A 57,044-nucleotide genomic window follows, 5' to 3' on the forward strand; every position below is an offset into this window, starting at 1 on the left:
TTGTCGATGGCTGCTCAGAGCAAAAACTACGAGACACGCTTGAAATTGATTTACTGCTAGAGCGCGATCGTTTGCTTGAAGCCGCGCGTGTTTATGAAGCAATGGGGGGTTACAGCCCTACCATTGGTATTTTAGGTGCGGTGCTTGGCTTAATACAGGCAATGTCGTTTATTACCGATCCACAAATGCTTGGCGCCGGCGTTGCAACGGCATTTATTGCGACCATTTATGGTGTTGGTTTAGCTAATTTATTGTTTTTACCTATGGCAAATAAGTTAAAACAGCGTGTAGAGCAAAAAATGCTTTACCATGAAATGCTTGCTGAAGGCGTTATTGCAATAAGCATAGGTGAAAGCCCAGTAAATATAGAATTAAAGCTTGAAGCCTATCGTGTAGAGCGCCCTAATTTAGTGGACGAATAACATGTTACGCCGACGACTTCGTCACTCTGCTGCTAAAAGTCAACATACCGAACGTTGGCTTGTATCGTATGCCGATTACATGACTATTATGTTTGCTTTTTTTGTGGTTCTGTATGCGATAGCGATTAATAAAGAAGAACAATTCCAAATATTGTCAGATTCCCTTGAACAGGTTTTTGATAAGTCAGCTCGCCAATACTCCCAGCAAGGTGAAGGTGTCAACGGTAATGGAATATTGACAGATAGAGTGACACCTGAACAAGAAGTTCTTTATGGCGAAAGTATATTAAAAGAAGAGCAAGGTCCTGAGCTACTCGACGGCCAAAGTGATACAAGCAATATCCAGCAAAAGTATTTAGGCAAACCTCTTGATAGTTTATTAATTAAATTACAGTCAGCGCTTATTGATGAAATCCGTGATGGAGAAGCCAGTTTAGAGCTTAACCAAGATTGGCTGATTATAGAGCTAAGCTCAGGTATGTTATTTTCAAGCGGTAGTTCAGTTGCACACTCTCGAGCAAAGCAGGTCGTCAAGATTGTTAAAGATATTATTGCACCAGTAGATAACTATGTAAGAGTACGAGGTTATACTGATGATGAAAGTATTCGTAATGAGATATTTCGTTCGAACTGGGAACTGTCGGTAGCTAGAGCCACGTCAATTTTAGTAGAGCTGGAAGCATTAGGCATTAATTCAGCTAGAATGGCGATAGAAGGTTATGGCCAATATTCACCTTTTGCAAGTAACGATACAGAACAAGGGCGCGCAGAAAATCGTAAAGTTGTTATCGCACTTTCTAAGTATGGATTACCGCCAAAACAAGAGGTTAAAAGTGACGGGCAAGCTGATGAGCCTGCAGTGATTGAACCTGAAATTGAACTTCCTTCAGATGACGATACAATAAAAGTAATTCGTTTGCCTCATGGCGGTATTCGCATAACAACGCGCAATGAACAGTAATTAGGATGTAATGTGAAGATTTGGACTGTCGCTAATCAAAAAGGAGGGGTTGGTAAAACAACAACCGCAGTGAGCCTTGCCGGTATTTTGGCATTACAAGGTAAACGTGTATTGCTTATAGATACAGACCCTCATGCGTCACTCACTTATTACTTTGGCATTGACTCAGAGGATTTAGAAGTCAGTGTGTACGATATTTTTGCCCGTGGTACAAGTATGCAAAGTGAAGAGATACTCCAAGCTTTGTGTCCATCAACACTTCAAAACTTGGATATTTTACCTGCGACTATGGCAATAGCTACGCTTGATCGAAGTATGGGTAATAAAACAGGGATGGGGTTAATACTAAAAAAAGCGCTTGCAAAAATTAGCGAACATTACGATTATGCCATTTTAGATTGCCCTCCAGTTTTAGGGGTGTTAATGGTCAATGCGCTTGCAGCAAGTGAGCGAATTTTAGTGCCAGTGCAAACGGAGTTTTTAGCACTCAAAGGGCTTGATAGAATGATGCGTACTATGGATTTGATGCAATCCTCTCAAGCAAAAGATTATCAATATACTATAATTCCTACCATGTACGACAAACGTACTAAAGCATCGTTAGAAGCATACAAAACATTGCAAAGTACATATGGTGATAAAGTTTGGCCAGGTGTGATACCGGTGGATACCAAATTTAGAGATGCAAGCTTTGCACAAAAAGTACCTGTAGAGTATTGTCCTCGCTCGCGCGGTGTATACGCATATAAAGCACTGCTAGAATATTTAATTGAACAAGGTTAATGAATGAGTAAGCAATTGTTTGCTAATGAAAAAGTAATGAAACAATACCTCGGGGCTTTGTTATGTGAAGATGAGCCTGTAGATAACCTTGAGCCAGTTGCAAAATTACTTGAGCGAATCCCAGATGATTCACAACAGCATATTCATTCAAAACCTAAAGAACAATTAAAAGCAGCAGAGAGTACATTTGATAATGACTTGCTCAATGTTGAAATTGAGCCAATAGCTGAGCCAGCGTTTGAAACTGAAAAAGTTAATGAAGTGGTTGACGAGGAAGTAATAGCACCTGCAATTACTACTATAGAAAAGCCAGAGCTGGAGATTGTAACTACTAGCCAATCAGACTATTTTGATGGTGAATTTCAGGCATTGTTTTTTGAAGTTGCTGGCTTGACCTTGGCTGTGCCATTAAAAGCACTTGGTGGAATACATCAATTAGGTGAAGTAAATCATTTGTTTGGTAAGCCGAAATGGTTTAAAGGCGTTATGCTCAACAGAGAAGAAAAGCTTAATGTTGTTGATACTGCGCGTTGGGTTATGCCAGAAAAATATGATGATAAATTAGAGGCATCTTTAGATTATCAATATTTGATTACACTAGGTGATAGCCAGTGGGGTTTATTAGCTGAAAAGTTGATAAATAACATTACATTGAGTAAAGAAGATGTAAAATGGCGTACAAATAAAAGCAAGCGCCCATGGCTTGCTGGCGTTATAAAAGAAAAAATGTGTGCTTTGATAGACGTAGATAATTTAAATATATTATTAGAGAAAGGCTTAGATAGCCGTCAGTAGTAATGACCATTACGGGGTAATAGCATGAATCAAGATAAATTACTGTCAGCAAATAAAAACGCAGATAATAACGATGAAATTTTACAGTGGGTTACGTTTAAGCTAGAGGAAGAAACTTACGGCGTAAATGTAATGCAAGTACAAGAAATACTTCGTTATACAGAGATAGCTCCTGTACCAGGTGCACCTTCATATGTGATTGGTATTATTAACTTACGCGGCAACGTTGTTACCGTTATTGATACTCGTGCACGTTTTGGTTTGCTAGCTGCTGATGCAACTGACAACTCTCGCATCTTAATTATTGAAGCAGAAGAGCAAGTTATTGGTATTTTAGCCGACAGCGTATCGGAAGTGGTTTACTTGCGCAGCTCTGAAATCGACAGTGCGCCAAATGTTGGTACTGAAGAAAGCGCTAAGTTTATTCAAGGTGTTTGTAACCGCGATAATGAATTACTGATTTTGGTTGATTTAAATAAGTTACTCAGTGATGACGAATGGGATGAGTTAAGCGATATATAAGCTTTACCAAATAAATTATGGTGTTACTTAGTATAGCTATATCAGCGTTAGCGGTAGGACTTATATCGCTGGCGTTAATTATTGCATTAAAAAATAAACACGCGAATGAAATTAATGCTGTATCGCAGCAGCTTAAAGATAGCTCTGAGCAGACTCATATTTTGCGCAGTGAAATTTCGGAGATTAGAACCGGGCTCTTAAGTATTGGTAAGCGAGTGCTTGAAGTTGAACAACAAAACCAAGATTTAATACAACAGCAAGCGGCGCAAAAATACGATGACCCTGATGCTAAAATTTACTCTCGTGCTGTAAAAATGGTTGAGTTAGGTGCAGACCTTGATGAAGTAATACGCGAGTGCGAACTACCACGAGCAGAAGCCGAATTACTATTTTCATTACATAAACAAAAAGGTGCTTAGCGCCTTTTTTTATGTGCGGATAAATTGGCTCAAGCCTTAATATTTAACTTACCTTGAAAATCCTGCCAACCTGGCGGAAATTGACCTCTTAATACATACGAAAACGCAATAAGCTCTGCAATAACATAATAAAGCTCTTTAGGAATTTCTTCTCCTAACTCTAAATGCGACAACGTTTTAGCAAGTGCTGCATCTTCGTGGATCATAATTCCTTTTAGTTTAGCCGCTGCTATTATTTCATCAGCTAATTCACCAAACCCCTTAACACTTACAGTCGGTGTGTTACCAGCTTCGTACAAAAGCCCAATGGCTGACTTATTAATAGGTGTATCACTCATAGCTAAACCTTAATATTAATAATTGCGTGAGATTTATAGAATGCCTGATTGTTGGCATCGCCTCGCCTTAAATTGAGCTCGCCAACTTGTAAGCCATGTTTAGCTAGTTTTGATCTTAAATTATCTAAGTGAGGGTGAGCAATTGCACTTACTTCTTGGCTCGAGGCTAATAGCTGGCAATCGAGTGCTTTATCCATTAACTCTGCAGTAATTTGTAGCTGCCCAAGTTGGGCATAATCAAAGTTTAATCTGACAAACCATACATTTTTATCTTCTAATTTACCGGCGCTTGGCTTTTTATACTGTCCAAGTGTTATTTCTGTTTGGGCTGCTTCTGGAGGTAATCTCATCGGTAATAAAAATTGTGCAAGCGGGTTTGTGTCTGGCTGTTGATTTGGTGTTGAGACACTCACTTGGGTAAGTGTGTTTTTAACGTGTACGATTTCGCTGGCCAAAGCTTGTACTTGAGCTTGTTGAAGCTGTTCAAGCATTTTTGCTCCCGTGTTACCCATTTTAAAAGTAGGTATAAGTACTTGTAAGAGAGCATCTAAGCCAGTTTGATTATTAAAACTGATAGGCGTTACTGATTGGCTAATCAGAGGCGCAGCTAAAATACTCACAGCCACCTGCTCAAGCCCTTTAGTGAAACTACTTTGCAGCATATCACCCGCTAGTTGAGTGGGCTGTAAAGTAGCAAGTATCTCACGCTGTATGGTTGCAGGGTTTATGTTATTACTTGAAACCATACGGTTAAATGCTTGATTAATTAAGCGAGTTAAATCAGGGGTGTCTTTTGTTGCCTTATTTGTAATATCAGTAATTTGACTGCTTAAAAGTTGTTTATTGTAAGCCAACCTATCTGTAGGGGTTGTGGCATCAGGAAGCTTTAATAATGTACTTAATAGTTTTGCTTCTATTGGTTGTAGCATTTGACTACGAGAGGGCGCATTAGATAACGGCTCAGTTAACAAGGTAATGCTTTTAGTGTTCACTGTGCTAGTGTTGTTTTGATTATTATCGTTTATTGCAAGCTGTGCTGAGGAGGTGGTAAGTCCCTTAGTGACTACTTCATTGGTAGGGTTAAGCAAGGTGTTCGATTTACTGTTTTCACTAGTAATAAGGGAGCTTAATTGGCTTGTTTTTAAATCACTTGGCTTAGCGCTCGCCACTTCACCTGGAGTAGAATTATTTGTTATTGGCGTGTACGTTGCTGCTGTGTTTGCAGATGTTTGCCAAACACTAACACTTCCTTTTACTAGTTGCGTTAATTGTACAATCGGCGGGAGCCTTGAAAAGTGCTCTGGCAAAATATTGCTCGTATTGTTATTTAACGCAGTACTCACACTTTGAGTAATGTTAACTCTAATTAGCGGTGATTCACTCAGTTGTATAGCTAAAGACGTTTTTTGTTGCGCGGGCGAAGTTGATAGCTGCGTTAACTCAGATTTACTTATTGTAGCAAAAGGCTTATTTTCAAAATATTTAACCGCATCATTAATTCGCGTTTTTAAATCACTAAAACTATTTTGTAGCCACGATTTTATTGGACTATTTAGGGTCAATAATGGATTTACTTTAATATTACTCGCAGAAACGGCTACTTCAGGTGCATTGCTTTTTTGCGCTAAAAGTAACTCGTTAAATGGTTTTGAGAATGAGTTGTTAAGCGTTACTTTTATATTGTTTGTATCGGTTTTAATAAATAATTTATCTGCCTGGTTCACTAAATTTACTTTAATAGGTGTATTAGGTAGCTCGGCAAGTTGTTGATTAGTAATAGGTGTTGTAAATGAACCTGACTTTTGAGGATGAGTTAAAATAGCCAGTTTTGGTGTTACTTGAAGCTGCGCACTGGGTAATAAGGCCGCGAGTAAATTAGTAAGTTTAGTTTGGCTAAGTGGTTGCGAGTGAACCGTATCAGCAAAGCGGTTAATAATATTAATCTGTGCGCCTTTATTAGTCGTACTAACAACTACTTTTAAAGGCTGTTCAGTTGTAAGTAACTGGGCTACGTCTTTATTTATGGCAATACTTGCGTTGAGTTTATCAATAACTAACTTGGGAGACGGGGATACAGCAACTTGAACATCCATTGGTTGGCTTTGTACCTCAGTGCCCGTGCTTACATAATTTAACAAGCGCTGCAATTGTACTGGCTGATTTAAAGTAAGGGTTGTACTGTTTGGCGAGATGTTGAGCTGCTTACCATCAGGGCTGATCTGTATGTTAGCACTGACTATTTTTTGCAGGTTTTGTGGTGCGCTTGTAGTGCCAAGCCTTAATGTTTGCCAATGCTTATCAATAAATACATCAAGCGTAATCGAGTCTTTCGAAAATTGGATGTTTTTAGCCGCAAGTACCTCACTAGGTAACTGTGGTAACTCATTGGTCTGGCTGTGAGCAGATTGATTGATAACCAATGAGTTAGATAATGTTATTTGCGTTGGTGTATTCATTATTTTAAATCAAGTTTTTGTTAATCGATTATAAAGCAATATTCGTATTACCCTATCATTATGGTAGACTAACGCCTAATTTTTGGCAGAGAGAATCGTCATCTTGTTACACATTAAGTCCGTCACCTGCATCAAGCAAGATCGTTGTTTGTTTGCGGATCTTAATTTTAGCCTTAATAGCGGTCAAATCATGCAATTAGCGGGTCCTAATGGGGCTGGTAAAACATCGCTACTGCGTATTATTGCTGGCTTTTCTGTGCCTGATGAAGGGTCTGTTCTGTTCCAAGATCAACCTATATCTAAGTACTATGAAGAGTATGCCAGAGAGCTGCTTTTTATAGGGCATAAAACAGGTGTAAGTACTCAGCTTAGTGCAGTTGAAAATGTTCGCCACTGGTTACAAATTAATGGCTACATAAATGAGCCTGATTTATATCCTATTTTAGCGCAACTTGGCCTTGTTGGACTTGAAGATGTACCCGTTAGAATGCTATCTGCTGGACAACAACGACGTGTAGCGCTTGTTAGGCTTTGGTTAAGTGATGCTAAATTATGGGTACTTGATGAGCCATTTACCGCGCTTGATAAAAGCGGTGTCGCCTTTTTACAGCAGCGATTTACTGAACACTTACAAAGCGGTGGTGCCATTTTATTAACGACCCACCAAGACTTAACGACCCACTTTAGTAACTTACAAACGGTTACACTGGAGTATCGCCACTAATGACTCGTCAACACTCTTATTGGTTGCTATTTAGTGCGGTATTTACCAAAGATGTAAAACTTGCGTTTCGCCAGCGCGCCGAAATTGTAAATCCTATTTTATTCTTCTTAATTGTAATTTCATTATTTCCGTTAGCAATAGGGCCTGAGCCCGGTCTACTTGCGAGAATGGCGCCAGGTATTATTTGGGTTGCCGCATTACTCTCTACCATGTTGGGTTTAGATAAGTTGTTTAGGGATGATTTTAACGATGGCTCGTTGGAGCAGTTAATTGCATCCTCTTATCCATTATCGCTAACCGTACTTGCTAAAGTGGCTGCTCATTGGGTGGTGACAGGTTTACCGCTTGTATTAATGACTCCGCTATTTGCATTGTTGTTAAACCTAGAAAGTACGGCGTTAACAGCAACCGTTTTAACATTATTATTAGGCACACCATTATTGAGCTTTATTGGCGCAATAGGCGCAGGGCTTACTGTGGGGTTACAAAAAGGGGGTATTTTGATGAGTTTACTCGTACTGCCTTTGTATATTCCTGTTTTGATTTTTGCAACGTCGGCTATCGATACCAGTACAATGTCACTGGATTATAGTGGGCAGCTTGCCATCCTTGGTGCAATGTTACTTATTGCTATTATAAGCGCACCAATTGCCATATCGTCAGCTTTAAAAGTGAGTGTAAGTTAATGTGGAAGTGGTTACATCCCTATGCTAAAGCAGAGCGTGCATACCAGTTATGCAATACGTTACTGCCATATTTTGCCGTAGTTACCGTAGTTAGTATGATTGTTGGATGGGTATGGGGGCTTGGTTTTGCACCTGCCGATTACCAACAAAAAGACAGCTACCGTATCATCTTTATTCATGTGCCTTCTGCCATTTTATCTATGGGGGCTTACTCATCAATGGCGATTGCCGCTATCGTTGCACTTGTATGGCAGCTACGAAATGCCGAGCTTGCTGTTATTGCTATTGCGCCTGTTGGTGCATGTATTACTGCTATAGCGCTTATTACTGGCGCTGCATGGGGTAAACCTATGTGGGGTGCTTGGTGGGTATGGGATGCGCGTTTAACGTCTGAACTTATTTTATTATTTTTATATCTTGGCGTGCTTTCGCTTTACCATGCATTTGAAGATAAGAAGTCAGCAGGGCGTGCGGCTTCTATTTTAGCAATTGTTGGCGTAATTAATTTACCTATTATTCATTACTCTGTTGAGTGGTGGAATACGTTACACCAAGGTGCAAGCATTACAAAGCTAGATACAAAAGCAATAGATCCAAGTATGTTTTGGCCTCTTATGGTTAATATTTTAGCCTTTGCTGCTTTTGTTGGAACAGTGACTTTAATTCGTCTTAAAAATGAAATTTTGCAACGAGAAAAGCACCGACCGTGGGTTCGCTCGTTGTTAAATAAGGGGTAATTATGCAGTTTGACTCTTTTTCTGATTTTATTGCAATGGGAGGTTATGGATTTTATGTCTGGCTTTCTTTTGGTACATGCGCACTTATTTTACTCGGTATTTTAGTGAACTCTTTGAGAGACACCAAACGTATTATGGCTTCAGTGGAGCAACAAATAATACGTGAAGCGCGAATTAAAAAAGCTAAGCAGGAACAAATCTCATGAATCCAAGACGTAAAAAGCGCCTATTGGTAATCATTGCCGTACTGTTTGGTATTGGTGGGTCAATTGGTTTAGTGCTTTATGCACTGCAAGAAAATATTAATCTTTTTTATACGCCAAGCGAATTAATTGATGGCAAAGGCCCTAACAAAGAAAAACCACATATAGGTCAAAAGTTACGTATTGGCGGCATGGTTGTGCCAGGCACGGTTGAGCGTAATGAACAAAGCTTACAAGTAAGCTTTAAGCTAATAGATACAGGCCCATTAGTGACTGTGCGTTATCAAGGCATATTGCCAGACTTGTTTCGTGAGGGGCAAGGCATTGTAGCGCAGGGCGTATTAGTCGAGCCTAATGTTATTGAAGCATTTGAAGTGCTTGCAAAGCATGACGAAGAATATATGCCAGCAGAAGTTGCAGAGGCAGTTAAAGGTATTAAGCACGAAAAACCAAAATACAACTTAGATAGTGGTAATTAGCTATGATCCCAGAAATTGGTTATTTTTCTTTAACGCTTGCCATGGTGCTAAGCGTTTTACTGTGTATTTTTCCTCTTTGGGGCGCGCATACTGGTAATCTTCGGTTAATGCGTGCGGCTCCATCTTTAGCAATAGGCCAGTTTGCTTTTGTACTAATCTCTTTTGCTGCACTTATTTATGCAAGTTTAACAGACGACTTTACCGTATCTTACGTAGCGTATCATTCAAGTAGTACGCTGCCTTGGTACTATAAAATCACCTCTACGTGGGGCGGTCATGAAGGTGCTATTTTATTATGGTTAGTAATGCAAGCGGGTTGGACTGCTGCTGTAGCAGCGCGTTCTAAATCATTACCTTGGGTATTACGTGCTCGCGTACTGGGTGTACTTGGCTTTTTAGGTGTAGGTTTTATGATGTACACCTTACTGCTTTCAAGCCCGTTTGAGCGCCTACTTCCTTATTTTCCGGTAGAAGGGCGTGACTTGAATCCGCTGCTTCAAGATCCAGGTATGATTATTCATCCACCATTACTGTACATGGGTTATGTGGGGCTGTCGGTTGCTTTCTCTTTTGCTATAGCTGCATTGTTAACAGGTAAACTTGATAACACATGGGCTAAATGGTCACGCCCGTGGACGATGACAGCATGGGGGTTCTTAGGTTTAGGTCTTACTATTGGTAGCTGGTGGGCGTATTCAGAACTAGGCTGGGGCGGCTGGTGGTTTTGGGATCCAGTAGAAAACGCAGCGCTTATGCCTTGGCTTGTTGCAACCGCATTACTGCATTCATTAAGTGTGACAGAAAAGCGCGGTATATTTAAATCATGGACCGTATTACTCGCAATTGCAGCATTCTCTTTAAGTTTGCTAGGTACGTTTATTGTACGCTCGGGTATTATTGTATCGGTACATGCGTTTGCTACAGACCCCGATAGAGGCTTATTTATACTCGCCTTTTTAGGCATCGTTGTCGGTGGTGGCTTGGCGTTATATGCAATGCGTGTGTCACAAGTTCACAGTGAAGGACGATACAAGCTGGTATCGCGCGAAGTGGCCTTATGGCTCAATAATATATTTTTAGTTGTTGCTACATTAATTGTTATGTTAGGTACATTGTTGCCAATGGTTCATAAAGAAATGGGCTTAGGTAGCATTTCTATTGGCGAACCGTTTTTTAATAAGATGTTTGCAATAATTTTAGTACCGTTTGCTATTTTGATGGGGATCGGACCACTTTTACGTTGGAAGCAAAACAAGTGGGCTTTTTTGCAAAACAAAATAATAATGGGCGTATTAGCAAGTGTTGTGATTACCTGCGCTTGGTTATTCTCAAGTTACGATTTAGTAAAACCACTTACGTTATTAGCGACAACACTGGCGGTTTGGATTGCAATATCAACAGGGATTGATATTTACACCAAAGCAGCTGTGCACGGGAGCTTAAAAGAAGGCTTAAAACGCTTTACTGTAAGTTACTGGGCTATGGTACTTGGGCATATTGGTATTGCATTTATTATTGCGGGCGTAACACTTACCTCGGCTTATTCAGTAGAGCGTGATGTATCGATGAAACCGGGTGAAATAGCACAGCTTAATGAGTATGAATATCGCTTTGATGGCGTTAAAACTATTCGTGGGCCAAACTACAGCGGTCATGCGGGCGTTGTATCTGTGCTTAAAAATAATGAGCTAGTAACACGTTTACACGCCGAAAAACGTAAATATGACATTGGTATGCAGTTTATGACTGAGGCGGCAATAGATGCCGGTTTTAAACGTGATTTATATTTAGCATTAGGTGAGCAATTAAGTGGTGATGCATGGTCACTTCGCATTTATCATAAACCATTTGTACGCTGGATATGGATTGGTGGCGTGCTTATGTCATTAGCAGGTTTCATGATTTTGTTTGATAAACGTTACCGTACATCAGCTAAAACAGCCCGTAAAGATGTTCCGGAGAGTGTTTTATGAACCGTAAAATTTTAGCTATTGCTCCGCTTTTAGTGTTTGCTTTTGTGTGTGTATTTTTATACCAAGGTCTTTTTGCCAACCCTCGTGAAATTCAAACAGGGCGGTTAGGTCAAGAAATGCCAGCATTTAATTTACCTGATTTAATGCAAGACAATAAGCAGTGGACTAACGAGTCGTTAAAAGGTGAAGTTTACTTATTAAATGTATGGGGTACGTGGTGCCCAACATGTTTAGTCGAGCTTGGTTATTTAACTAAGTTACGTGAGCAAGGCGTTAAAATTATTGGACTATATTACGTACAAGGTTACGACGCTGATTTTGATGGCCCGTTTGATATGCAATCACTTCGCAGCGAAGTCACTGATATGCTGCAACGTGCAGGTGACCCTTACCAATTTAATATTTTAGATTTACACCGTACTTTGTCGTTGGATTTAGGTGTATCGGGTGCGCCTGAGACATTTTTAGTTGATAAAAACGGCACTATTTTGTTGCATCACACCGGTGATATAAATCCGCGAGTATGGCGAGCTAAATTTGCGCCAATTATGCAGGAGCTTAAATAATGAAGTGGTTACTACTTACGCTTAGCCTTTTTGTAAGCATGGGTGCGTTTGCACAGCAAGATCGCTATCAATTTGATAACAACAAACAAGCAATATTGTTTGAAGAGTTAACCAAAGAGCTACGTTGCCCTAAGTGTCAAAATCAAAACATTGCGGACTCCGACGCTGTTGTTGCTAAAGACTTGCGCGATAAAGTGCTCGTATTGGTTAAAGAAGGTAAAAGCAAAGACGAAGTGATTGATTATATGATTGACCGCTTTGGCTATTTTGTTCATTACGACCCACCTGTTACACCAGCGACTTTAGTGCTGTGGGTACTACCTGTATTAATTGTAATTGTTGGCTTTGGTTTTATTGTTATTCGCCAACGAAAAGCATCAGTAAAACAAACATGGAGCAGCGACGATGAAATGCTGCTAGCGAAGCTAATTGAACAAAATAAACGTCAGGAGCAAAGCTAAATGATTTTAATGTGGGCGTGTTTTGCCTTACTCACACTGGTTGCTCTTAGCTTTGTTATGATACCTTTTTTAAAAAAAGAGCGTGTTCAAACGATTACTCATAACGCCAATGCTGAATTAATTAGTATTTATGAGCAGCGTTTAGTCGATTTGCAAACTGATTTAGATAATCAACGCATTGATAGCGTAAACCACGCAGAATCAATTGTTGAATTAAAACGTCGCTTATTGAACGAGCTATCACCAGAGAAATCACTTAACAGCAAAGGTAATAACCGTATTTTTGCTTTAACAGGCGGTGCATTTGTTCTTGCACTTACAGGGATTTTTTATAGTTTTACAGGCAGTCAGCAGCAAATTTCGGCTTGGCATGACGCAATGGATAATTTAGCTGATTATGGCGAGCGTGCTGTAATGCAAAAAGGTGAGCCGCTTAGTCAAAATGAGCTGCAGGCTTTTGCATTGGCGCTTCGTACTAAACTTAGCCACTCTGGCGATGATGAAGTTGCTTGGATGCTACTTGGTCGAGTGGCTATGTCGCTTAATGAATTTGACATGGCGCAGCAGTCATTTGATAAAGCACTACGTATGAACCCTGATAATATGCAGGTTCTTATTAGTTACAGTCAGGTTTTATTACTTGAAGGTAGCGAAGCTAATATGACTCGCGCGGCAGGTATGCTTTCAAAAGTGCTAAACGTTGAGCCTACTAATTTAGATGCTATTTCGTTACTAGCGCTGATAGCGTATGAGCGTAAAGATTGGCCGCAAGCTAAAACTGCATTTGAAGTTTTATTGGCGAGCATGGAAAAAAATGATTCACGTTATAACATGATCTCAGAACGTATTGCTGATATTGAGCAGCAAATGCAAAGTGAAGGCTCAGTTATGCCAGTTACTACTACAACGGGTGCTATTGCAGTTACAGTCGACATTGCAAAAGAGCTTATTGATAAACAGCCAAAAGACGGTATTTTGTTTATATTTGCAAAAGCTGCAACTGGCTCACCTATGCCATTAGCTGCTGTTAAGCTGACTAAATATTCATTTCCAATTACAGTTGAGTTGAGTGATAGTAGTGCAATGGTTGCAGGGCTTAACTTATCTAGTGCAGAAAATATTATTATTTCGGCGCGTATTTCTATCGATGACTCTGTTATGCCAAGCTCTGGTGAGCTAGAAGGTCATTCACAGGCGTTAAAGCGTGAAAGTGTAAGTGACTACCAACTTCAAATTGATACATTAATACCTTAAGGACGTTAGATGTTAAAACACAGTTTTACTTTTTTATGTTTATTGATACTAGCCGGCTGTGCTCAAGTACCTCAAAGCAAAGTAGATGACAGAGATCCGCTGCAAAGTATTAATCGTCCATTATATGACTTTAATATGGATGTACTGGATGCTTATTTATTGCGCCCAGTTGCTGTAGGTTATGTTGAAGTAACGCCTGTACCGGTAAGAAACGGTATTGTTAATTTTACAGGTAATATCACCGCACCTGTAGATATGATCAATGCGGGTTTGCAAGGTAAACCGGGTAATGCAAGTGTGAGCTTAGCACGCTTTTTAGTTAACTCTACTGTCGGTCTGTTTGGTATCTTTGATGTTGCAAGCTCACTAGGTCTTGAAATAGTCGATGAAGACTTTGGACAAACGTTGGGTGTATGGGGCGTAGGTGATGGCGCCTATTTAATGCTACCAGGTATGGGGCCAACAACAGCACGTAACCTGACCGGTGATGTAGTCGATAACTTTGTATTACCTGAAGTTGCGCTAACGACTCCACAAACTATTTTAGTATTTGTTTTAAAAGCAGTTGAGGCGCGTGCATCTTTAATACCACAAGAAGGGCTATTAAATGATTCACTTGATCCGTACTTATTTGTAAAAGATATTTACTTCCAGCGTCAAATTTATGAGCTGTACGATGGCAACCCACCTATAAAAGAAGAGCCAGCTGATTTTGATGAAGACTTTTTAGAAAGTTTATAATTGAAGCCAATGATAAAAACGCCAGCTAAATGCTGGCGTTTTTATTGACTGTTTATATAATCTGAACTTTGGCTAGAGAAAAATAAACTTAGATATCATTATAATTCAATATATTAGTAAATACCTTAACCAGAGTTCGGGTTACTTATTTTTCGTTAACTACTAACTGCATTTGCTCATTAACCCAAGTCAGTGCTTCATGATAGGCATCAGGAACTTTTTCACCTAGGTTTAGCTCTTTCGTTAATTCGTTTGCGGCTGACCAGTTAGCTTGTTCATAATACTTAACTAAGTTTAAATATTTTGCCAGCAAGCCTTCATCGTTTAATAAGGCTGCTTTTATGTCATTCGAAAGTGGAAGCTTTTTCATAACGCTTTCCATACTCTCATCTAAAATAGCATCCATAAGAGACATCATACCGGTTAAAAATGCCATGCCGGTATCTTTAAATTGTCCATGGGATATAGCGAGTAACTCACCAAAACGAGCGCGCGTAAGCGATAGCCTAATTAGCTCTACAGGTTTATCTGCTGATACTTGTGCTGCAAATAATAATGATAATAGTTTTTTAATTTCGTTAGCACCAAGCACTATAAGGGCTTGCTTAATGGTACTTATTTCAGCACGCCTTGCAAAGGCAGCAGAATTTGAGTACCTAAGTAATTTGTAAGATAGGTTTACATCACGCTCAAACACATCAGTGATTTTTTTAAGATCCATATCAACGCTTGATGTTTCGTAAAGTAATTCAGCTAATGCCATTTCTGAAGGCGGTAGAGCCTTACTTTGTACCATTTCCGGTTTGGAGAAGAAAAATCCTTGGAAATAATCAAAACCAAGCTCTAGAGCTTGTTGGTAAATTTCATAGGTTTCTACTTTTTCGGCAAGTAACTTAATATGCGAGTGCAGTTTTAAATCATTAAGAACCGTTTTTATTGTATCTATATCAGATGCTAAAAAGTCTATTTTAATAATATCAATAAATGGATAAAAGTGGCGCCAAACAGGCTGATGAATATAGTCATCAAGAGCAATAGTGTAACCTTTATCTTTTAGATCTTTCACTATGGCTAATAATCGCTTCCCAGGTTGCACAGTTTCAAGGATTTCTACAACTACAGTATCTTTGCCCAGTAGTGTTGGGTAGCCCTTTGATAGCGTTTCTAGGGTGAAATTTATATAGGCGGGTTTATTGTCGGTTAAATCTTCTAAGCCGAAATTAAACTGACTACCTTCAATTAGTCGTGTAGTTGCCTCGTCACCGTCTATATCGGGAAATACGTTATCAACGCCATCGCGAAATAAAAGTTCATATCCTATGAGCTTTTTATCTCTGTCTAAAATAGGTTGGCGTGCAGCGTAAAAATACATAAACAGTTCCGTAAGAGTAATCTAATTAGTTATTGTAATAATATATGGCAAAAGACTCAAAATAGCATTACGTATATTTGCTAGATTAATAAATTATCATTAAAAATTAAGGTCTTTCTAGTATTTAATTTATTATATTTCACCAATTCGCTTTAAAATTATTCAACATGAGTATTTTTGTATCAGGTGAGGGCAACAAGTTGGAGATTTTATTATCAAGCATGATATAGTCAGCGAGAATGGTTTTTACCCCAATAGTGTCTTAACTATAAAATTTTAAGAGTCATTATTTGGATTAAAGCCTATTATTAATAATTATGCGGAGGCTAATTTGGAAACAGGAATGATTATTTCACTAGCATTATATTTTATTGTAATGTTAGGTATCGGACTATATGCATATAAGCAATCTACTGACGATGTATCTGGTTACATGTTAGGTGGACGAAATCTATCTCCAAGTGTAGCTGCACTGTCTGCAGGTGCATCTGATATGAGTGGCTGGATTTTAATGGGCCTACCTGGTGCGATGTTTGTTACTGGTTTTAGTAGTACATGGATAGCAATTGGCTTGGTGATTGGTGCTTGGTTAAATTATCTGTTAGTTGCACCGAGATTACGTGTTTACACTGAAAAAGCAAATGACTCTATAACCATCCCAGACTACTTTTCAAATCGCTTCAATGATAAATCCAACCTATTACGTGTTGTATCAGCTGTGGTAATTATTGTTTTCTTTACTCTTTATACTTCATCTGGTGTTGTCGCTGGTGGTAAATTGTTTGAAAGCTCGTTTGGTTTAACTTATGAAATGGGTTTATACATTACAACGGGCGTAGTTGTTTTATATACCTTGTTTGGTGGTTTTTTAGCTGTAAGCTTAACTGACTTTGTGCAAGGTTGTATTATGTTCATTGCACTTATTCTAGTACCAACGGTTGCATACTCTTTGCTTGAACAACCTTTAGAATCAACTTTACATAGCGTAAATCCAGATATGCTTAACTGGATTGGTGCAGGTTCTGCATTAGGTATTATTTCTGCAATGGCTTGGGGTTTAGGTTATTTTGGCCAACCACATATCATTGTTCGTTTTATGTCGGTACGTAGTGTTAAAGATATGCCTAAAGCACGCCGTATTGGTATGACATGGATGATTGTTGCTGCCATTGGTGCTGTTGGTACTGGTATATTTGGTGCAGCTTATACTTATGAGAACAACATTGTAGTTGAAGACCCTGAAACAATTTTCTTAATTCTTTCTGAGTTGCTGTTCCACCCACTTATTGCTGGCTTTTTACTTGCTGCAATTTTGGCTGCGATTATGAGTACTATCTCATCTCAATTATTGGTTAGTTCAAGTTCATTAACAGAAGATTTCTATAAAACATTCTTACGTAAAGATGCCAGTGATAAAGAGCTAGTTGCTGTTGGCCGTATTAGTGTTGCCGTAGTTGCTATGTTCGCTATTTATTTAGCTTACGACAGAGATAGCTCTATTTTAGACCTAGTAAGTAATGCGTGGGCTGGCTTTGGTGCTGCGTTTGGACCACTTGTATTGTTTAGCCTTTATTGGAAACGCATGAACTTTGCTGGTGCGTTAGCTGGTATGTTAGTAGGCGCATTTACTGTGCTAATTTGGATATATGGACCATTTACTATCAATGGTGAAAGCTTAAGTAGCTTTATGTACGAAATAGTACCGGGCTTTATTTTAGCGAGTATTGCAATTGTTGTTGTTAGCTTAGTAACAAAAGAGCCTGAGCAAAACATCACTGCTTTATTTGATGAAGTAGAAAAAGAGCTTTAATTAGCAATTACTATTTATTTTAAAATGAGTAGTAATTAATACCAATCCGCAATAATACTTAATCATTTTGCGGGGCTAAACGTGTTGCTACCGGCGTTAAAAAATTCTCATTTAGAACAACTAAATATCGAATTTTTGCCTAGCTATCAACACGTTTTCCACCCTCAAAGAGATCACTTAATTAAGCGAATTGGTATAATAAAAAAGGGAGCAACTTAGTTGCTCCCTTTTTTATTTAGTTTGTCCCGTCCGAGGAGGGAACATTCTATGAATTAACTTACTTTTTTATCGTTGTTATCTTCAATTGATGCAACGTTATCTGACTTTTTACTTTTTGCTGGCGCTTTGGTAACAGCTGGATCTTTGCCACCTTTCAATATGGTCATAAAATCATCTTTGCTTTTCGCTATTTCTAAAGCAAGTGATTCAATTTGTTGCTCACTAAGCGGTACGTCTACCTTTTCTAGCATCAGCTCAAGTGATTCTGCTATATCGAGCATCTTGTCATAAGCATCCGCTTCTTTTTTGGTAGTAAACGTCATACGCTCGACTCCGTTTCGTTCTACAACATATTTAACAACAACAGCCATGATTTCTCCTGCAAAATTGCTTGGCACCGTGGTTTTTAAAAAACCATTAGATTACTGTTTTTATGTACAGTAATGGTTTGTAAGTAAATTTGCAAGCGCGAAGTATTAATTTTTAGGTGTCTTAAATTTGACAAAAAACGGTAACTTTACTTTAGTTAAGCAATCACTTTGTTGTACCAGCTGCATTTTCAGGATTTCGGATCATAGTGATAATGCGTTTAGGTACACTTTAAGTGATGAACTTTACAGTTCCTTATTTATTGATTTCCTGAGCAATACTCAAAATTAAGAAAAGAAGAATAAGGGCAAGTTTAATGAAAACGTTAAAAAATTTACTCATCATAAGTTTATTATGTTTACTACCCGCGACTACCGCGTATGCACAATTATCAGAAGTAACTAAGCAAATGCCTCAAGCTGAGACAATTAGTATAAATAATGCTGATGCAGAGATGCTTGCTAAGTTACCTGGTATAGGTAAGAAAAAAGCGCAGGCAATTGTGGATTATCGTGAAGAAAATGGCGAATTTAAAAGCGTTAGTGATTTATCGCAAGTTAAAGGGATTGGCAAAAAACTTTTAGCTAAATTAGAGGGGAAACTTACACTTTAATATTTCTAAATAGTAATCAGGGTGCTAGGCGCCCTGATTAAATTGTTTTAGTGCATCGCTTAAGTGCTTTTTAGCAAAGTTAATCTCAATAGGTGTAGTTAATAGTGGATAGCACAATCCGCCAAGTATCAAAAATGGTATTAATATCCAACCTTTAAATACAGTGAATATTAAAAATAGTGGGCTAAGTAATAGCAGTTTTATAATACGCAATAGAACTTTATCAGTTGGCGATAGCTGACTTAATGCAAGCGCAATTACGTCTTGACGCTGGCGTACTTTTAAATGCTTAAGCTGGTCTAATTGGCTTGAAAAAAATGTAAACATATCAAATCGACTTTTTAATTGATAAACGGGCAATAATTATAATAAATAGCGTTAGTGAGAAAATCCCAAATATCACTTCCATCCAAGCAGGCATGCTCATGCCAACAAACTGCCAATCTATATTTCCACAATCCCCGGTAGCTTGAAAAAAGCTAGGTATCCATTCATGTAGTGGCATAAATGATGGGAAATTTGGTTCAAACTCGCAGCTAAATGCAAAAGGGTCTGTGGTGGTCTGCATATCAATATGTTCGCGAGCAATTAAGTATCCCCAAACACTCGATATTCCCCAAATAACATACGCTATCATACGCACAGTTTTACTTTGTGGTTTACTTGAGCCTACAATCCCTGCGCCCAATAACCCCAATACTGCAGTGCGTTGATATATACACATTATGCAAGGCGCTAACCCCATTTTGTATTGAAAGAAAAGAGCGGTAACTTCAAGTAAAAAAACGATAGCTGTAAATAAAAGCCACGGGGTTCGTTGGGTAGGTAATTGTGCAAGCCAGTTCATAAAAATTCCGCGTTTTAATAGGACGTTAGATTATGACGTAGGATAAAGTATGCAGCAACAAAAAGGAAAAAAAAGCTACCGAAGTCGCTTTTTATAAGATGAAATTAATGACTACTCAATTCAGCCTTAGCAAAGGTTGAATGACGTTCTATTATTTTCCCATCGATACATAAGCTCAGTTATATTGCTTACTTATACTAAGGTGATGCATCATCTAAAGAATTTTTTATGGTTGCACTTTTTTGTACTTTTTCTTATGGCAAGTGCGGGATAAGTTAATTAAGCTCAGGCGCTGCGTAAATAAAAATATCTCCATAATAACAATGTACCTACAATGAATATTACTCTAGATATTCATGCATTGTAGCTAAATTAGAGAAACCCAAATTTAATTATTTATTAATTTTAAATTTCTAACCATTTGCTTTATTAATATATATTACTTTACTTGTTAGTTGTGCTTCGTCTGGTACAATCAGTCAGTTATTCGTGTAAAACGATGAGTGTTGATTAATTCGAGTGGGAACTGGATGAGAATTTTTAAAGCGAAAAGCCCAGCAGGATTTGCTGAAGAATATATAGTTGAGTCCATTTGGAACGGCGATTTCCCTCCAGGTTCAATTTTACCTGCCGAGCGAGAACTTTCAGAGTTAATTGGTGTTACAAGAACAACCTTGAGAGAAGTATTACAGCGTTTAGCGCGTGATGGTTGGCTAACAATTCAGCATGGTAAACCTACAAAAGTAAATAACTTTTGGGAAACGTCTGGCTTAAACATTCTTGAAACATTAGCGCGCTTAGATGAAGACAAGATGCCAGAGCTGACAGATCAGCTTTTATCTGCACGTACTAATATTAGTGCTATTTATACACGTGCTGCAATTAAGTTAAATCCTGAACGCGTGATTGAAATTTTATCACAAAGCCATGAGCTAGAAGACACCGCTCAAGCATTTGCTGACTATGATTATAAAGTGCATCACGAATTAGCCGTTGCGGGTAATAACCGTATTTATGTATTAATACTTAATGGCTTTAGAGGTTTTTATTCAAAGATTGGTTGTCATTACTTCTCTGATGCCGGAACTCGTGAACTTGCTCGTCAGTTTTATAAAGATTTAACCATTTTGGCAGAAAATAAAGAGCATGATGGTGCTATTTCTATGATGCGTAAATATGGTCATCAAACGGGTGAGATTTGGCAAAAAATCCGTGGTGATATGCCCTCAGATATAATGGACTAAGTCTAAGCGAGAAACCTGCATTTGCAGGTTTTTTTATATCGGTAAAATTTAGCGCCACCGTATATGAAATTCTAAAAAGTTTAATGTATAAACCACTTCGATATTTTTAAAATTTCTACTTAGTTACAACGCAACTTACACTTTAAAATAGACCTATTATTTAAGTATATTAGTGCAAGTTGCAAGTGTTCGTTATTTTCGATTGCTCACATCGTTAAATGCGATTGTCCTTTTGCAGTGAATAACTTTAGAATGCCAATTAATTATATGTATGCGCTATTGGTTTTTAATTTTTAGCGCCCATATAAGTACCAGCATTGCGAAAGCAATTGAAAACAAACTCAAAATATTTGGAGAATAAAATGGGTGTATTAGTAGGCCGCCAGGCACCAGACTTTACCGCTGCAGCTGTTCTTGGTAACGGTGAAATTGTAGATAGCTATAACCTTCATGAAACAATTAAAGGTAAAAAAGCAGTTATCTTCTTTTACCCACTAGATTTCACGTTTGTATGTCCTTCTGAACTTATTGCATTTGATAAGCGTTTTGAAGAGTTTCAAAAGCGTGGCGTAGAAGTAATTGGTGTTTCTATCGATTCACAATTCTCACATAACGCATGGCGTAACACTGCTGTTGCAGACGGCGGTATTGGTAAAGTTCAATACGCACTAGTTGCAGATGTTAAACACGAAATTTGTAAAGCATACGACGTTGAGCATCCAGAAGCGGGTGTTGCGTTCCGTGGTTCTTTCTTAATTGATGAAGAAGGTAACGTACGTCACCAAGTAGTGAACGATTTACCACTAGGTCGTAACATCGACGAAATGCTTCGCATGGTTGACGCGCTAGCGTTCCACACTGAGCACGGTGAAGTATGTCCTGCTGGTTGGACTGAAGGTAAAAAAGGTATGGACGCAAGCCCTGAAGGCGTTGCTAAGTTCTTATCTGAAAACGAAGGCGAGCTATAATTTAGCCCTTAGTTTTAAATAAAAAAACCGCCAATTGGCGGTTTTTTTATTTGTAGCGTTAGCTCACTTTAAAATAAGCTCGCAAAGTTAAAACGAGAAACTAACTTTAGTGTAGAAGTATCGGCCTCTAGGGTTGTGTACACCTGAGGCATAACCGTATAGATCAGCGTCGCCATCACCAATTGCAAATGGTGGCTCTTCATCAAATAAGTTATTTACACCTAGCGATACTTTAGTTGAGTCAGTAACACGATAAGATGTTTGTAAATCTACCAATGTTTGCGAATCAATCATACGTGATGTATTGCTATCAAAGTCTAAATTACCGTCAAAATCAATATCTGGGGTATCTTCAAACTCACCTACATAACTGATGTTTACGTTTGTATTAAACTCGCCAATTTCCCAGTTTGTAGAGAAAATCCAGCGGTGCTCTGGATAGCCATACTCACCGGTGTAATCGCGGCCATCTTTTTCAAATTTATCTTGGTATGCCCATTCTAAATTAAATTTCAATAAACCTAAGTCATCAAGTGAGTGATTGTAGTTAGCTGAAACATCGACCCCAGATACTTCTTGCGAAGAAACGTTTTCAAATGTGCTGTAAATTTTTTGAATTGTTCCTAAGCTATCGCCACCTGTAGGTGTTAAGCGCACACATACAGTACTATCTTGGTTATTACACTCAGAGTTATAAATTGGACCAAACTCTTGCTCATCAATTTTGTTATCTTGAGTGATGCTCCACACATCGACACTTAAACCAAACTCAGCAGAAGGCGCCCAAATAAAGCCGACATTCCATGATTCTGATTCTTCAGCTTCAAGGTCAGGGTTACCAGCAAATTCAATGTTGTAATCAAGTGCATCACAATCAAGGCCCGTTGCTTCACATCGGTATGTATCTACAAAGAATTGGCTTTCTTGAGATGGACCCAAACCAACTTGTGCCAAGGAAGGCGCTCTAAAGCCTTGTGCCCAAGAGCCACGCACTGTGATTTCATCAGTAGGCGCCCAGCGAAGAGCTACTTTAGGGTTTGTTGTTGTACCGAAGTCACTGTAGTCATCGTAACGGCCAGCAAGTTGTAGCTCTAAATTATCAGCAAGAGGGATAGAAAACTCGACATAGGCAGCGTATTGTTCACGATCTGCAGATGCAGATACAGACTCTGTGCCAAATATTAAACCACGTTGAAATTGATCATCAGGAATGTCATTAACGTCTTCTTCACGGTACTCAATACCTGCAGCCATCATTACTACATCATCGCCAAAACTAAATGCTTCGCCTGTAATATTTGCATCAAAGGAAGTCATGTGAGACTCACCACGACGCACTAAGCTTGTTGTAATACGATCAATTACAGCAGGGTCGTTGTATGTGCCACCAAATGGATTGTAGTTTCCTGCATCAATTTCTTGTTGTAAGAAATCAGTACGCACCCAACCTTGTGTTCTATCACCTGTTTGAAGAGATTTACTTCGGCCTTTTTGTACAGCGGTTTCCCAACTCCAGTCATTAAACTCACCTCTAAGCCCTGCAACAAAGCGAAGAGTATCTGATTCAATATCCCATTGGCGTGCGCCAGCATCAACTGTACGGTAACGACCAATTTGAATGTCTTCACCAAATGGATTGTTAGGGTGGCTAGCTGGGACAGTTAAGCCTGCATCTTCATCAAGTGGAGTAGGGGCTCCGGCCGCAACAGACGTATTGTGCTGTACTGCCATTTCTAAAAAGCCCGTAATGCCATTATCAAAGTTATATTCAAATTGAGAAATAGCACCCACGCGTTCAGACGCTGGTGCGATATAACCGTAAGGGCCGTAATCAAATAAACAACTGCCGCTTGAAGTTGCATTTTCAGCAGGACAAGCCGGATCAATTGTTTTAACACCGTCTACATAAAAATATCCAGGGAAGCCACGAGATGAGCGAAAATCTTCACCACCATAAGGTGATTGATTTGCTGTACCTAAGCTGCCCATTTCATCAGAAGAAAGAGATGTATTTTTGAAGTAATCGATAATAACTGACGCGCTACTTTTCTCGCTAGTAGTACCCCATACTAAACTTGCTGTTGTTTCTTCATAATTGGGACCATCAGTACCACCGTAGCCCAAATTAACTTCAACACCGTCAATGTCTTTTTTCAAGATAACGTTTACAACACCCGCCACTGCGTCTGAGCCGTAGATAGCTGAAGCACCATCTTTTAGTATATCGATTCGCTCAATGGCAGAAACTGGGATACTGTTAATATCTACAAATGAGTTTGTGATACCTTCGGCAAATGCACTAATAGATACACGACGGCCATTGATTAGTACGAGCGTAGCATCAGCACCTAAGCCACGTAAACTAACAGCAGCAGACCCATTTGCAGTTGAATCTTGGTTGTTACCACGTGTTGAGAAAGTACCGCTACCCGCTACAGGCATTCTTTCGAGGAGTTGTTGTAGGTTGTCATAACCCATGTTCTCAATATCAGCTCTTGCGATTGATTGAACCGGAGAAGGTCCTTCGATATCTGAACGTTTGATTCGTGAGCCAGTTACTTCAATGCGCTCTACTTTTTTAGCTTCTTCAGCAGCGTAAGTTGTTGTTGTAAAACCTGCTGAAAGTGCGATTGTAGCACCTGCAATTAAGCTAGGTGTAAATGCAGTTGATTGCTTCATCCTTAAGTCCTTGTTGATATGTTATAAATTTAGTTGCTCTATACCAATCCTTTTTAAATTGTTAAATAAATCCCATATTTAAGCGGATTGATATAACAAGCGACGACATTAATATCATGTAACTTAAGTGTTAGCAATTAGACTGAAATGTGATTTTAGTATGGTTTTTTGTGTGTTTTTGGATGATTTTAAAACAGATGTTATGCGCTGAAGAAGGTTGAAATAGGCGCATATGCTTTATTTTGGAAATAACAAATACAGCCTAAATGCGAGTAATAATTAAATTAATTAATTCACAATAAAATTGTAATAAATTATTTACATGTATATTCTGAATGAATAGTAATCTTGTTGTATATTAATAAAACAAATAATAGTTGGTTTTTTAATAAAAAAAACGCCTAACTTGTTAGTTAGGCGCTGTGTTTATACTTTGTGTTTCATTAAACGTTCTTTTTCGCGAGACCAATCTTTATTTTTCCCGTCGTCACGTTTATCGTGCAACTTTTTACCTTTTGCTAGATGAAATTCAAGTTTTACCCAACATTTTTTCCAGTACATAGCTGTAGCTATTAATGAATAGCCATCTCGCTCTGTTGCACCGAGTAGACGGTCAAGTTCGCGTCTGCTTAATAGTAACTTACGATAACGCAACGGATCGCAAATTACATGGGTTGATGCACTATTAAGTGGCTGGATTTGCGCGCCAAGCAAAAATGCTTCGCCATTTTTAAGATGAATATAAGTTTCGGTGATGTTTACCTTACCTGCTCGGATACTTTTTACTTCCCAGCCTTGTAGTTCAACACCTGCTTCAAACTTATCGTGTAAAAAATACTCATGTCGCGCTTTTTTGTTTAGCGCGATGGTATTACTTGTCGATTTTGATGAATTTTTCTTAGCCATAGTGCCCTATAATATACGTAATGTGAGATGTTTTACATCGATTTTTTAATAATGCTTTTAAAAATTAAGCTTTAATTTAAGCAGCATGAAAATTTGGGGAAACGCGCAAAGCTTGCTAAAATTCGCCCACACAGTTGGGAGTGAGTATGCCACAAATAGAAAAAAGTGCGCTGGTTATGTACAGCACTAAAGAGATGTTTGATCTAGTTAATGATGTAGAAGCTTATTCGCAGTTTTTACCAAATTGCTCAGACTCAAAAATTGTTTCACAGCATGATAATAACATGACCGCGAGTTTAGAAATATCCAAGGCGGGTATAAAAAAGTGGTTTACCACCGAAAACACCTTTGTTGATGAGCAAACAGTGTTACTAAGCCTTGTTGATGGACCATTTAAGATGTTAAAAGGACGTTGGCACTTTCAAGAGCTTGACGCCAAAGCATGTAAAGTTCACTTGCAACTAGAATTTGAATTTTCAAGTAAGTTAATAGAGCTTGCCTTTGGTAAGATTTTTAACGATGTTGCAAAAAATATGGTGAGTGCATTTACTCAACGTGCAAAACAGGTTTATGGAGCGAGAGCATGATTAATGTTGAGGTGGTATTTGCATTACCAACCACGGCCACGTGTTTATCAATTGAAGTGCCACTAGGGACTACAGTCGAGCAAGCTGTTATTCAGTCAGGTATTATACAAAAGTGCCCTGAGATAGATGCTACATCGCTAACTTTAGGTGTGTGGAATCGAACTGTAAAAGCTAACTATGAGTTAAAAGACGGTGACCGTATAGAAATATATCGTCCATTAATTGCAGATCCTAAAGATGCGCGTAGAAAGCGTGCAGAAAAAGCTAAAGAAGAAGGGCGTGCAAATAAAATAACGGGTGGCCGCCCACTCGAAAAGTAACGAAAATCGGTATAAACGTGGAAAATTTAACGGATTAAATCACACGCTGACGTTGTTTAAAATGGTAAAAGCTTTTAAATAAACCAATAAAAAAGGTGAGCCATGCTCACCTTTTTTTACCACTTGAGAAATTTATTGCTCGAGCGGTGTAGTAAAGTTTTCAGGTTGGTCATAATCACCTGAAATTGAAACTAACTTTTCATTTTCAAAGTTAATTACTAACTCTTTATTTTGCTCGTTTTTACGGCCTTTATTGAAGCTGTAAATATAACGCCAAGTATTGTTATCAAAGGCGTCTTCGGCAATAGGTCTGCCTAATACGTAAACAACTTGCTCTCGAGTCATATTTACACGAAGTTTTTCAACATCCGATTGCTCTAAAAAGTTGCCTTGTGGGATGTTAATTCGGTATACCCAGCTAGAGCAACCTGCTGCTGAGCTAAGTGTTAAAGCAACGATAAGCCAAAGAGAAAAAGTTTTTAACGACTGCATTGTTAGTTGTGATCCTTATTTTTTATAATCTGCATGATACCGATTAGTCACTGAAGGTAAAACCCTTTTAAGCAATTGTTTTATGTTAAGGGCGTTAAGGTAATGTTTTGACCATTAATAATGAAAAAAGTTTACAGCACATCGAAACGAATATTTTAAAAACGGAGTCTACTTGGTTTTTATATATAGTTGAGACACGATTTGGTCATTGGTACACAGGGATCACGACTAATGTTGAAAAACGCTTTGCAACTCATCAAGCCGGCAAAGGGGCCAAAAACCTTAGAGGGAAAGGGCCGCTTTTACTTATCCATCAACAACAAGTTGGTAATAAAAGTGAAGCAAGTAAACTTGAGTATCAATTAAAAAAGCTTTCTAGAGCCAAAAAAGAAGCATACGTTTTAGCATTTAATACCGGCGACACTAAAATCATTTAGTTAATTTACTTAGATTAAACCGTATTCGCTGTGGGCAAAAGCTAGCTTTTAATATAGCTTTTGCTCACAAAGGAAATATAGCCGTTATAGCTGCTTAGCGATGTTTTTCAAAGGTAGCGACAAGTGCATCGAGTGTTTGAGCGCTGTTTGCCAAGTCACGAATAGCTTGCTCTGTATTGATTTGCTCGCTCATTGCTTTATCGCTAATTTCACTTATTTGCTCTATGTTACGACCTACATCAGCAACCACATTACTTTGCTGCTCAGTTGCAGTTGCAATAAGCGTAGCCATATCGTTTATTTGATTAGCTGTTTCGGCTATCGCATCGAGTAATTCTACTGAGCTTTGCATGGCTCCAACGCTTTGCTGCGCTTTATCTTTTGATTGGCTAATATCGTTAACTACATCATCAGATATTCTTGTAAGCTCTTCAATCATAGATTGAATTTCGGTGGTTGATTGCGATGTACGGTTTGCCAGAGCGCGTACTTCATCAGCAACAACAGCAAAGCCTCGGCCGTGCTCACCTGCGCGAGCAGATTCAATTGCCGCGTTTAAAGCAAGTAGATTAGTCTGATCCGATATCCCTCTAATTGAATCCACAATACTTGCTATATCAACCGTTTTTTTAGAAAGCAAAGTAACTTGCTCTGTTATGCCATCAATATCGCTAGCTAGGGCTGAGATAGTTGCCTGGCTTTGTAATACTTGTTTATGGCTTTGAATGGTGTTCTCACGGCTGTTATCGGTTAACTTAGCTGTATTCGCTGCGCTTTGTGCTATTTCTTGCACTGTAGCGCCCATTTCGTTGATAGCTGCTGCGACAGATATTGTTTGCTCTTTTTGATTATCAATTGCTTGCGAGTTTCGTTTTGCCTGTTCAAATACATGATCAGAACTTTGGCGAATATCGTGGCTTTCACTGGCAACTTGAGTAATCGCTGTTTCTATTTTATTTATAAACTGGTTAAAGCCATTACTTAAATTGTTGAGCTCTGGTTGGCTTGATTCTGGTAAGCGGTACGCTAAGTTTGCATCGCCAGAGCCTAAGCGTGAAAATAACTCAGCCATTTTAGAAAGTGGAGATGAAAGAGAGCGAGCAAGTAAGTAACTAATCAAGCTAGCAACTAACGCGGTAATTACTGTAAAAGTAAATATTTGCCATTGTAGGGTGTTTACACTTGCGAATACTTCACTTTTTGGTACTTGAGCTACAACATATAAGTCAGTGTTTTTAATTGGGGTTGCAGCTATAAGAGTAGGTTCGCCATTTAAGCTAATTTCTTCTAGTGCAAAGCCATTACTATTAAATAGTTGGCTGTGAATATTTGCAGTATATAAATCGTCAATATTTGCTTTTGCTACTTTATTGGCATCTTTATGAAGTTGAATTAATCCATTTTTATCTGCAATAAATACAAAACCTGTTTGCTCAATTTTAAATTGCTGTAATAGCTTTTGCATATCAGTGATGCTTTTTGCAAGACCTGCTAAACCAGTACCATTAGCCTGCTGATGGTTTACAAACATTTTTACATCATTGGCTGACTCTTGATAAATACTGATAGAATAAGGTTGTTTTGATTGCTTAAAAGCAAAGAACCAGCCATCGGCTGCATCATTTTTTAACACACGCAAAAACCCATTCTGGTTCCAGTACTGTGCAGTGTCTCTATTTGCCCAAGATGCTGTTGCTAAATCGTATTGCTGGGCAACACGATTTAATTCTTTTAATAATAAGGTGTCGTCTTGATTACTAGACTGAGCCCACTGTAAAACAAATTCGTTTGATGATAGTTGCTGAGCAGCACCAAGTAACTCATTAATTTCACCGCCTATATGATTACTGATTGTTTGCAGTTTACTAGGTAGCTCTGACTCGATCATACGTTGCTCAATTATGTCTTTAGAGCTGTATAAAGAGGTCAAGCCAATCAGTGCCGCTACGCATATAGCAATAACACTGCCTAAAGCTGTGATTTTTTGAGTAATAGAAAGGTTTTGTATCGTCATGATATTAATTAATTTTACAACTGAGTAGAGGACTATACTAGCACATTATTTATTTAGAGCTAGATATTGCCTACTGTGAAATGAATAGAAGGTAGCGTGTTATGGTTAAAATTTTATGAATATGCATAAAAAAGCCCATAAGCAAAGCATATGGGCTTGGTTTCTAACAAGCGAAACATTTATCGTTTAGGGTTAAACAATCTTTTTCATTGCTGACATGTAGCCACGTAATTTAGCACCTACTTTTTCAACTGGGTGTTCACGAAGGGCGGCGTTAATTTGAATTAATGTTTGGTTATCAACTTGGTTACTGTGCTCGCCAAGGCCTTTACCAATGACATCTGTATCAATTTTTTTCATAAAATCTGCAAGTAATGGCAAACATGCATGGTTATATAGGTAACATCCATACTCTGCAGTGTCAGAAATTGTACGGTTCATTTCAAAAAGCTTTTTGCGTGCAATAGTATTAGCAATTAATGGCGTTTCATGTAAAGACTCGTAGTAAGCTGACTCTTCAATAATACCGGCTGCTGTCATGGTTTCAAAAGCAAGTTCAACACCTGCTTTTACCATTGCTACCATTAAAATACCGTTATCAAAAAATTCCTGTTCTGAGATTTCTACATCGCCAGCAGGGGTCTTTTCAAAGTTAGTCTCTGCTGTTTCAGCGCGCCATTTAAGTAAGTTTACGTCATCGTTATTCCAGTCTTCCATCATAGTGCGTGAGAAAGTGCCGTCGATGATGTCATCTTGATGCTTATTATAAAGCGGGCGCATAATTAGTTTTAGCTCTTCGCTTAGTTCGAACGCTTTTACTTTTGCAGGGTTTGAAAGGCGGTCAAGCATGTTTGTAACGCCGCCGTACTTAAGTGCTTCGGTAATTACTTCCCAGCCGTATTGAATTAGCTTTGATGCATAACCCGCATCAACGCCTTTTTCTATCATTTTATCAAAACATAAAATAGAGCCAGTTTGTAACATGCCACATAAAATGGTTTGCTCGCCCATTAGGTCTGACTTAACTTCAGCAATAAATGATGATTTAAGTACACCTGCACGGTGTCCGCCAGTCCCTGCTGCATACGCTTTAGCTTGTGCTAAACCATGACCTTGAGGGTCATTTTCTGGGTGAACAGCAATTAGAGTTGGTACACCAAAACCGCGTTTGTATTCTTCACGTACTTCAGAACCAGGACACTTAGGCGCAACCATGATTACAGTAATGTCTTCACGTACTTGCATGCCTTCTTCAACAATATTAAAGCCATGAGAGTAGGCAAGTGTAGAGCCTTTTTTCATAAGCGGCATAATTGCACTTACTACAGCAGTATGTTGCTTATCTGGTGTTAAATTAAGTACTACATCAGCTGTTGGGATTAGTTCTTCGTAAGTGCCAACAGTAAAGCCGTTTTCAGATGCGTTCAAAAATGATTGGCGACGCTCAGAAATAGCTGATGCGCGTAATGTGTAAGAAACATCTAAACCAGAGTCACGTAAGTTTAAGCCTTGGTTTAAACCTTGTGCGCCACAGCCTACAATAACTAGTTTTTTACCTTTAAGTGCATCAACGCCATCGGCAAATTCGCCTGCGTCCATAAATTCACATTGCGCTAATTGCGCTAATTGCTCGCGTAAAGGTAAGGTATTGAAATAATTCGCCATTGTTAGTGTCCTATAAAGTCATGTTTGTTAGATGCGCAATGTTTACTGCGCTTACAAACACCATATGTAAAATCGTTGCTTGCGTAAAATGATATATTTGAATTAAAGTGTTTCATAATATGAAATACAGGGGGTTGGATGGAACATAAGCACTTAAACTACTTTTTAGCGTTGGCTAAAACACTTCACTTTGGGCGCGCAAGTGAGCTTTGCCACATAAGCGCACCCACTTTGAGCCGAAATATAAAACATTTGGAAGAAGAAGTTGGAGTGGCATTGTTTATCCGCGATAACCGAAGCGTTAAATTAACGCGTGAGGGGGAGTCCTTTATTGATTACGCAACGGCAACGCTTGCTAATTGGCAACGTTTTAAAACGAATGTAAAAGACCCACAACAGCATATTTACGGCAAAGTAAGTATTTATTGTTCTGTAACTGCATCTTATAGTTTTTTACATCAAATATTAGAACAACTTCGTGCGCAGCATCAGTACATAGAAATAACATTAAATACCGGTGACCCAGCACTTGCTATAAATCGTGTCCTAGATGGCCACGAATTAATGGCAATTGCAGCTAAGCCTAATAAATTACCGTCGCAAATTGCCTTTGTTGATATTGGGCACTCACCACTTTTATTAATTGGCCCAAAAATTCAATGTCCGATCACACAAAAGCTTACACAAAATAGTGATGACATTAATTGGTCTGATTTAGAGTTTATTGTCCCAGAACAAGGTTTTTCTCGCCAAAGGTTAGAGCACTGGTGGCGCAAAAATAATATTCACGGAAAAATCTACGCCCAAGTTGCAGGACATGAAGCAATGGTATCTATGGTGAGCTTAGGGCTAGGCGTCGCAATGGTCCCTAAAATAGTGCTAGATAACAGCCCGCTGCAAGATAAGGTACAAATACTAACACCAAAAATGCAAGCACCTGAAGGGTTTGATATCGGTTTAGCGGTATTAAGAAAAGAGTTAAATGACCCTGCAATCAGTGCGTTGTGGAATATTGCGCAAACTTTAGAAGCAAAAGCAATTTAATATGCACACAGAGCAAGCAAATTAGTTAAATAGTATTAATATAGGTTGCGTATGAGTTTACTATTACTTAACATTGAGTGCTAATAATAAAAACAATGACGCTTGAGAGTTTATTTATGAACCACGCCGTATCACTTGCTCATTCTGCTCAATGCCTTAAAAAGGCGATTCCTTTGATGGTAAAATACCGCATGCCGGTTACGCCTATCAACTATGCAATTTGGTACTGTTACATTCAAGGGAGTAACCCTTCATTAAATGCTGAATTAGACCATGTTATTGCTGAGCAACAAACATGCTCACAAGACAAAGCAAAAGAAATTTTTGATAAGCATTTAACGCAAGACGATCTGGCTTTCTTTCAAGAAATGACTGAAAAGTTCCATACAACCATGGAGCAAGTCCAGCAAGATATAAGCACCACGCTTGAACATTCCAAAAGCTTTACAACAAGTTTAGTTGATTCACAAAATGAATTAAATATGCTTGCTGATGTAAATTCTTATAATGAAATATTAGGTTGTGTAGAGCGCTTAACCGACGATTCTATTGCTATGCAGGATTATGCTAGAGAATTTCAAACTAAGTTAGCTGTTGCTTACAACGAAATAAAAGATTTAAAAGAAGCACTTAATATTTCAAAAGAAGCAGCTGATACCGACACGCTTACGGGGTTTTATAACCGAGGTAAGTTTGATTCAGATATCGTAAAATTTTGTTTTGAATACTCAGAGAAAGCACAGGAAGATTCTCTTGCCGTACTAATTATGTTTGATATTGATCACTTTAAACGTTTTAACGATGACTTTGGTCATCAAAAGGGTGACGAAGTGTTGAGGTTAGTTGCCAAAAAAGTGAGAGAAAATACAACTGAAACAGCAAATATATATAGATACGGTGGCGAAGAGTTTTGTATAACAGCTTATTTTGACACTATTAACGATATAATAGCGTTTGCCGATTGTATACGTTTAGCTATTGCGAAATTAGCGATTCGTAAAAAGCATGATATAACAGCTAAACGTGCTATTTCTGCAAGTTTTGGTTTAGCTATTTTACGTCCATTTACTAATAGCTCAGTTTTAGTTGAGCGTGCAGATAGAGCCTTATATATCGCAAAAACGCATGGCCGAAACCGAATAGAAATAGCCCCTGATATTTAATAAGCATCAGAAGCTTGATTTATTAAGGCTAAAGCCGCTATTAACTTTGGTAACCTAGTAGCTTGTAAGGTTAATAAAAAAAAGTTGTTAGAGTTGGCTTCCTGCAGATTTTATTTGAATTAAAGCATTTGCGAGGTTATCCCTCATTTCCAAAGTTTCTCAAAGCAGTGCCAGCTTAGCCAACGCACATAACTAATTTGAAGGGTTTGTCACTTCAAAAACACAAAAGTTAACATTTGTGTATACAAATTGTGAATAATTGTAACCAGCTAGAGCTAGTTTAAAAAGACCTTGCTAGTATGGGGAACTTACTTAATTTAATACTTTGATGTACGCTGATGCGGTATTCCTTCTCCTTATTAACTGCTCTATGTTTTAGCACTTTGTTTGCTTGCCTTTCGGTGCAAGCAACACAGGCAAGCAAGCATGCTGACGATTATACAGAGCAAGATATAACAACTGATCGCCTGCATTTGAGTTTAAGCGTTGGGGCTGGAGTTATAACCAACCCTTTGCATGGTGGAGATAATATTCCGCTTGTGCTTATTCCACAAATTGCGTTTTATGCAGAGCAATGGTTTTTTGATAATGGCCGCCTTGGCTATTCATTTTCACAATCCCCAAAGCATCACTTTAATCTAGTTAGTGAACTCAACTCTGAATCTCGCTTTTTTATAGACTGGCACCCTAAAAATGTATTTGCATTGCAAAGTAGTGCTCTTAATAATCAGTTTGTAATGCAAAATGAAGCCTCGTCCTCTCGCTACGCTGATATTGATAATTTGCATAAACGGCAAATTGCCTTGGATGCGGGTATTGCATATCACTATGTAAATGATGACCATGTTTTTTCAGTTCAGGCTCTGCATGATATAACCGATGTTTATCGAGGTGTACGCGGTGCATTGCAGTGGCAATATCATACTGTGCTAGGAAAGCTTAAAATAAAGCCAACACTTGGAATAAACTATAAATCTGCGGAACTAAATAGCTATTTTTATGGACTTAATGAGAGTGAAACTCAATTTGGCAAAATAGACGTTGGTAGTAGTTGGCAACCTTATGCTAAAATCGACGCCCGTTGGCCACTGAGTAAGGCTGACTCTCTTCGTTTTCATGTAGCATATTACGACTATTCGGCTATGGATGGCAGTCCGCTCTTTGAACGTACTTATTCAATGACTGCATTTATAGGATTCGATCGTACTTTTTAATATGAAGTATTCAATATTAGTTGTGTTTATTACCACTTTTTTTAGTGGTTTTAGTGTGGCACAAACCCCTGTTTTTAGTGTTTCTCCAAAAGTCTGCGTGGTTTCCGAACAGCAGGATTTTTGCGATCTTGATTTACAGTTTAAATGGCTATTAAACACCTATAGTGATGTCTGTTTGTATCAACAAGAACAACTACTTCAATGCTGGCAGCAGCAGCGTTCTGGGCAATTTAATTATAAAGCGCGTGTTCAGGTGGAGACCATATACTCCTTAATCAATCCTCATACGGGTGTGTTAATAGCAAAAACACAGGTTGAAGTACAAAGCGCCCATGCTAAAAAAAATAGGCGTAGGCTTCGCTCTCCGTGGAGCTTTTTTTAATTTAGGAGCAACTAATGCCAAAAATTTTACTTGTTGAAGATGATCTCGGTTTACAACAGCTAACAAAAGATTACCTTGAACATAATGGCCTTGAAGTCGAAGTGTTAGACCGCGGTGACGAAGTGTTTAATTACCTAGAAAACAATACACCCGATTTAATGATTCTAGACGTTATGCTGCCAGGTAAAGATGGCTTTAGCGTTTGCCGCCAAGTAAGAGATAAATTTACTCTACCAATTTTAATGTTGACTGCTAAAGGTGAAGACTTCGACCAAGTGCTTGGTTTAGAACTTGGTGCTGATGATTATGTAATAAAACCAGCAGAGCCACGTGTATTACTAGCGCGGATCAATGCATTACTACGACGTGGGCAACCAATAGTAAAATCTAGTGAAGAACTGCAGTTTGGTGATTTAGTCATCGATAAAACAAGCCGTATTGTAAAACTAAGTGATTCAGAGATTGTATTAACTTCGCACGAGTTTGAACTACTATGGCTATTAGCGTCAAATGCGGGTGAAGTACTAAGCAGAGAACATGTGCACCAACATATGATTGGCCGTCAATATGACGGACTTGATAGAACTGTGGATGTACGCGTATCACGAATTCGTAAAAAATTAGGCGATAATAGTGATAAGCCGTATCGTATAAAAACCGTATGGGGACAAGGCTATTTATTTGTTTCTGATGCATGGGATCTTTAGAACTATTTAAGGTTAATCGGCTGTAATGGGAAAACTGTTTACCAGCTTATACTTATATATCATTGTTTCATTATTTGTTGTAAGTGGTGTTATTGAGCAGCTGTGGCCCTATGAAGAGTCGCAGCAGCAGGTCTTCTTAGACGATGAGTTTGGGCAATCACTGTGGTTGCTTTCACAAACTCCAAATGGTCTTAAAAAACTAAAGCATAACTTTGAAAGTAAAGTGATTGAACGACGTGATTTAATACTTCCTCAAAAACAACAATCGCAGCTAAATCAAAACCACTACTTATATTTGTATGATAAGCAACAACGCATTGTTTGGTATGTAGATCTCGGTAATGACTCATTACTTCAAGTAGGACCGGTAGGCGTATTAACGCAGCAATCATCTTCTGTTTGGCCGTATTTATTACTACTTATTATTGTAGGCATACCAGTTGGGCTATGGAGCTTTTTACTCTGGCGTGACTTTGCAAAGCTACGTAAAGCGTGTGAAGCGGTAGAGGGTTTGCAAGACTTTCAACTAAATGACTCTTCTAAGTCTTTCTTTTTACCTATAACTGATACATTAAAGGTAATGCAGCAACGTATTGAGTTTTTACTTAGTGCGCAGCAAGAACTTACCTCATCGGTGTCGCATGAGTTTAGAACACCACTAGCACGTTTAAAGTTTGCAATAGTCATGCTACAAGAACAAATGCTTGACGAAAAAGGCGAAAAATACCTAACAAACATGCAAACAGACATTAGTGAGCTTGAGTCACTAGTTTCTGAAATGCTTGAATACGCGCGATTAGACTCTCAACAACCAAGTTTACAGCCAATAAACTGCGATTTAGCTGGGCTGGTAAAAACCACTGTTGAAAAGCTAAATTTTGAAGCTAGAACAACGCTCTCTATAAACCTCCCTGAGCATTTAAACTACTACTGTGATAGCCACTTTATGGCGCGAGTATTTCAAAATTTAATTGGCAATGCGCTCAAATACACTCATCAACAAGTCAAAATTTCATTGCTACAAGAGGCAACTCACATAGTATTGATTGTTGAAGATGATGGTGAAGGGATTGACCCCGTTGAGCGAGAAAACGTATTTAAGCCTTTTACTCGATTAGATAAAAGTAGAGGCAAGGACACTGGTGGCTTTGGTTTAGGGCTTGCTATAGTTGCTAAAATTGTGTCGTGGCACCAAGGAGAGTGTAAAGCAGAAAGCTCAAGCTTAGGTGGTGCTAAATTTATTGTATATTTACCTCTCAAATTTAAGACATAAAAAAAGCGCCTAAGGCGCTTTTTTTGCGGTTAAAAACCAAAATCAACAAGTAGCAATATAATAGACCGCAAGTATTTAAAAAAGTTCTCAATTATTTTTTATTTTTTTCAAGTAATGGCATTAACATTTGCTCAAGGCCATTTAGTTTAACCTCATACATCATCGCTAGTTGGCTACCAAGTTTCGAGTTAGGAAATCCCTGCTGTTTGAACCACACCAAATAAGGTTCTGGTAGTAGTAATAAAGGGCGCCCAGCATATTTCCCAAAAGGCATCGTTGTATTTACAGCTATTTTTAATTGTTTTGGATCCATAAGAGTTACTTAGGTTTTAAAGTCTGCATAAGTGTAAGGGATTTTAGAAATATAAAATAGGCTGTGACGGGCAAGAAACAGCCTATTTTGCGAGGGAGTAGGCCCTCTGATTTAATAATTTTTTGTTGATTAATATAAACCTAGTTGAACTTTAATTAGCTGGGATCTAATTAAGTTATTATTAGAACATGGGGTTTTATTTAACCTACATGGATAGTCTACCTGTTTTTTATGGTCGTGGTTAAATGGCTTGTAAAGGAATGTAAATAGAATTGCTTTTCATTTAAAAACTAATAACAAAGCCTTAATGATTTTAAGGCTTTGTTATTTATAGACGTTATAAAAAGTGATTATTCGTTAAATAGCTCTTGTTTAACGTGCTCTGCAAAACCACTACCTGCTTCTAAGTAAAAGTTATAAGTAGAATGAACACCCATTTCTTCTAGCTCTTTTTGTTGATCAGGGTAGTTTGCAATAGCTGTTACTTGGCCTTTATAACCTGAGGCTTGTAGTTGCTCTAGCGCAAAAATATTTTGCATATGCTTTGGCATTGCAAGCATGACCATTTCTACTTGCGAATGATTTACTCGTTGCCAAAAGTCAGGATCTGTTGCATCAGCAATTAATACGTTGCGGCCTCTGTTAACGTGCTTATCTACCACTTCAGGTTTTATATCTATGCCTGCAACAACATTTGGGTGAGTCGCGTTGATTGTTTCATAAGCACCAGTACCAATACGTCCCATACCAAAAATGACTATTTTAGTATCGTTTAGGTTAACAGGTAGCTCTTCAGCTAAACGAGTTTTGCTTTCAAACTTTAATAGCCAGTGCTCTATTTTTACGTATAGCTCGTTTGAGCGCTTATTTAACGGCGAGGCAATTACAAAGGTAATAGAAACAGCAATTGCCATTACGGCCAGCCACTCAGAAGTGATCATGCCTGTGCTAGCTGCTACTGCACATACAATTAACCCAAATTCACTGTAGTTAGATAAACTAAAGGCGGTAAGTAATGATGTACGTGCGCGTAGTTTGAATATATTTGTGAACACGTAATAAAGCGCTATTTTAATAGGTAAAACTAAAACAAGTATGATAGCAACGATTAATGAGCTAGTGGTTAGCTCTGCGCTCAAGCCAATACTTAAGAAAAAACCGACTAATAATATGTCTTTTAAATTAAGCAGAGATTTTGATAGTTCTCCTGCTTTTTTATGTGGTGCAAACATCATCCCAATTATGAGTGCGCCTAGGTCGCCTTTTAATCCTGCAAATTCAAATGCATGATAACCAGCAACTAAAGCAAAGAAAAAACCAAATAATGGTAATAGTTCACCATGTTTAGAGCGATTTAATACGCCATACATGACAGGTCGTAATAAAGGCAGAGCAATTATTAATGCAATTGCCCATACATTTGGAATTTTACCTGTACTAATCGCTAAAAAGATAACAGCAAAGATATCTTGCATGACTAGTATACCAATGGCTATTTTACCGTGAAGGCTTGCCATTTCTCCGCGTTCTTCAAGCACTTTTACTGCAAATACAGTACTTGAAAAACTAAGCGCAAACCCAACTAATAAAGCACTTTGCCAACTTAAATCAATAAACAGTGGAATAGCGAAAACACCAAGCAATAACATAAAGCCACTAAAAAGCGCGCTGCTAAAAATAATATGCAATGTTGCAGGCGCCCACACTTGGGGTTTAATTAAACTGTTTACCTTTAGCTTTAAACCAATACTAAAAAGAAGAAGGGTTACGCCAAGTGCTGCTATTGTATCGAGCAACTCTGTACTTTTATAACCCGATAAATTTAAAGCAAAACCTGCTAATAAAAATCCAATAAGAGGAGGCAGCTTTAACTGATAAACAGCAAAGCCACACACAAACGCGGCGGCAAAATAGATTAGTTCCATAATTCTTAATATCACTTCATTTGGGGTTGCAGTGTAACGAAAAATTTATACCATTGAAAATAAAAATAGACCTAAAAATGAACGCGTCTAAACAGCTACTTGCCTAGCTGTGTATAAAAAATGCGCATCAAACATATATTTAATCGTAAATAGCATGTAAATAACATTTTTTCACTGACATTGGCTTTTAAATATGGTTAAGATGCGATAACGAAGAAGTTTAAGCAAGAGCAAATAATAGAACCGCTCAGCTTAAGGAGAAATATATGTTTAAAAAGATTTTAGCGTCGGTAGGTATTGGTGCTGCAAAAGTAGATACTGTTTTAGAGACTGAACACCTACAACCTGGTCAGCTTTTTAACGCACAAATAGTCATTACCGCAGGTGATGTTAGCCAAGATATTGCAGGCTTAGATTTATTACTTATGACCCGTGTTAAAGTGGCAGGTGATGATGGCGATTATTTCACCAATCATGTGATTGACCAATGGCGAATTACAGATATAGGTACAATTGAGCCGGGCGAAATTAAAAGTATCCCTTTTGAAGCACGTCTTCATTCTGAAACACCTATTACAGAAATTAATGCAGGTTACAATCAATCTCATGTGTGGCTTGAAACAGGTTTAGATATTGATTTAGCACTTGATCCGAGCGATAAAGACCATTTACATATTTACCCTAATGAAGCTGTTAAAACGTGCATGCAGGCGATGGAAAAGCTAGGTTTTAGCTTAATGAAGGCTGATGTAGAAAAAGGCCATTTGCGCGCTTCAACATTTCAATCGTTATCGGGTTGTTATCAGGAACTTGAATATAAGCCAAATAGCCGTAGTTTATTTGGCATTCAAGAGATCGAGTTGTCATTTGTACCAGAGGCACATAAAACACATGTGCTCATAGAGCTAGACAGGGCCTTTAGAGGCGATGGTTATGTAGATTTAACCATAGAGCATGACCACGTGAATTTATCGCAGTTGTGCGACCAACTAGAGCGCTTATTTGCTTAATATAAACTAACAAGTGAATAATTTTATTAAACCCGGCCTAGGCTGGGTTTATTGTTTATAGGATTTAAAATGCAATTTAAATGTGAGCAGTTTAATGCTTTAGATGCGCATACTCTTTTTACTATTATGCGAGGACGTGTAGACGTATTTGTTGTAGAGCAGGCGTGCCCTTACCCTGAACTTGATGATGTAGATATTGATTTAAATACACAGCATTTATATACACTAGACAATGGGCGGCTACACACTTATGCCCGATGCTATGAAAAAAATGAGCAATACAGCGCAATAGGGCGCGTGCTGGTAAGTAAAAGTGCGCGTGGCAAAGGCGACGCCACTGTACTTGTAAGTAAAGCTATAGAATGCTGTAAAGAGCGGTGGCCTGAACGAGATATTTATATTGGCGCACAAACCTACTTACTTGATTTTTACCGCTCCTTTGGCTTTGAAGATTACAAAAGTGAATATCTAGAAGACGGTATACCTCATCAAGATATGATTTTAAAACTCACTCAATAAATCCAATTTAAGCAGCTATAAAAAAGCCCACTAATGTGGGCTATTTTATTTAAAACTATTTTAAGGCTAAGGTATCATTTAGCTCAATAGTGAGTGTAAAAACACCATGCCAATAGCCAGTGGACATACAAACTTAGTATACCAAGGCCATATTTTCCAAAACAATGTATTGTGAACCTCTGGGTTACCCTCTTGAATTGCTTTTAGTAATGAGCCTCTATACCAAATCCAGCCTACAAATATACAACACATAAGACCAAGTAAAGGCTGAGCTACTTTTGTAGTGAGAGTGATTACTAAGCCAAATAAGCTGCTAAGGTTACACACAATTGTAATGCTAACGACAGCGATTAGCGCCCCAATTAACCACGTTGCTTGAACGCGTTTCATCCCAAAGCGCTCTACGGTGTATGATACTGGCGCCTCTAACATTGAAATAGATGATGTTAAAGCGGCAATACTCATTAACGCAAAAAATGAAAAACCCACAAATAAGCCAACTTCGCCCATTCCATCAAATAAAGCGGGGAGTACCTGAAACACTAATGTATCTTCAGAGAGTAGCTTACCCGTTGTGGCCGAGAATATTTCAACGCCTTGAGCTTGTGCTACGTACATAGCCGGAATAATCAGTAAACCTGCAACAAAGGCTATAAATACATCAATAAGGGTCACATAGGCACCTAAAGAAACAAGATTTTCTTTTTTACTAATGTACGAGCCGTAAATAATCATTACGCTAGTGCCAAGCGATAAAGAGAAGAAAGCTTGCCCTAATGCACTTACTAATAGTTTTGCGTCAAAAATAGATGAAAAGTCAGGAACTAAGTAGGCTTTTAAGCCTTCCATAGCACCATCTTGCGTCATCACATAAGCAATAAGTGCAAATAAAATGCCTAAAAGTGCAGGCATTAAACGCTTAGACCACTTCTCAATACCGTTTTCAACGCCTCTACTTATAATAGCGACAGTTAGTACGATAAAGATCATAGTGAATATAATATTTCGAGTAAGTGATTGCTCGCTTAACCATGTAGATGCTGTGTTGGCACCAACTAAAGTGGCTATAGGTTCAGCTGTGGCGCTGAGCATCCAACCGGCAACAATGGCGTAAAAGCTTAGTATAAAGCCAGCGCATAAAATACCGCCAAAACCAACAGCAAAGGCAAAGTGTTTTTGCCATGGCTTATTAGATATTTTTTGAAGTGATGACACTGCGTTTGCTTGGCCATGACGTCCAATCATAAGTTCAGCCATTAAAGCGGGGTAGGCTAAAAAGAACGCAAGCACTAAATATGCGACTAAAAATGCAGCACCGCCATTACTTGCTGTTTGTGTAGGGAATCCCCAAATATTGCCCAAACCAACGGCAGAACCCGCGGCGGCCATAATAAAACCAAAGCGAGAGCTAAACTCGCCTCTAACTGCGCTCATATTATTGTACTTCTCTATTGTGTGACGGCGGTGACAATCTACTGGAAATGTAAAAAAATAAAAAGTGCTTATTTGCTGATCTAGCACAAATTAATAAGTAAAGTGTATGTTATAACCATCGATTTTAATTGTTGTTATTAAGTCGTTTAAAATAACGAGTTGATTTTGTTTAATAATTGTTAATTACAGTCTGTAACTATTGCTTTACGGATTATGGTGCTGTGCAATAGTGAGAGTAAAGCACGCACCACCTAACTGGGTGCTTTTACTTACTTTAACGCTGCCATGATGCCAATCAGCTACTTTGGTAACAATGGCTAAGCCAAGGCCATAACTCTTATCGGCTCTGTTACGGTGATCTTCCTCTCTAAAAAATGGGCTAAATACATTACTAAAGTTCTCTTGTGCGATACCTGGGCCGTCATCTTCTACCGTTATTATAAGCTGTTGCTCGTGTAACTTTGCACTGAGGTAAATATGTTGGTTTGCAAAATCACATGCGTTAGTTAATAAGTTAGTAATTGCACGGGCCAGCCAGTGAAGATCTGCATTTATTATTTTATCTGTACTATTGAGTTGTACGTTGAGCATTTGCATTTCAAGTTTTGGTGCAAGTTGAACTAAAATATCTTCAAGGTAGGATTTAATATTGGTTGATGAATAGGTTAGTTTATTCGCGTTTTGCTCTAATGTAGCAAATGCTAAATAGCTACTAAGCATCGATTCCATATGATCTAAATCGTTCTCCATACGGGTTAAATACTGTTTTACTTTTTGCTCATCATGGCTATCTAATGCCGCATCTAAACCAAATCGCAGGCACGCGATAGGGGTGCGGATGTCGTGAGACAAGCTCGAGGCCATTAGTTTGTTTTCGGCGACGAGTTTCTCTATTTGGCTAGCCATGCGGTTAAAAGTAAGTTCCACATCTTTTATATAGGTAAAGTGCGATACCTTTATTCGGGCTTGAACATTACCAGAGGCAAACTTTTTAGCGGCTTCATTTAAGACAGTTAGTCGTTTAGCTAAGGGCGCGATAATAAACCCCATAAATACACATAGGCCTGCGTAAAATAGTAGAGTTAATATAATGTCGTTATGCTGCTCGCTATCAAAAATTTTATCTAAGCGCATTGATAAGTGAAAAGGATTTAAAACGTCGCTACTATAAAGCATATAAAAGCCTTGCTGATCCTCTAAAATCAGCCCACCTGGCGTGTGCATTTGTAATAATAAAGAAGGTGGTAAGGCGAGTGACTCATTTGGCTTGTAGTCAATTAAAACATCAAACTCTCGGGCTAGTTGTTTTACATAATCGCTGCGCTCAGATGTAGGTATGTTAGCTAACTGCTTATTAAAACCCATGATCATTTTACTTTGCTGACTAAATTCATCTTGTGGGGTATGCGCTTGTTGACTAAAAGCATCAATAAGCCAGCCCAATACCACAATAGATAAAAGTGCACTGCCTAGAAGCGATATATAAAACTTTTTCATTTATTTATTCATCGCTCTATTACCACGCGGTAGAAACAAGTAAATATCCACGGCCCCAAATAGTTTTAATTTTTTCGGGGTTTTGTGGATCATCATTAAATTTTTTACGAAGTGCAGAAATAAGTACATCAACACTTCTATCAAGCCCGTCGTACTCTCTACCTTTCGTCGCTTTAAATACGGCATCGCGTGAGACAACTTGACCTGCATTGCTTGCAAGGTAGTGTAATAATAGATATTCGGCGCTTGATATGTTTATATCTTGCTCGTTAAGGGTCACATTTCTAGATTCGGTATTAATACTAAGTGCACCAACTTGAATAATGCTTTGGCTAACCTGTGGCTTATTTGGCTCATTGTTTTGACGCAGTGCTGCTTTTATTCGCGCTAGTAATGCACGCGGACGCACCGGTTTCATTATGTAGTCGCTTGCGCCAACTTCTAAACCAATAACTTCATCCATCTCTTCATCGCGTGCGGTGAGCATTATAATAGGCGAATTATAAAAGCTACGAAGCTCTCTACATACGCTAATACCATCTTGCCCCGGGAGCATAATATCAAGGAGCACAATATTTGGGTTTAACGTTTTGACCTTGCTAACAACTTCGTCACCACGATGACAAACATGCGTTGTATAGCCTTGCTCTGTTAAATATTCAGCAACCCATTGCGCTAGTGATGCATCGTCTTCAACAAGTAAAATAGTGCCGTAGTTATCCATAAAATATCCCTAATACGATTGGTATTAAAATAGTCGCCAGCGGCGTTTTTTTTGTCTGTTTTGATAAACCCATTGTAGTTTTACTTCTGCTGTACTGATGACTTTGGATGTATTGCTATCAAATAGTTCAAATGAAATGCTTTGCTGTGAGTCAAAAGCATAATTTAAAGTACCACTTTGTTGCTTTAGCCAACATTGCATAATGTACTTTGAAGTTGCATCGCGTAGGCAGTAATTACCAATGATAGGCTGCTCCCACGTAAGTGTAACATCGGCATAGCAATTACGCCCTTCGCGCAGTGCAACGCAAGTGTCGGGTAGTGCTATGAGTGCTTCAGGGGGGTCCTGCGCTTTAACAGTAAAGGTACTGGGAAAGATCAGTAATACCCAGATCCATCTAAAATACATAACGTAGGCCTACCTTGGCTTTATGTTGATATCCTTGGGAAATAATTGGACTGTCGTCAATTTCTTTTGAAAACCATGTAGTAAGCCAACCGGATAAAAACACCCAATCTTGGCTTATTGGATATTCAGCATGGAACTCAAAGATGATACTAGTACTGGCATTGCTGCTATAAATCGGGCGAAGGCTGGTGGCTTCATCGCTATCAATGCCAAAGTAATAATTTGTAAAGTCAGCAGAGTAGGCGCTTAAACCAACACCAGATCTAAACTCCCAGTTTCGCCATGGCAAAATGTGGGTAAAAAAGCTATTTATAACCCAGCCATTATGGGCACCAGATACGTCATGAAGGTATTCAAAGGAGAATTGTGAATTTTCAAATCGGCGCGAGAGCCTAAGACCAACATCAAAATCGTAATTACGTTTTTTAATACCTTGGAGTTCTTTTATAACACCCTGGTTATAAAACCCGAGGCCTTTTTCGTCAAACCCGGCTTGAGTATTTGTGCCAAGTATATCTAAGCCCCAATCAAATTTATCTATAAGGCTGTAACCAATTACAAGACCACCGCTGAGTTGATTGTGATCAAAATCAAGATAAAATTTATCGTAAGAAACAGCAAGACTTAAATCAAGCTCAACGCCTTTATCGTAAGATTCGATACCGATTAGGTAAGAATCTTCAATATAAAAGCCCGCACCTGCACTCCAATCCCACGCAAAGCCTTGGGTTGGTTCTAACGTATTGTCTGCATAATAGCGATTACTTGCCATACTTGTGGTGCTAAAAATAAAGCAAAAAAGCAATGTTATGCTAACTAAAGTATGGTTAAGCAAAGTGTTTTTCATCCCTATGGGGCCTAATTATTATTTGTTATTAAGCGTAGTATATTGTTAATTCGTTCCTTTAATCTGTAAAAAAATGTAGTAAGTGTTAGGTCTGTTGAACTTTCAAGGTTAAATTTTCAGCAGCCTGTTTGGTATTTAGGCAAGGCAGAGCCTATGCAGTGTGGCTATTCCCCATAAATGGGCGATAACGTAGCATTAATGCCAAACAGGCGCTGCCCAAAGTGTTTTTCCTAAGGGCTATTTACGCTTTGTTGCTCGGTTTTTACTTATTATTACATGGATGTAAGCCATTAGAATAACGCAGGAGCAGTTATCGAGCCCACTAGGTTACAAACCTAACGCCGCGATTAAATAGCCCCTAGTTTGAACAAATTTTAATTCGTAAAGATCAACAGACCCTAATTTACTGAACTTTAATTTTATCGATTAATATACTGCTTAAGTAAAACTGCATCATAGGCGTTAATGCGCTTACTTCTGTTCTGTTACATGGACCACTAAGCTTGGCAAGGCTAGATAACTTTGACAACGTTTTGTACTGAGGAATTTGAATGTCTTTTCCAAGTCTTTCCATGCGGGCTTCATCAGTATTTTGCTGATGGACAAAAGCGACAACCTCAAGCTCATTAGTTATTTTTTGCTCTTCGGTGAAACTATAAACTAGTGGCTCACGATGAAAACTTGCACTATCAATAGAAGATTTAGCAAACCAAACAACATCACCTGATGCTTTGTGTGTGAGGCGCATACTTACTTGTGCAAATATTGCAGCGCATTCCTGAGTTGGGTATTGCTGAGCAATATCTGAATATAATGTAAAAGGGTTCTCAGGTTGCTTTATTGCGTACTTAACATCGTCAGTGAAAGTTAAATCAAGTTGCTGAATAGTTAGTGTGTAGTCGCTGTTATTTTTAGTGGTTACTTTTAGTTGTTTATCGTTAAGTGCTTGGCTAATTTGCGATAAAAGTTTATCGGTTACACTTGCCTTATCGGTAATAATTTTTACAGTTTGGTTTCTAACTACCTTATGTGCAGGAAGTTGAACGGATTTAACTTTTGGGGATGAGTGTTCTGTGGTGTACTCAAGCTGGTAGGTCTGACTTTTTAATGTTGGCTTTAATGGCATAGCCAGTGGCTCGGCCGGCTGCTTTGTAAGAGTACAACCAGTTGATAATATAACAAAAAGTGACACAACTAAAAAACGCATAAGTACTAAACACTCACTAAAAACCAAATAATCGTCGTATTGTACGTTAGTCCAAACAAAACTTCATGATATTATCTACATAGATGTAGTTAAAAAGATAAAATTTATAAAAATGAAGTATCTCAAATCTTTATTGTATAGCCTACCTGCTTTGTGTTTGTTGTTTAGCTCTGTGAGTTATGCAGCAAAAGCAGATCCTGATTGGGATGCATTTGTAAAAAAGTACGGCCGTTATACGCAAAAAAAACTGAAAAATAAAGGTATACCAGGCGCTGCACTTTCGATTGTAAGTACAAATAACTCAGACTACATACATACTATGGGTGTAACTAAAACCCGAAATGGACAAAAAGTAAATAAGCATACCCGGTTTAGGCTCGCGTCTGTTTCTAAAACATTTGCAGGCTCGTTATCTGCTAAATTAGCCAATGAGGGTTTACTTAAATTAGATAAAGCTGTTAGCGATTACATAACTGAGTTCAAAGGGACTGTTTATCAAGATGATTTAAAGGTATTTCACCTTCTAAGTCATGCAAGTGGTTTAGTGCCTAATGCGTACGATAATTTGATAGAGTCTCGTATGGATTACCCCAGTATTGTTGAAAAATTACTTAGTGTTAAACCTATTTGCAAACCAGGCGAATGTTATGGTTATCAAAATGTTATGTTTAGCCTTATAGGTAATGTGATATTACAAAGCAGCGGTAAAAGTTACGCGCAGTGGTTACGAGAAACTATTTTTGCGCCTTTAAAAATGAGTGATGCCAGCTTAGGTTTTGAATCTATGGTTCAGGATGAAAATTACGCATTACCACACGTGCGCGGTACAAAACGTTGGTATAGCGCTAAGCTTAAAAAAAATTATTATAAAGTGGGACCTGCAGCGGGTGTAAACGCAAGTGCAAGTGACATGGCCATTTGGTTAAAAGCCCAGCTAGGGCAATACCCTGATGTTTTGTCATTGGATACTCTAGCAAAGCAAACGCGTCCTTATACACATACAAAAAAAGAAATGCATCGCAGGGTGTGGAAAAAACACCTTAATGAGGCTTATTACGGACTAGGTTGGCGGGTTTATAATTATGCTGATGAAACGCTTTACTATCATAGTGGCTGGGTGCAAGGATATCGAAGCGATGTGGTTGTGTTTCCCCAATTAAATGTTGGTTTTAGTTTAATCGTTAATGCTGAAACCGGTGTAATAAATGAATTAACGACTGAATTTATCGACAGGCTATTAGAATACAAACGAGGTAAAAAAATATGAATAAAATAATATTAGCAATCACTTTTTTAGCCTTGTCATTTAATTGTAGTTTGGCATTTGCCGCACCTGACGAGGTATATTTGTTTCGTCATAGCGAAAAGTTAACGGGGAAAAACCCAGCGCTCTCAGAAGAGGGGAAGGCACGTGCAAATAATTTAGTTACTTTGTTTAAAGAACATCAAAATATACATCTTTTTAGCAGCAACTATAAACGCACGTTGCAAACAGCCGCACCTTTGCAGGCACATTTTAATACCAAATTAAATGTGTATAACGCAGGTGAGCTAGGTGATTTAAAAAATGAGTTACTCAAACTAAAGGGTGTAGTTGTTGTTATTGGGCACAGTAATACGACGCCGCAACTGGCTGAACTACTCTCCAATGAAAAAGTGCCAGCTATGAGTGAGACACAATTTACTCAGTATTTTATATTGCATAATAAGCCCAGAAGTAATGGCACTGATTATGATGTAACGCACCATACAATGAGCTTTTAAATTAAAAAGTGTTAGGTAACAAAAAACCAGCATTAAGCTGGTTTTTTAATTTAAACGTACTAAATCCTTTAAATAGGATTAATTAATTACGTGGTAAATGTATTTTTTTCTCAACACTTTGACGATAAAGCACAATAGTGTGACCTATCGTTTGTAGCTTAGTCGCACCAGTTTCACGTACGATTGCTTCAAAAATAAGTGCTTTTGTTTCACGATCATCAGTTGGAACTTTAACTTTGATTAATTCGTGAATTTCTAATGCACTTTGAATTTCGACTACTACGCCTTCGGTTAAACCGTTAGAACCTAGTAAAACTACAGGCTTGAGGCTATGTGCCTGACCTTTTAAAAACTGCTTTTGTTTGTTTGATAATGTCATGTTTATACAAATTTTGCTGAATATGGCTTGAATTAAGGGTATTCTAACGCCATCTAGAGAATATTACTAATTAGTTGCGTGTTAATTTATGACAAATAAAAAACAGTCAGCCAGTTCACAGCGATGGCTGAAAGAACATTTTGATGATAAATATGTTCAAGAAGCGCAAAAAAAAGGCTGGCGTTCACGAGCGGTTTTTAAATTAGATGAAGTACAAAATAGAGATAAGTTACTTCGCCCTGGTATGACCGTTGTTGATTTAGGAGCAGCTCCAGGAAGCTGGTCACAGTATTTGGCAGAAAAAGTAGGTGACAAAGGTCAAGTAATTGCCTGTGACATATTACCTATGGACTCACTTGCGGGTGTTGACTTTTTACAAGGTGACTTTCGTGAAGAAGCTGTGTTAAATGCGTTGCTAAAACGTATTGATGGTAAAAATGTTGATGTGGTACTCTCTGACATGGCACCAAATATGAGTGGTAATAACTCAGTAGATCAAGCGGGTAGTATGTATTTGGTAGAACTTGCGCTGGATATGTGTAGTCAAGTACTAAAGAAAAATGGCGCATTTATTGTTAAGGTTTTCCAAGGTGAAGGCTTTGATCAATACTTGCAAGATGTACGTAATAGTTTTAAAGCAGTGAAAATACGCAAACCTGATGCCTCACGTGCCCGTTCTCGGGAAGTATATATAGTAGCGACTGGATACAAACTGTAGTACAGTTGCTTGGCGTTTAGTTGAATTTAAATTAATTGGATACAAGAGGTTAACCCCTTGAGCGATATGGCGAAAAATTTAATACTATGGCTGGTGATTGCAGTTGTGCTGATGTCAGTCTTTCAGAGCTTTAATGGTGGCGAGCAAGTTGATCGTCAAACAAGTTACACTCAATTTGTTAAAGATGTCCGCAGTGGCTCTTTACAAGAAGTTATTATCGACCGCGGTACAGGAAATATTACTGGTACTAAGAGCAGTGGTGAACGTTTTCAAACAACGATGCCAATGTACGATGAAGACTTAATAAATGATTTACTTAAAAATGATGTAAATGTGAAGGGTGTACAACCTGAAGAGCAATCATTCTTAGCAAGTATATTTATTTCTTGGTTCCCGATGATACTGCTTATTGGTGTATGGATATTCTTCATGCGTCAAATGCAAGGCGGCGGCGGTAAAGGCGCTATGTCATTTGGTAAGAGTAAAGCTCGTTTAATGAGCGAAGATCAAATTAAAACAACGTTTGCAGATGTTGCTGGTTGTGATGAAGCGAAAGAAGATGTTACCGAATTGGTAGACTTTTTACGTGACCCTTCTAAGTTTCAAAAGCTTGGCGGTAGTATTCCTAAAGGCGTACTAATGGTTGGTCCTCCTGGTACTGGTAAAACGTTACTTGCAAAGGCTGTTGCGGGTGAAGCGAAAGTACCGTTTTTTACAATTTCTGGTTCAGATTTTGTTGAAATGTTTGTCGGTGTGGGTGCGTCACGTGTACGTGATATGTTTGAACAAGCTAAAAAAGCGGCACCTTGTATTATCTTTATAGATGAGATTGATGCGGTTGGTCGTAAACGTGGCGCAGGTATGGGCGGCGGTAACGATGAACGTGAGCAAACACTCAACCAAATGCTAGTAGAAATGGATGGTTTTGGTGGTAACGAAGGTATTATCGTTATCGCGGCAACTAACCGACCAGATGTTCTAGATCCTGCATTACTTCGTCCAGGTCGTTTTGACCGCCAAGTAGAAGTTGGTTTACCTGATATCCGTGGTCGTGAGCAAATACTTAAAGTACACATGCGTAAAGTGCCATTAGGCGATAACGTAGAGGCGGCTCTTATAGCGCGTGGAACACCAGGTTTTTCTGGCGCTGATTTAGCGAACTTAGTAAACGAAGCTGCACTTTATGCTGCACGTGGTAATAAACGTGTTGTAAGTATGGCTGAATTTGATGCTGCTAAAGATAAAATCATGATGGGCGCAGAGCGCAAAACCATGGTGATGAGCGAGCAAGAAAAAGAAATGACAGCATATCACGAAGCAGGCCACGCAATTGTGGGCCGTATGGTTCCTGAACATGATCCAGTTTACAAAGTATCTATTATTCCACGTGGCCGTGCGCTAGGTGTAACAATGTACTTGCCTGAACAAGACCGTGTTAGTCATTCAAAAGAGCTTTTAGAATCAATGATTTCAAGCCTTTATGGTGGCCGTATTGCTGAAGCGCTTATTTATGGTGCTGACAAAGTAACAACGGGTGCAAGTAACGATATTGAGCGCGCAACTGATATTGCACGTAAAATGGTTACACATTGGGGTTTAAGTGAAAAGCTAGGTCCATTGCTTTACGCTGAAGATCAAAACGAGATGTATATGGGTGGTGGCGGAAGCCGTGCATCTAGTATGTCGGATGATACTGCTAAAGTAATTGATGCTGAAGTACGCTTGTTTTCAGATCGTAACTACCAAAGAGCAGAAGAAATATTAAAAGAAAATATTGATATTCTTCACTCAATGAAAGACGCGTTAATGAAATACGAAACAATAGACGCTAAGCAAATTGATGATTTAATGGCGCGCCAACCAGTGCGTGAGCCGCGCGATGCTCATGACCGCCATGAAGCTAAGCCGGTAAAAGAGCAAGAGCCTCAAGAGCCAGTGCTTGATGAAAGTCAAAAAGCGGATGATTCATCGAAAAAAGATGAAACAAACCTTGATGACAAAGCTGAATAATCGTTAAAATAGTAATGAAAGCCCCGAATTTCGGGGCTTTTTTGTATCAGCTATTTAGAAAAAGAATAAAGGTTGGCAATGACTAACATATTAAAGCTTCCGAGAGGGCGTACGCTTAATCTTGAAAAGCCCGTTATTATGGGAATATTGAATGTAACGCCAGACTCATTTTCTGACGGCGGGCAGTTTTTAGACCCCAAAATAGCGCTAAAACGCGCAATGCAATTGTTAGAGGATGGTGCGCAAATAATTGATATTGGGGGGGAGTCTACCCGCCCAGGCGCACCAGATGTGAGTTTAAAAGATGAACTTGCCCGAGTAATCCCCGCTATTAAAGCGATACGTCAGCACAGTGATTGCGTTATTTCAATTGATACCAGTAAAGCACAAGTAATGGAGCAAGCAATACTTGCAGGGGCAGATATAGTCAATGATGTAAGAGCTCTACAAGAAATAAACGCCTTAGAAACGGTTGCGCAGTATGAAGATGTAGCAATTTGTTTAATGCATATGCAAGGGCAACCTCGCAGCATGCAGTGCGCACCTCATTACGACAATCTGTTTGCAGATATAAATATTTTTTTTAGTGAACGTATTAAAGCATGTGAAACAGCAGGGATTAAGTTTGAGCGACTTATTCTAGACCCTGGTTTTGGATTTGGAAAAACACTTAGCCATAACTATCAAATATTGGCTAAGTTTGATGATTTTAACAAGTTAGGTTTGCCATTATTGGCCGGATTATCTCGTAAGTCGATGATAGGTAATCTATTAAATAGAGAAACAAATGAGCGATTAGCGGGCAGCTTAGCGGGTGCGTTAATCGCGGCGCAAAATGGCGCAAAAATTATTCGTGTACATGACGTTAAAGAAACCGCAGACGTACTTGGTGTATATCAAGCCTGCGAGAAAGGAATTGCATAATGAAAGAAAGAAAATATTTTGGTACTGATGGCGTACGTGGTCTAGTAGGAACGCCACCTATTAACCCTGAGTTTGCAATGAAGTTGGGTTGGGCTGCAGGGCGCGTATTATCTCAAAGTGGTACTAAAAAAGTCATTATAGGTAAAGATACGCGTATTTCTGGCTACATGCTTGAAACTGCACTTGAGGCTGGTTTAATTGCCGCTGGTATTGATGTTGTATTACTGGGTCCAATGCCGACACCTGCAGTTGCGTATTTAGCGCAAACATTTCGTGCAGAGGCAGGTATAGTAATTAGTGCCTCACATAACCCTTATTACGATAACGGTATTAAGTTTTTCAATGGGCAGGGTCTAAAGCTTGACGATGAAGTAGAGCTTCAAATTGAAGCGATGCTTGATGAGCAAATGACATGTGTTGCTTCAGATAAACTAGGTAAAGCTTCGCGTTTAGTTAGTGCAGACGGCCGTTATATAGAGTTTTGTAAGAGCCAGTTCCCCCAAGGGTTATCTTTAGAAGGGCTTAAAATTGTTGTCGATTGCGCAAATGGCGCTACATACCATATAGCTCCTTCTGTCATGCGCGAACTTGGCGCTGAAGTTATAACACATGCATGCGAGCCTAATGGCGTTAATATAAATCATGAATGTGGCGCTACTCATGTAGATACCCTTAAACGCAAAGTGCTTGAATTTAAAGCTGACGTAGGTATTGCATACGATGGGGATGGCGATCGTGTAATGATGGTTGATCATAATGGTCGTGTATTTGATGGTGACGATTTAGTTTATATTATTGCTTGCCAAGCTGCCGAAGATGATATGTTGGGTGGAGGTGTAGTTGGCACTGTAATGTCTAACATGGGTCTTGAAAATGCTTTAAAAGCAAAAGGTATCGAGTTTGCTCGCAGTAAAGTGGGTGACCGCTATGTAATGGAATTACTACAGCAAAAAGGCTGGAAAATTGGCGGTGAAAGCTCAGGCCATGTATTAAATTTAGATTTAATTAGCACGGGTGATGGCATTATATCAAGTTTGCAAGTACTTGCAGCTATGGTTGCACAAAACCGTACACTACAAGATTTGGGTGCTGGTTTTACTAAATATCCAATGAAAATGATTAACGTGCGCTATACCGCTGGAACAGATCCGACAAAAGCGCCAGAGGTACTTTCAGCTGTAGCAGAAGTTGAGCTTGCTTTAGGCGACAAAGGCCGAGTTTTACTGCGCAAATCAGGCACAGAACCTGTTGTTCGTGTTATGGTTGAAGCCGAGCAAGAAAAAATTGTAATAGACAGCGCTCAAAAAATTGCAGCTGTTGTAGAATCTATGAGCAAACAGACTGATTAATAACAATAACCTCTTGTAACTTTGGGCGAGAAAAGTTAATATCTCGCCCGCTTTCTAATGTGGAGTGGAAAATGGCAATACGCAAGGCGATGGTCGCAGGCAACTGGAAAATGAATGGTTCGTTAGAGCTAGTTAAACAAATGTCTGATGCTATTAACGATGTAAAATCACAAGAGATGGACATTGTTTTATTTCCTCCATTCCCACTTGTACCTGCGATGATAGCTAGTGGTGTTTCTACAGGTGCTCAAACTGTTTCTGAAAATACACCTGGTGCGTTTACCGGTGAAGTAGACGGACAGCTTCTAAAAGACTTAGGTGCAACTTACGTACTCGTTGGTCACTCTGAACGCCGCAGTATTTATAACGAAAGTAATGAAACTGTCGCTGAAAAGTTTGCTAGAGCACAAGAAGTTGGGTTAACACCAATTTTATGTGTTGGCGAAAGTGAAAGTGAGCAAGAAAACGGTCAAACCGAACAAGTCGTTGCTGCACAAATTGATGCAGTAATTGAAAAATTAGGTGTAGCAGCACTGAAAGATTCTGTGATAGCATACGAGCCCGTTTGGGCCATAGGCACAGGTAAGACTGCATCGCCAGAGCAGGCACAAACTGTTCATAAATTTATCCGTGATAAAATTGCTGCACTTGATAGCACTTTAGCACAAGGGCTTTCCATCTTATATGGTGGTAGCGTTAATGAAAAAAATAGCGAATTATTATTTGCACAAACAGATATAGATGGCGGCTTAATTGGCGGCGCAAGTCTAAAAGCAGAATCTTTTTCTGCAATCTGTAACAGTGCAAAAGGGACTGTATAAGATGTACGAAATTTTATTAGTAGTTTATTTAGTTGTGGCTCTAGCTCTAGTTGGAATGGTTTTAATTCAACAAGGTAAAGGCGCAGATATGGGTTCTTCATTTGGTGCTGGTGCTTCAGGCACGGTTTTTGGTTCGTCTGGTGCTGGTAACTTTATGACAAAAACAACCACAAGCTTAGCAACAGTATTTTTTGTTTTAAGCATTGTGCTAGGTAACCTAACTGCAGGTCAAATTAAAAAGACTGACGAGTGGGAAAACCTAGAAGCAGCTCCTGCAGTAGAAACTGTAGTTCCTGTTGAAGAAGATGTTCCGGTAACATCTACGAAAGAGCAAAGCTCTGACGTACCGAACTAATTTAGCGTAATGCTATCGTTAAACGATTTATACTCCTCAAATAAATCATATGTTTAACAAATAAGCGAAAGCTTAAAAATGCGGATGTGGTGGAATTGGTAGACACGCCACCTTGAGGGGGTGGTGCTTTCGGGCGTGGGGGTTCAAGTCCCCCCATCCGCACCAAATTTAGAAACCAGTAACAGAAATGTTACTGGTTTTTTTGTGCCTGCGATTTAAATTGAATGTTATTTGTACTTTCTTTTTTTAAAGGGCAATTAGTTATGTAGAATTTTGAATTGTTTGTAAAAAAAACTAGAAATTTTACAAATTTAGTTAACACTTATGAGTAATAAGCCGATAATAGATTTAGACAATAAAATAAGGTATTCACAATGGCTTCAGGCTTCACTTTTCAAAATCTCAGCATAAGTAAAAAAATACATGCGATTACGAGTATTGCTGTCGTTGCATTTTTAGTGATTGTTCTGATCAACTATTTTGCTATGAATGATAATAGAATTGCACTTGATGAAATGGAAAAATCATCCTACAAAGTTGTTAAGTTAACATCAGCTAATGTTGGTATTTTAGAGAAGCTGGACGAACTTTACACCCAAGCCGTAACATTTGGTGAGCAAGATTTAGTCGAGAAAGCATCTGACACATACAAGCAACTTGAATTGAATATTATTGCGATAGAAAAAATAAATGCCTCTTACATTCACAGTGACACTAAAGAGCAGCTCGCAAATTACGAAAAAATATCAGCGACTATCGCAAATGGCATGGTAAATGGAACAGCAGATTTTAGTAAAATTCAACAACAAGCACAGAGGAAAACAGCGCTTTATAACGATGTCCTAGAAAAGTTTAAGGCAGCACAAGTCAAAGCTGACGATCGTTTTTTTGAACTTGTTGCAAGCACAAAGGACCGCTCTGATTACGCCCTTACGTTAATGTTAGTTGTTTCTATTGTATCGCTTATTTTATTGCTCTTTATGGCTATTTGGATAGCTAAGCGAATTGCTTCTTCGGCAAGTGATGCGGCAAATAATTTAAGCTTATTAGCAAGCGGTAAAGGCTCGCTAAGCACTAAATTGACAGTTAACTCTGAAGATGAAATAGGTCAAGTATCTATAAACTTCAACTCTTTTATTGGCATATTGAAAAAAACGGTGTTAGAAATTATCGCGGTTTGCGAACCGTTAATGGAAAACTCTACTCGCTTAGTGCAGGGGATGGAACAAGCGGAGCGTGCAACGACTAAACAAACCACTGATGCTGAGATTGTAAAGCAATCGATGGAAGAGATGAAACAGAGTGTAGGAGATATCTCTCAATCAGCTGCAAGTGCTTCTCATGCAGCGCAAACGGCAGAGAAAGAAGTTGAGCAAAGTAGAACTCAAGTACAAACATCAGTAACCGCTTCTCGTACGTTAAGTGATGAGATTAATCACGCTGCTACAACTATCAATAAATTAGCAGACGATACAAAAAATGTGTCGCAAATATTAAATGTTATTACATCAATAGCGGAGCAAACAAATTTACTTGCGCTTAATGCTGCCATTGAAGCTGCCCGTGCTGGTGAGCATGGCCGAGGCTTTGCTGTTGTCGCTGATGAAGTTAGAGAGCTTGCATCGCGAACTGCTCACTCTACAAATGAGATTAGAGAGCTGTTGACTACTTTAACTGAAGCGGCTAACGAATCAGTTACTGCAATGACGACTGCAAGAGATATGGCTACAGATAATGCAACTGCAGCAGAAAAAACGGGTATTTCTATAGAGAAAATTGCAGAGCAAATGTTAGAAATAAATGGAATGAACTCACAAATTGCTGCTGCCACAGAAGAGCAAACATCAGTTGCTGCTATGGTTGTAGAAAACGTGACAAATATGCACGTATCATTTGAAGATACAATGGACTCGCTAACGGCTGTGAGGGATGTAGCTAAAAACCTTCATTACCTTTCAGATAACCTATTAGATGCCACGGCTAAATTTAAAATTG

Annotated in this window: 60 protein-coding genes and 1 tRNA gene (2 of these 61 cut by a window edge); 41 read left to right on the plus strand and 20 right to left on the minus strand. The window is 38.7% G+C overall.

Annotated elements, in window-relative coordinates:
* The 6 genes in view from H5126_RS14430 to H5126_RS14455 are tightly spaced (at most 24 nt apart) and all read left to right on the plus strand, a layout consistent with a single transcriptional unit that may run on beyond the window.
* Positions 1-422, plus strand: partial view of a flagellar motor protein gene (locus tag H5126_RS14430; RefSeq protein WP_024595391.1) — the 3' portion only. It extends 343 nt beyond the left edge of the window; the window shows 422 of its 765 coding nt (coding positions 344-765); its start codon lies off the left edge, out of view; its stop codon occupies positions 420-422.
* A 1-nt stretch (position 423) separates the two neighbouring features.
* On the plus strand, positions 424-1,383 hold the full coding sequence (locus tag H5126_RS14435; RefSeq protein ID WP_182721174.1) for a flagellar motor protein MotB: 960 nt from the start codon (positions 424-426) through the stop codon (positions 1,381-1,383).
* 12 nt (positions 1,384-1,395) lie between these two features.
* A complete protein-coding gene (locus H5126_RS14440; RefSeq protein WP_002959298.1) occupies positions 1,396-2,166 on the plus strand; it encodes a ParA family protein in 771 nt (256 codons plus the stop codon).
* Positions 2,167-2,169: 3 nt separating this feature from the next.
* The gene (locus H5126_RS14445; protein WP_182758548.1) at positions 2,170-2,961 is read left to right on the plus strand and encodes a chemotaxis protein CheW; all 792 of its coding nucleotides are present in this window, start codon (positions 2,170-2,172) and stop codon (positions 2,959-2,961) included.
* 24 nt (positions 2,962-2,985) lie between these two features.
* Positions 2,986-3,483: a chemotaxis protein CheW gene (locus H5126_RS14450; RefSeq protein WP_002959294.1), complete on the plus strand. Its 498-nt coding sequence runs from the start codon at positions 2,986-2,988 to the stop codon at positions 3,481-3,483.
* Between the two features lie 17 nt (positions 3,484-3,500).
* The gene (locus tag H5126_RS14455; RefSeq protein WP_182721444.1) at positions 3,501-3,902 is read left to right on the plus strand and encodes a DUF2802 domain-containing protein; all 402 of its coding nucleotides are present in this window, start codon (positions 3,501-3,503) and stop codon (positions 3,900-3,902) included.
* A gap of 29 nt (positions 3,903-3,931) precedes the next feature.
* Here H5126_RS14455 and H5126_RS14460 read toward each other — a convergent pair whose 3' ends face one another.
* Positions 3,932-4,240 carry an EscU/YscU/HrcU family type III secretion system export apparatus switch protein gene (locus H5126_RS14460; RefSeq protein ID WP_007377933.1) on the minus strand — a complete coding sequence of 103 codons (309 nt, stop codon included), beginning with the start codon at positions 4,238-4,240 and terminating at the stop codon, positions 3,932-3,934.
* 2 nt (positions 4,241-4,242) lie between these two features.
* On the minus strand, positions 4,243-6,696 hold the full coding sequence (locus tag H5126_RS14465; protein ID WP_182721443.1) for a flagellar hook-length control protein FliK: 2,454 nt from the start codon (positions 6,694-6,696) through the stop codon (positions 4,243-4,245).
* Positions 6,697-6,799: 103 nt separating this feature from the next.
* On the opposite strand from H5126_RS14465, the gene ccmA reads away from it, so the two are divergent.
* Genes ccmA through H5126_RS14515 form a run of 10 tightly spaced genes read left to right on the plus strand, consistent with a single transcriptional unit; the run spans position 6,800 to position 14,520 of the window.
* Positions 6,800-7,420 (plus strand): cytochrome c biogenesis heme-transporting ATPase CcmA, encoded by a 621-nt coding sequence (gene ccmA / locus H5126_RS14470; RefSeq protein WP_152609331.1) that lies wholly within the window; start codon positions 6,800-6,802, stop codon positions 7,418-7,420.
* Positions 7,420-8,106 carry a heme exporter protein CcmB gene (gene ccmB, locus H5126_RS14475; protein ID WP_002959286.1) on the plus strand — a complete coding sequence of 229 codons (687 nt, stop codon included), beginning with the start codon at positions 7,420-7,422 and terminating at the stop codon, positions 8,104-8,106. Before ccmA ends, ccmB begins: the two co-directional genes overlap by 1 nt.
* On the plus strand, positions 8,106-8,843 hold the full coding sequence (locus H5126_RS14480; protein ID WP_002959285.1) for a heme ABC transporter permease: 738 nt from the start codon (positions 8,106-8,108) through the stop codon (positions 8,841-8,843). Before ccmB ends, H5126_RS14480 begins: the two co-directional genes overlap by 1 nt.
* A gap of 2 nt (positions 8,844-8,845) precedes the next feature.
* Positions 8,846-9,049 carry a heme exporter protein CcmD gene (gene ccmD / locus H5126_RS14485; RefSeq protein ID WP_002959284.1) on the plus strand — a complete coding sequence of 68 codons (204 nt, stop codon included), beginning with the start codon at positions 8,846-8,848 and terminating at the stop codon, positions 9,047-9,049.
* Complete coding sequence (ccmE, locus tag H5126_RS14490; protein ID WP_002959283.1) at positions 9,046-9,525, plus strand: cytochrome c maturation protein CcmE; 480 nt, start codon at positions 9,046-9,048, stop codon at positions 9,523-9,525. The genes ccmD and ccmE overlap by 4 nt, the downstream gene beginning before the upstream one ends.
* A 2-nt stretch (positions 9,526-9,527) precedes the next feature.
* On the plus strand, positions 9,528-11,498 hold the full coding sequence (locus H5126_RS14495; protein ID WP_182721442.1) for a heme lyase CcmF/NrfE family subunit: 1,971 nt from the start codon (positions 9,528-9,530) through the stop codon (positions 11,496-11,498).
* Positions 11,495-12,064, plus strand: coding sequence for a redoxin family protein (locus H5126_RS14500; protein ID WP_002959281.1), 570 nt, complete (start codon positions 11,495-11,497; stop codon positions 12,062-12,064). Before H5126_RS14495 ends, H5126_RS14500 begins: the two co-directional genes overlap by 4 nt.
* Positions 12,064-12,525 carry a cytochrome c-type biogenesis protein gene (locus H5126_RS14505; RefSeq protein WP_002959280.1) on the plus strand — a complete coding sequence of 154 codons (462 nt, stop codon included), beginning with the start codon at positions 12,064-12,066 and terminating at the stop codon, positions 12,523-12,525. Before H5126_RS14500 ends, H5126_RS14505 begins: the two co-directional genes overlap by 1 nt.
* Entirely contained in the window at positions 12,526-13,779 is a 1,254-nt protein-coding gene (gene ccmI, locus H5126_RS14510; protein ID WP_182721441.1) for a c-type cytochrome biogenesis protein CcmI, read from the plus strand. It begins immediately after the preceding gene.
* A 9-nt stretch (positions 13,780-13,788) separates the two neighbouring features.
* On the plus strand, positions 13,789-14,520 hold the full coding sequence (locus H5126_RS14515; protein WP_002959276.1) for a VacJ family lipoprotein: 732 nt from the start codon (positions 13,789-13,791) through the stop codon (positions 14,518-14,520).
* A gap of 145 nt (positions 14,521-14,665) precedes the next feature.
* On the opposite strand, the gene H5126_RS14520 is transcribed toward H5126_RS14515, so the two are convergent.
* Positions 14,666-15,892 (minus strand): EAL and HDOD domain-containing protein, encoded by a 1,227-nt coding sequence (locus H5126_RS14520; protein WP_182672318.1) that lies wholly within the window; start codon positions 15,890-15,892, stop codon positions 14,666-14,668.
* A gap of 331 nt (positions 15,893-16,223) precedes the next feature.
* On the opposite strand from H5126_RS14520, the gene putP reads away from it, so the two are divergent.
* Positions 16,224-17,702 (plus strand): sodium/proline symporter PutP, encoded by a 1,479-nt coding sequence (gene putP, locus H5126_RS14525; protein WP_149602304.1) that lies wholly within the window; start codon positions 16,224-16,226, stop codon positions 17,700-17,702.
* 272 nt (positions 17,703-17,974) lie between these two features.
* Here the strand turns inward: putP and H5126_RS14530 are convergent, their stop codons facing one another.
* Positions 17,975-18,292 (minus strand): YebG family protein, encoded by a 318-nt coding sequence (locus H5126_RS14530; RefSeq protein WP_004335683.1) that lies wholly within the window; start codon positions 18,290-18,292, stop codon positions 17,975-17,977.
* 314 nt (positions 18,293-18,606) lie between these two features.
* Here H5126_RS14530 and H5126_RS14535 point away from each other — a divergent pair, with 314 nt between their 5' ends.
* Positions 18,607-18,903 (plus strand): helix-hairpin-helix domain-containing protein, encoded by a 297-nt coding sequence (locus tag H5126_RS14535; RefSeq protein ID WP_024595349.1) that lies wholly within the window; start codon positions 18,607-18,609, stop codon positions 18,901-18,903.
* A gap of 24 nt (positions 18,904-18,927) precedes the next feature.
* On the opposite strand, the gene H5126_RS14540 is transcribed toward H5126_RS14535, so the two are convergent.
* Complete coding sequence (locus H5126_RS14540) at positions 18,928-19,230, minus strand: DUF6170 family protein (RefSeq protein ID WP_024595348.1); 303 nt, start codon at positions 19,228-19,230, stop codon at positions 18,928-18,930.
* A 1-nt stretch (position 19,231) separates the two neighbouring features.
* Positions 19,232-19,750 (minus strand): disulfide bond formation protein DsbB, encoded by a 519-nt coding sequence (dsbB, locus tag H5126_RS14545; protein ID WP_024595347.1) that lies wholly within the window; start codon positions 19,748-19,750, stop codon positions 19,232-19,234.
* A 530-nt stretch (positions 19,751-20,280) separates the two neighbouring features.
* On the opposite strand from dsbB, the gene fadR reads away from it, so the two are divergent.
* Both fadR and H5126_RS14555 read left to right on the plus strand, forming a co-directional pair.
* Positions 20,281-20,994 carry a fatty acid metabolism transcriptional regulator FadR gene (gene fadR / locus H5126_RS14550; RefSeq protein ID WP_004335692.1) on the plus strand — a complete coding sequence of 238 codons (714 nt, stop codon included), beginning with the start codon at positions 20,281-20,283 and terminating at the stop codon, positions 20,992-20,994.
* 362 nt (positions 20,995-21,356) lie between these two features.
* Positions 21,357-21,962, plus strand: a complete 606-nt coding sequence (locus H5126_RS14555) for a peroxiredoxin (protein ID WP_007378637.1) — start codon at positions 21,357-21,359, stop codon at positions 21,960-21,962.
* Positions 21,963-22,049: 87 nt separating this feature from the next.
* Here H5126_RS14555 and H5126_RS14560 read toward each other — a convergent pair whose 3' ends face one another.
* Positions 22,050-24,641, minus strand: coding sequence for a TonB-dependent receptor (locus H5126_RS14560; protein ID WP_182695461.1), 2,592 nt, complete (start codon positions 24,639-24,641; stop codon positions 22,050-22,052).
* Positions 24,642-25,067: 426 nt separating this feature from the next.
* The gene (gene smpB / locus H5126_RS14565) at positions 25,068-25,547 is read right to left on the minus strand and encodes an SsrA-binding protein SmpB (RefSeq protein ID WP_004335699.1); all 480 of its coding nucleotides are present in this window, start codon (positions 25,545-25,547) and stop codon (positions 25,068-25,070) included.
* A gap of 146 nt (positions 25,548-25,693) precedes the next feature.
* Here smpB and H5126_RS14570 point away from each other — a divergent pair, with 146 nt between their 5' ends.
* Complete coding sequence (locus H5126_RS14570) at positions 25,694-26,134, plus strand: type II toxin-antitoxin system RatA family toxin (protein ID WP_182715998.1); 441 nt, start codon at positions 25,694-25,696, stop codon at positions 26,132-26,134.
* Complete coding sequence (locus H5126_RS14575; protein WP_138488725.1) at positions 26,131-26,454, plus strand: RnfH family protein; 324 nt, start codon at positions 26,131-26,133, stop codon at positions 26,452-26,454. The genes H5126_RS14570 and H5126_RS14575 overlap by 4 nt, the downstream gene beginning before the upstream one ends.
* A 132-nt stretch (positions 26,455-26,586) precedes the next feature.
* On the opposite strand, the gene H5126_RS14580 is transcribed toward H5126_RS14575, so the two are convergent.
* Complete coding sequence (locus H5126_RS14580; protein WP_004335706.1) at positions 26,587-26,946, minus strand: outer membrane protein assembly factor BamE; 360 nt, start codon at positions 26,944-26,946, stop codon at positions 26,587-26,589.
* Positions 26,947-27,053: 107 nt separating this feature from the next.
* Here H5126_RS14580 and H5126_RS14585 point away from each other — a divergent pair, with 107 nt between their 5' ends.
* Positions 27,054-27,383 carry a GIY-YIG nuclease family protein gene (locus tag H5126_RS14585; RefSeq protein ID WP_004335709.1) on the plus strand — a complete coding sequence of 110 codons (330 nt, stop codon included), beginning with the start codon at positions 27,054-27,056 and terminating at the stop codon, positions 27,381-27,383.
* A 94-nt stretch (positions 27,384-27,477) separates the two neighbouring features.
* Here the strand turns inward: H5126_RS14585 and H5126_RS14590 are convergent, their stop codons facing one another.
* Positions 27,478-29,397, minus strand: a complete 1,920-nt coding sequence (locus tag H5126_RS14590) for a methyl-accepting chemotaxis protein (RefSeq protein WP_024594785.1) — start codon at positions 29,395-29,397, stop codon at positions 27,478-27,480.
* Positions 29,398-29,589: 192 nt separating this feature from the next.
* Positions 29,590-31,062, minus strand: coding sequence for a ketol-acid reductoisomerase (gene ilvC, locus H5126_RS14595; RefSeq protein WP_004335714.1), 1,473 nt, complete (start codon positions 31,060-31,062; stop codon positions 29,590-29,592).
* A gap of 138 nt (positions 31,063-31,200) precedes the next feature.
* Here ilvC and ilvY point away from each other — a divergent pair, with 138 nt between their 5' ends.
* The 6 genes from ilvY (at position 31,201) to H5126_RS14625 (ending at position 36,845) form a co-directional block, all read left to right on the plus strand.
* A complete protein-coding gene (ilvY, locus tag H5126_RS14600; RefSeq protein WP_024594947.1) occupies positions 31,201-32,106 on the plus strand; it encodes an HTH-type transcriptional activator IlvY in 906 nt (301 codons plus the stop codon).
* 116 nt (positions 32,107-32,222) lie between these two features.
* The gene (locus tag H5126_RS14605; protein WP_024594946.1) at positions 32,223-33,269 is read left to right on the plus strand and encodes a GGDEF domain-containing protein; all 1,047 of its coding nucleotides are present in this window, start codon (positions 32,223-32,225) and stop codon (positions 33,267-33,269) included.
* Between the two features lie 401 nt (positions 33,270-33,670).
* Entirely contained in the window at positions 33,671-34,483 is an 813-nt protein-coding gene (locus tag H5126_RS14610; RefSeq protein ID WP_182720955.1) for a MipA/OmpV family protein, read from the plus strand.
* 1 nt (position 34,484) lies between these two features.
* Complete coding sequence (locus tag H5126_RS14615) at positions 34,485-34,865, plus strand: DUF3019 domain-containing protein (protein WP_024594944.1); 381 nt, start codon at positions 34,485-34,487, stop codon at positions 34,863-34,865.
* A gap of 14 nt (positions 34,866-34,879) precedes the next feature.
* A complete protein-coding gene (locus H5126_RS14620) occupies positions 34,880-35,572 on the plus strand; it encodes a response regulator (protein ID WP_004335729.1) in 693 nt (230 codons plus the stop codon).
* Positions 35,573-35,597: 25 nt separating this feature from the next.
* Positions 35,598-36,845 carry an ATP-binding protein gene (locus H5126_RS14625; protein WP_004335732.1) on the plus strand — a complete coding sequence of 416 codons (1,248 nt, stop codon included), beginning with the start codon at positions 35,598-35,600 and terminating at the stop codon, positions 36,843-36,845.
* 91 nt (positions 36,846-36,936) lie between these two features.
* Here H5126_RS14625 and H5126_RS14630 read toward each other — a convergent pair whose 3' ends face one another.
* Together H5126_RS14630 and H5126_RS14635 are read right to left on the minus strand one after the other, a co-directional pair.
* Positions 36,937-37,158 (minus strand): DUF3820 family protein, encoded by a 222-nt coding sequence (locus H5126_RS14630; RefSeq protein WP_024594942.1) that lies wholly within the window; start codon positions 37,156-37,158, stop codon positions 36,937-36,939.
* A gap of 350 nt (positions 37,159-37,508) precedes the next feature.
* Positions 37,509-39,083: a cation:proton antiporter family protein gene (locus H5126_RS14635; protein ID WP_004335737.1), complete on the minus strand. Its 1,575-nt coding sequence runs from the start codon at positions 39,081-39,083 to the stop codon at positions 37,509-37,511.
* Positions 39,084-39,349: 266 nt separating this feature from the next.
* Between H5126_RS14635 and H5126_RS14640 the strand changes: the two genes are divergently transcribed.
* Both H5126_RS14640 and H5126_RS14645 read left to right on the plus strand, forming a co-directional pair.
* Positions 39,350-40,093: a sporulation protein gene (locus tag H5126_RS14640; RefSeq protein WP_182720956.1), complete on the plus strand. Its 744-nt coding sequence runs from the start codon at positions 39,350-39,352 to the stop codon at positions 40,091-40,093.
* A 69-nt stretch (positions 40,094-40,162) separates the two neighbouring features.
* Positions 40,163-40,612 (plus strand): GNAT family N-acetyltransferase, encoded by a 450-nt coding sequence (locus tag H5126_RS14645; protein ID WP_004335742.1) that lies wholly within the window; start codon positions 40,163-40,165, stop codon positions 40,610-40,612.
* Between the two features lie 78 nt (positions 40,613-40,690).
* Here H5126_RS14645 and H5126_RS14650 read toward each other — a convergent pair whose 3' ends face one another.
* The 6 genes from H5126_RS14650 to H5126_RS14675 form a co-directional block, all read right to left on the minus strand.
* Positions 40,691-42,046, minus strand: coding sequence for a sodium-dependent transporter (locus tag H5126_RS14650; RefSeq protein ID WP_182720957.1), 1,356 nt, complete (start codon positions 42,044-42,046; stop codon positions 40,691-40,693).
* A 204-nt stretch (positions 42,047-42,250) separates the two neighbouring features.
* The gene (locus tag H5126_RS14655) at positions 42,251-43,543 is read right to left on the minus strand and encodes a HAMP domain-containing sensor histidine kinase (RefSeq protein WP_182682682.1); all 1,293 of its coding nucleotides are present in this window, start codon (positions 43,541-43,543) and stop codon (positions 42,251-42,253) included.
* Positions 43,544-43,562: 19 nt separating this feature from the next.
* Entirely contained in the window at positions 43,563-44,267 is a 705-nt protein-coding gene (locus tag H5126_RS14660) for a response regulator transcription factor (protein ID WP_004335749.1), read from the minus strand.
* Positions 44,268-44,291: 24 nt separating this feature from the next.
* Positions 44,292-44,675, minus strand: a complete 384-nt coding sequence (locus H5126_RS14665; RefSeq protein WP_182720958.1) for a DUF3019 domain-containing protein — start codon at positions 44,673-44,675, stop codon at positions 44,292-44,294.
* Positions 44,665-45,447, minus strand: a complete 783-nt coding sequence (locus H5126_RS14670; protein ID WP_259413663.1) for a MipA/OmpV family protein — start codon at positions 45,445-45,447, stop codon at positions 44,665-44,667. The genes H5126_RS14665 and H5126_RS14670 overlap by 11 nt, the downstream gene beginning before the upstream one ends.
* 478 nt (positions 45,448-45,925) lie before the next feature.
* A complete protein-coding gene (locus tag H5126_RS14675; RefSeq protein WP_002963149.1) occupies positions 45,926-46,729 on the minus strand; it encodes a hypothetical protein in 804 nt (267 codons plus the stop codon).
* A gap of 112 nt (positions 46,730-46,841) precedes the next feature.
* Here H5126_RS14675 and H5126_RS14680 point away from each other — a divergent pair, with 112 nt between their 5' ends.
* Together H5126_RS14680 and H5126_RS14685 are read left to right on the plus strand one after the other, a co-directional pair.
* Positions 46,842-47,996, plus strand: coding sequence for a serine hydrolase (locus tag H5126_RS14680; protein ID WP_182695454.1), 1,155 nt, complete (start codon positions 46,842-46,844; stop codon positions 47,994-47,996).
* A complete protein-coding gene (locus H5126_RS14685; RefSeq protein WP_002963152.1) occupies positions 47,993-48,493 on the plus strand; it encodes a histidine phosphatase family protein in 501 nt (166 codons plus the stop codon). Before H5126_RS14680 ends, H5126_RS14685 begins: the two co-directional genes overlap by 4 nt.
* An 82-nt stretch (positions 48,494-48,575) precedes the next feature.
* Here H5126_RS14685 and yhbY read toward each other — a convergent pair whose 3' ends face one another.
* On the minus strand, positions 48,576-48,872 hold the full coding sequence (yhbY, locus tag H5126_RS14690; protein WP_002963153.1) for a ribosome assembly RNA-binding protein YhbY: 297 nt from the start codon (positions 48,870-48,872) through the stop codon (positions 48,576-48,578).
* An 88-nt stretch (positions 48,873-48,960) separates the two neighbouring features.
* Between yhbY and rlmE the strand changes: the two genes are divergently transcribed.
* The 8 genes from rlmE to H5126_RS14730 all read left to right on the plus strand — a co-directional run.
* Positions 48,961-49,590, plus strand: coding sequence for a 23S rRNA (uridine(2552)-2'-O)-methyltransferase RlmE (gene rlmE / locus H5126_RS14695; RefSeq protein ID WP_002963155.1), 630 nt, complete (start codon positions 48,961-48,963; stop codon positions 49,588-49,590).
* A 66-nt stretch (positions 49,591-49,656) separates the two neighbouring features.
* On the plus strand, positions 49,657-51,600 hold the full coding sequence (gene ftsH / locus H5126_RS14700) for an ATP-dependent zinc metalloprotease FtsH (protein WP_039485975.1): 1,944 nt from the start codon (positions 49,657-49,659) through the stop codon (positions 51,598-51,600).
* Between the two features lie 78 nt (positions 51,601-51,678).
* Positions 51,679-52,524, plus strand: a complete 846-nt coding sequence (gene folP, locus H5126_RS14705; RefSeq protein ID WP_182720960.1) for a dihydropteroate synthase — start codon at positions 51,679-51,681, stop codon at positions 52,522-52,524.
* Entirely contained in the window at positions 52,524-53,873 is a 1,350-nt protein-coding gene (gene glmM / locus H5126_RS14710) for a phosphoglucosamine mutase (protein ID WP_002962765.1), read from the plus strand. The genes folP and glmM overlap by 1 nt, the downstream gene beginning before the upstream one ends.
* A 71-nt stretch (positions 53,874-53,944) precedes the next feature.
* On the plus strand, positions 53,945-54,694 hold the full coding sequence (tpiA, locus tag H5126_RS14715; protein ID WP_002962767.1) for a triose-phosphate isomerase: 750 nt from the start codon (positions 53,945-53,947) through the stop codon (positions 54,692-54,694).
* A gap of 1 nt (position 54,695) precedes the next feature.
* Positions 54,696-55,049: a preprotein translocase subunit SecG gene (gene secG / locus H5126_RS14720; protein WP_002962769.1), complete on the plus strand. Its 354-nt coding sequence runs from the start codon at positions 54,696-54,698 to the stop codon at positions 55,047-55,049.
* An 80-nt stretch (positions 55,050-55,129) separates the two neighbouring features.
* Positions 55,130-55,214 (plus strand) — tRNA-Leu (locus H5126_RS14725).
* A gap of 209 nt (positions 55,215-55,423) precedes the next feature.
* A protein-coding gene (locus H5126_RS14730) for a methyl-accepting chemotaxis protein (protein WP_024594860.1) crosses the window boundary here: on the plus strand, positions 55,424-57,044 show its 5' portion. It continues 5 nt past the right edge of the window; 1,621 of the gene's 1,626 nt are visible here — the first part of the coding sequence; it begins with the start codon at positions 55,424-55,426; its stop codon lies beyond the right edge, outside the window.

Source organism: Pseudoalteromonas sp. SG45-3, from assembly GCF_014164075.1.
In the GTDB taxonomy this organism is placed as follows: domain Bacteria; phylum Pseudomonadota; class Gammaproteobacteria; order Enterobacterales; family Alteromonadaceae; genus Pseudoalteromonas; species Pseudoalteromonas distincta.

Bases quoted from the DNA above. Each gene is read 5' to 3' on its own strand.
- H5126_RS14515 (WP_002959276.1), top strand. From the start codon at position 13,789: ATGTTAAAACACAGTTTTACTTTTTTATGTTTATTGATACTAGCCGGC.
- H5126_RS14655 (WP_182682682.1), bottom strand. From the start codon at position 43,543: ATGAAAAAGTTTTATATATCGCTTCTAGGCAGTGCACTTTTATCTATT.
- H5126_RS14520 (WP_182672318.1), bottom strand. From the start codon at position 15,892: ATGTATTTTTACGCTGCACGCCAACCTATTTTAGACAGAGATAAAAAG.
- ccmB (WP_002959286.1), top strand. From the start codon at position 7,420: ATGACTCGTCAACACTCTTATTGGTTGCTATTTAGTGCGGTATTTACC.
- smpB (WP_004335699.1), bottom strand. From the start codon at position 25,547: ATGGCTAAGAAAAATTCATCAAAATCGACAAGTAATACCATCGCGCTA.
- H5126_RS14630 (WP_024594942.1), bottom strand. From the start codon at position 37,158: ATGGATCCAAAACAATTAAAAATAGCTGTAAATACAACGATGCCTTTT.
- H5126_RS14650 (WP_182720957.1), bottom strand. From the start codon at position 42,046: ATGAGCGCAGTTAGAGGCGAGTTTAGCTCTCGCTTTGGTTTTATTATG.
- ftsH (WP_039485975.1), top strand. From the start codon at position 49,657: ATGGCGAAAAATTTAATACTATGGCTGGTGATTGCAGTTGTGCTGATG.
- H5126_RS14540 (WP_024595348.1), bottom strand. From the start codon at position 19,230: ATGTTTACATTTTTTTCAAGCCAATTAGACCAGCTTAAGCATTTAAAA.
- H5126_RS14645 (WP_004335742.1), top strand. From the start codon at position 40,163: ATGCAATTTAAATGTGAGCAGTTTAATGCTTTAGATGCGCATACTCTT.
- ccmD (WP_002959284.1), top strand. From the start codon at position 8,846: ATGCAGTTTGACTCTTTTTCTGATTTTATTGCAATGGGAGGTTATGGA.
- H5126_RS14570 (WP_182715998.1), top strand. From the start codon at position 25,694: ATGCCACAAATAGAAAAAAGTGCGCTGGTTATGTACAGCACTAAAGAG.
- H5126_RS14435 (WP_182721174.1), top strand. From the start codon at position 424: ATGTTACGCCGACGACTTCGTCACTCTGCTGCTAAAAGTCAACATACC.
- rlmE (WP_002963155.1), top strand. From the start codon at position 48,961: ATGACAAATAAAAAACAGTCAGCCAGTTCACAGCGATGGCTGAAAGAA.
- tpiA (WP_002962767.1), top strand. From the start codon at position 53,945: ATGGCAATACGCAAGGCGATGGTCGCAGGCAACTGGAAAATGAATGGT.
- H5126_RS14625 (WP_004335732.1), top strand. From the start codon at position 35,598: ATGGGAAAACTGTTTACCAGCTTATACTTATATATCATTGTTTCATTA.
- H5126_RS14495 (WP_182721442.1), top strand. From the start codon at position 9,528: ATGATCCCAGAAATTGGTTATTTTTCTTTAACGCTTGCCATGGTGCTA.
- H5126_RS14500 (WP_002959281.1), top strand. From the start codon at position 11,495: ATGAACCGTAAAATTTTAGCTATTGCTCCGCTTTTAGTGTTTGCTTTT.
- H5126_RS14455 (WP_182721444.1), top strand. From the start codon at position 3,501: ATGGTGTTACTTAGTATAGCTATATCAGCGTTAGCGGTAGGACTTATA.
- secG (WP_002962769.1), top strand. From the start codon at position 54,696: ATGTACGAAATTTTATTAGTAGTTTATTTAGTTGTGGCTCTAGCTCTA.
- H5126_RS14460 (WP_007377933.1), bottom strand. From the start codon at position 4,240: ATGAGTGATACACCTATTAATAAGTCAGCCATTGGGCTTTTGTACGAA.
- H5126_RS14670 (WP_259413663.1), bottom strand. From the start codon at position 45,447: ATGGCAAGTAATCGCTATTATGCAGACAATACGTTAGAACCAACCCAA.
- ccmE (WP_002959283.1), top strand. From the start codon at position 9,046: ATGAATCCAAGACGTAAAAAGCGCCTATTGGTAATCATTGCCGTACTG.
- ccmI (WP_182721441.1), top strand. From the start codon at position 12,526: ATGATTTTAATGTGGGCGTGTTTTGCCTTACTCACACTGGTTGCTCTT.
- H5126_RS14450 (WP_002959294.1), top strand. From the start codon at position 2,986: ATGAATCAAGATAAATTACTGTCAGCAAATAAAAACGCAGATAATAAC.
- H5126_RS14480 (WP_002959285.1), top strand. From the start codon at position 8,106: ATGTGGAAGTGGTTACATCCCTATGCTAAAGCAGAGCGTGCATACCAG.
- H5126_RS14675 (WP_002963149.1), bottom strand. From the start codon at position 46,729: ATGCGTTTTTTAGTTGTGTCACTTTTTGTTATATTATCAACTGGTTGT.
- H5126_RS14660 (WP_004335749.1), bottom strand. From the start codon at position 44,267: ATGGATAACTACGGCACTATTTTACTTGTTGAAGACGATGCATCACTA.
- H5126_RS14560 (WP_182695461.1), bottom strand. From the start codon at position 24,641: ATGAAGCAATCAACTGCATTTACACCTAGCTTAATTGCAGGTGCTACA.
- H5126_RS14590 (WP_024594785.1), bottom strand. From the start codon at position 29,397: ATGACGATACAAAACCTTTCTATTACTCAAAAAATCACAGCTTTAGGC.
- ilvC (WP_004335714.1), bottom strand. From the start codon at position 31,062: ATGGCGAATTATTTCAATACCTTACCTTTACGCGAGCAATTAGCGCAA.
- H5126_RS14535 (WP_024595349.1), top strand. From the start codon at position 18,607: ATGAAAACGTTAAAAAATTTACTCATCATAAGTTTATTATGTTTACTA.
- H5126_RS14615 (WP_024594944.1), top strand. From the start codon at position 34,485: ATGAAGTATTCAATATTAGTTGTGTTTATTACCACTTTTTTTAGTGGT.
- H5126_RS14620 (WP_004335729.1), top strand. From the start codon at position 34,880: ATGCCAAAAATTTTACTTGTTGAAGATGATCTCGGTTTACAACAGCTA.
- H5126_RS14635 (WP_004335737.1), bottom strand. From the start codon at position 39,083: ATGGAACTAATCTATTTTGCCGCCGCGTTTGTGTGTGGCTTTGCTGTT.
- H5126_RS14555 (WP_007378637.1), top strand. From the start codon at position 21,357: ATGGGTGTATTAGTAGGCCGCCAGGCACCAGACTTTACCGCTGCAGCT.
- ilvY (WP_024594947.1), top strand. From the start codon at position 31,201: ATGGAACATAAGCACTTAAACTACTTTTTAGCGTTGGCTAAAACACTT.
- glmM (WP_002962765.1), top strand. From the start codon at position 52,524: ATGAAAGAAAGAAAATATTTTGGTACTGATGGCGTACGTGGTCTAGTA.
- H5126_RS14530 (WP_004335683.1), bottom strand. From the start codon at position 18,292: ATGGCTGTTGTTGTTAAATATGTTGTAGAACGAAACGGAGTCGAGCGT.
- H5126_RS14640 (WP_182720956.1), top strand. From the start codon at position 39,350: ATGTTTAAAAAGATTTTAGCGTCGGTAGGTATTGGTGCTGCAAAAGTA.
- folP (WP_182720960.1), top strand. From the start codon at position 51,679: ATGACTAACATATTAAAGCTTCCGAGAGGGCGTACGCTTAATCTTGAA.
- yhbY (WP_002963153.1), bottom strand. From the start codon at position 48,872: ATGACATTATCAAACAAACAAAAGCAGTTTTTAAAAGGTCAGGCACAT.
- H5126_RS14685 (WP_002963152.1), top strand. From the start codon at position 47,993: ATGAATAAAATAATATTAGCAATCACTTTTTTAGCCTTGTCATTTAAT.
- H5126_RS14445 (WP_182758548.1), top strand. From the start codon at position 2,170: ATGAGTAAGCAATTGTTTGCTAATGAAAAAGTAATGAAACAATACCTC.
- H5126_RS14605 (WP_024594946.1), top strand. From the start codon at position 32,223: ATGAACCACGCCGTATCACTTGCTCATTCTGCTCAATGCCTTAAAAAG.
- H5126_RS14580 (WP_004335706.1), bottom strand. From the start codon at position 26,946: ATGCAGTCGTTAAAAACTTTTTCTCTTTGGCTTATCGTTGCTTTAACA.
- H5126_RS14465 (WP_182721443.1), bottom strand. From the start codon at position 6,696: ATGAATACACCAACGCAAATAACATTATCTAACTCATTGGTTATCAAT.
- dsbB (WP_024595347.1), bottom strand. From the start codon at position 19,750: ATGAACTGGCTTGCACAATTACCTACCCAACGAACCCCGTGGCTTTTA.
- fadR (WP_004335692.1), top strand. From the start codon at position 20,281: ATGAGAATTTTTAAAGCGAAAAGCCCAGCAGGATTTGCTGAAGAATAT.
- H5126_RS14680 (WP_182695454.1), top strand. From the start codon at position 46,842: ATGAAGTATCTCAAATCTTTATTGTATAGCCTACCTGCTTTGTGTTTG.
- H5126_RS14505 (WP_002959280.1), top strand. From the start codon at position 12,064: ATGAAGTGGTTACTACTTACGCTTAGCCTTTTTGTAAGCATGGGTGCG.
- H5126_RS14575 (WP_138488725.1), top strand. From the start codon at position 26,131: ATGATTAATGTTGAGGTGGTATTTGCATTACCAACCACGGCCACGTGT.
- H5126_RS14665 (WP_182720958.1), bottom strand. From the start codon at position 44,675: ATGTATTTTAGATGGATCTGGGTATTACTGATCTTTCCCAGTACCTTT.